The following is a 43523-nucleotide window of genomic DNA, read 5'->3' on the forward strand; positions in this document are numbered from 1 at the left end:
GCAGGATATCTCTCATAACATTCATTCATTTATGCGTCGGCTCCAGCATAATCCCTCTCGGGTTATTCGTTTTTTCCTCCATCCGCTTCTTTCCTATCTTTCGGCGGAGGAGTAATAGTAATGGCCTCCGGCGGGGAGGGGCTTTGGGTCTCACCTGCCGGCTCGGTCGGCGACGGGAAATCGCCACTGGCGATTGTCGCCCCCCTCCACCCCCACCACCTTTGAAAAGGTGGACGAAACTTTTACTCGCTTCGCGCCGGTCTTTTGTTAGTCTATATACTCCGAACCCATGTTGACGTCCTTTCGCCTACCGTAAACCGTCAAATCTGCCAGCCCGTTTTCTAACTCATGGAACTCTGCATCGGTCAAATCCACCTCACTGGCCCGAAGATTTTCTAAAATCCGCTCCTGATTCTTCGAGCCGGGGATGGGCACCACGCAGGAATACTTATGTAGCATCCACGCAAGGGAAATCTGGGCGTTTGTGCAGCCCTTCCGCTTGGCCATGCCGGACACCAAATCGACAAACGGCTGGTTCGCCGCCAGATTTTTCTCGCTCAGCTGGGGCACCCAGCGCCGCACATCATCTCCCACAAACTTGGTGTCAGCCGTCACCTTGCCGGAAAGAAACCCGCTGGCGATGGGCGAAAACGCCACAAATCCAATGTTGTTTTCCTGGCAGTAGGGGATGACCTTCTTCTCATAGTCCCGCTCCATCATGGAGTAGATGTTCTGTACGGCGCTCACCGGCGTGACCTTGTGGGCCCGGTCGATGAAATTTACCGTTACCATAGACAGCCCCCACCCACGAATCAGCCCCTCACCAATGAGCCTGCCCATGCCCTCGGCCACTCGCTCAACCGGCACATCGGGGTTGATGCGGTGCAGATAGTACAGGTCCACATAGTCGGTCTGCAAACGCTTGAGAGACGCTTCCAGGTGCTTTCGGATGGCGTCATAGGCGGAGCGCCTGGCCTCGCCCGTGCCGATAAAGAGCTTGGTGGCCAGCACCGCGTCCTTCCGGCGGCCCTTGACAGCCTTGCCCACGATCTTCTCATTGTGCCCGGTCTCGGACATATAGGGACCGTAGGCCTCGGAGGTATCGAGGAAGTCGCACCCATAGTCCAGGGCCTTTCGGATGGCCTCCATGCTGTATTCCTCGCTGGGGATCTGCCCATAGCCGTGGGAGAACCCCATGCAGCCCAGGCCGATCTCACCGACATGCAAGCCAGTCCGGCCCAGCTTTCTGAAATTCACAAAGAAAACCCCTTTCCGATTATCTCAGCATAGATTGTATTGCCAACGCCCTCACCGCCGCCCGCACATCAAAACGCTTGGGGCAGTGATCCGTGCAGGCCCCGCATTCGATACAGTCAATGGGCAGGCCGCGTTTCTGGAAGTCCTTGATGGGCCGGAGGGCCGCTTTTTCCCGGTCTGGAATTTGCAGTAAATTTCCAGCATAGCCGGGATATCAATGTGCCCAGGACAGCCCTGGGAGCATTTCCGGCACCTCCCACAGCCTGCCAGCCTTTCCGCCGTGATAGGCTCAACCGTTTTGCATCTCATAGCAGTCCACCCTGCCTTTCTGGGTTCAGTATACCGGCTTTGGATGGGAAAGTACACACCATCTCAGCAGGAAATGGTGTGTATGCCACACTTTCTCTGAAAGTGTGGCATAACTCCTTGTGCTGCTTTGGAATTTGACGCTGCAAGCGGCAAATTCGGGCAGACAGCCGGTAAGCTGTCCCTCTCATCACTCTTTCTGCTGTCTGCTCCACACTTCACGCAAAAATGTGGCGTAACTCTGCAAAAGAAAATATGGGTCAGGTGTTGCATATCCATCACGAGTGTAGTAAAATAAAGAAAAGGAGGGCTGACCATGCCGGAAAAGAAGGTGGACTTGCGCGTTCAGCGCACCAAGGAGAACATCCGCCGGGTGTTTGAGGAGATGATCTGCGAGATGGACTATGAGGAAATGTCCATCAAGGAGCTGACCCAGCGGGCCAAAATCAACCGTAAAACTTTTTATCTGCACTACGACTCCCTGGACGACCTGCTTAGAGAGATTCAGAACGACCTGGCCCAGGACTTTATCAGGCGCACCGAGGGCATGGCGCCGCCCCGGGACATGGACAAGATCACCCGGGAGTTTTTCCTGTCCCAGGAGAGCCTGGGCAGGCTGGGGGAACGCATCACCTGCGCGGGCAGCTACCACTATGTGAGCCGCCGCATCACCGGCGACATTATGAGCCAGACCTGGACGAAAGGCCCCGGCGACCCCTTCCGGCAGGACATCATCATGACCTTTATCTCCCAGAGCACCCTGGCAATCTACAAGCAGTGGGTGGCCGACGGCAAGCGGATTCCGCTGGAGGAGATCATAGATTTGGCAATCCGGCTGGTGTGCCATGGGGTGGATGGGATAAAGATATAAAAGAAAAGCGCGGGCTTTCATGCCTCGCTTTTATAGTTAACGCATATAGTTAACGCACTTAAAAATCGGCTTTTCCGCTTGGTTCAAAAGAGGGGTACCTCTTTTGAACTGCGTTAACTATGTGCTTATTTGTCCAGCTCTGCCGAAACCTGCTTGAGGTAGTCCCGAATGGGCAGGTGCTGGGGGCAGTGCTTCTCGCACTGTCCGCACCCAATGCAGTCCCCGGCCTTGCCGTGGCTCTCGGTGAGGTTGGCGTAGTAAGTGGCGGCAACCATACCCTGTGGGCCGCTGAACCGCTTGAGGTTGTTATAGATGGCGAACACGTCCGGGATGGCAATGTTCCTGGGGCATTTGGCCTCGCTGACGCAGTACCGGCAGGCAGTACAGGGCACGGCGATGCTGGCCCGGATGATTTCCGTGGCTTTTTTGAGCGCGTCACTCTCCGCGTCGTTCAGCGGCTGGAAATCCTTCATGTAGCTGAGATTGTCCTCCATCTGCTCCATGTTGCTCATGCCGGAGAGGACGATTTTCACGTTCTCCTGGCTGGCGGCAAACCGGATGGCCCAGCTGGCGGTGGACAGCTCCGGACGCTGTTCCTTCAAAATCTTATCGGCTTCCTCGGGGATGCTGGCAAGGCTCCCGCCCTTGATGGGCTCCATGACCATCACCGGCTTGCCATGCTTTTCGCAGACCTCATAGCACCTGCCGGACTGGACAGTGGGGTCGTCCCAGTCCAGGTAGTTGAGCTGGATCTGCACGTACTCCACCTCCGGGTGGTCGGTGAGGATGCGCTCTAACAGGTCGGCGTCATCGTGGAAGGAGAAGCCGATGTGCTTGATCTTGCCCTCGGACTTCATCCTGGCGATAAAGTCGAAGGCATTGGTCTGCTGAGCTTTTTCGTAGTTGCCGCCGCCCAGGGCGTGGAGCCAGTAGTAGTCGAAATACTCCACCCCACAGCGCTCCAACTGCTCGTTGAAGATTTTGGGCAGGTCGTCGGCGGTGTTGACCGCGTACATGGGCATTTTGTCAGTGATGGTGAAGCTGTCCCGGGGGTAGCGGGAGGCTACCACCTCCTTGAACGCCCGCTCGGAATTGCCGCCGTGATAGGGCCAGGCGGTGTCGAAGTAGGCGCCGCCCGCTTTGATGAAAGCGTCCGCCATCTCCCGGAAAGCGGGGATGTCGATCTGTGTGTACTGGCCGCCCACGGTGGGCAGGCGCATGAGGCCGAAACCAAATTTTTGCATGGGGGTCCCTCCTGTTTTCTTTTCCGGAATTTCTATGGGAAAATTATAGCAGGCAAAGCCGGGAAAGTACACCACATTTCAGCGGGCGGAGGGGTTTATGCCACAGGCGGGGTGGAATTTTTGGGGGCATAGAGCATTCTTTCTTTTGGGCAAGGAAGCGCCGGTTCAATCTTTTTTGCAAACAGCCCATGCCGGTTGCAGTACCAATACAGCACCCCGCGCCCTCGGATAAAGAACCGGGCCTCCGCGTTCCCCTCGGGGTACAGTTTCACCCATTCAAAGCGCCCGCCGGTGCAGTAGGCAACGAAAGAAACGTAGTGTTCCTTTGTCATAGGGTGGGAAAGGGAGATAAAATATTCATCGTCTATCCCCTGGCACTGGATCTGATGCTCCTCATCCTCCGGCTCTGCCTCCAGCGCGGGAAGGGCCACGCCACAGCAGGAAATCACAGCCAGTCCCGTGGCCTGGAGGATGTTTCCGCAGATGGGGCAGACATATAGCTGGGACCGCAATAAGTTGGCTGAACGGTTCCGATTGATGATCTGTTCCCCGGACAGCAGCTCCGGCAGGGACACCTTCAGCGCCTTTGCCAAGGGTTCCAGCAGGGTGATATCCGGCAGGCCCTTGCCTGTCTCCCATTTTGAGACCGTCTTGTCGCTTATGCACAGTATCTCTGCAAGCTGTGCTTGCGTCAGGCCCTGCTTTTCCCGCAGGCTTTTGATGGTGGGGCCGGTGATATAGTGGTTCATGGGGGTTCGCCTCCTTTGCTGTGGCAATAGGATAGCACTTTTAGGAGAAGGGCGCAACCTACGGAACGTAGAGACTGGATGGGCTGCCCTTCACTCCTTGCTTTCTATAGGGCGCAAGGCTCTGTTCCAAACTGAATCTATCATATAATTTTAAACTGCTTCCACTTCCCAGATTTCAGCCGTACCGTATAGGCAATCGCCGAAGCAATCCAGTTCATGCACATGGCCACCGCGATGCCGGTCACGCCCCACGCCAGCCACTGGCCCAAAATGTAGCTGAACACCAGCCGCACCGCCAGGGTGGCAACAATGGACGCGATCATGGTAAACTGGATGTCCCCCGCCGCCCGCAGGCCGTTGCCCAGCTGGGTAAAGGGCGACACGAAAGCGCAGAACACATTGTGGATGACCACAAGCTGGAAGATGAGGGCCTTGGTCTCCTCCCCCAGGTTGTAGTACCGCAGCAGGAGGGGCGTGGCCGCCAGGATAAGCGCATTCCAGGCCACGGCGAACACGATGGAAATTTTCATTAACTTCTTAAAGTACATCTCGGCCTGGGCGCTGTCCCCGGCCCCCATGCACTGGCCAATCACCGTCACGAACACCGGCCCCATGGCAATGCCGGTCAGCGCCGCCAGAGACCAGATGCTCTGGGCCACGCCGTTTGCGGCAATCTGATAGGTGCCGAACAGGGCCACAATGCTGGACAGCGCCACCTTCACGAACTGGAATACCGCGCCCTCCAGGCCGTTGGGCACCGCCACCCGCAGGACGCGCTTTAATAAGCTGCCGTTCCAGCGGAAAATGTATTGATTTTCGTAGTGAATTTCGTTTTTCTTCCGGTAGGCCAGCCAGGTAATCACAATGGCCGAGAACATACGGGCCGCGAAGGTAGGCCATGCCACACCCGCTACCCCGGCTTTCAGCACAAACACGCCAATGTAGTTGCCTGCCACGTTGATAATATTGGAGAGGATGGAAACGACCATGGTGGTTTTGGTGTCGCCCAAACTGCGGTAAAGGGCCGCGCCCGCGTTGTACACAGCCAGAGCCGGGTAGCTGAGGGCCGATATCCATAAATAGGTGACGCAAGCCTGCATCACATCTTCCTCCACCCGGCCAAACAGGGCTGTCAGCATCCCGCGCCCGCCCAAGAGAACCAACCCCATGATGCCAATAGAAACCACTGTGGATATCATCAGAAGCTGCCCGGCGGACTCCCGGGCATTTTCTTTCTGCCCGCTGCCGATATACTGGCTGACCACCACGGCCCCGCCCGAGGCCAGGGCCGTAAATAAGTATAGGAATATGGCGCTGAAATTATTGACCAGGGACACCCCGGACACCGCCGCCTCCCCCGCCGAGCTGATCATGAAGGTATCGATGATGCCCACCAGCAGCACCAGAAGCTGCTCGAAGAACAGGGGGATGATCATCTTTTTCAGGTCTTGGTTTGAGAACATTTTTCTCCCTCCTAGGGCTTGTTTGAAAATAGTGGGAATGACGAATTTGGGGTCAGAAGTGGTCAGATTCCAGGAAAAAACTGCAAGTCAACCGGGGCCGGTTAACGAGGATTTTTGACGCGGAAGATGGCCGCTTATGGGCAAAAAGACGGCGTTCTTGATAGTTCAAACAAGCTCTAAAGAATTTCACTGGTTTTTTCTGCCTTTATGGAAACAGAAAACCGCTGGGGGCAATGTGGATTCCAGGGATACTTGATTAAGAATGACTTATATGAATCTTTTACAGCGCTCCCACTATTTTGTGCGGCACATAGAATTCCTCCAATGCCGCCAGGTCCTCCGGGGCGAGGGTAATGTCCAGCGCGGCTGCGGCATCATCAAAATACTTGGGCTTTGTGGCGCCGATGATGGGCGCGGTCACGCCTTTGGCAAAGTGCCAGGCGATGGCGATTTGGCTCATGGTAGCGTTGTGCTTTTCGGCAACCTCATGTACGCGCTTTACAATTTTATAGTCCTGCTCCTGGGTGCTGTCATATTTCCCAATAGCGACCTTATCTGTCTGGCTGCGGGCGGTGTCAGTTTTCCACTCCAGCCGGGAGAGCCTGCCAGCCGCCAAGGGGCTGTAAGGGATCAGGCTGACATTCATCTGTTGGCAGATGGGAATGAGCTCCCGCTCATCTTCCCGGTACAGAAGGTTATAGTGGTTCTGCATGGTGCTAAAGGGCGTCCAGCCATGTTTCTCCGCAGCAATCTGCATATTGTGGAATTGATACCCATACATAGCCGAGGCGCCAATCGCCCGCACCTTACCTGCCTTTACCAGCCCATGCAGGGCTTCCATGGTTTCTTCGATGGGGGTGTCTTTATCGAAACGATGGATCTGATATAAATCCACATAGTCGGTGCCCAAGCGCTTGAGGGAGCCGTCGATTTCCGCTTCTATGGCCTTTTTGGTAAGATGTTCCGGCGTGGTCAGGTTAAAAAACACCTTTGTCGCGATGCGTACCTCCTCACGCTTTGCCACATTTTTTAGGGCGCGGCCCAGAAATTCCTCGCTGGTGCCCCGGGCGTAGGTGTTAGCCGTGTCAAAAAAGTTGACGCCCACCTCCAAAGCGTGCCGGACCATCTCCTGGGTGGCGTCCTGATCCAGCGTCCACTGGTGGCCGCCCTCAATGTGTTCCCCAAAGCTCATGCAGCCCACACACAGCCTGGACACCGCTATATCTGTATTGCCTAATTTTGCGTATTTCATTGCTGATTCCTCCACTTTTTTATTGGGGGACACTTCCCCGGCTTTATTTTACAAAATAGACCGCACTCCAAGTCAAGCCTTTTATTGGGAAATCTTCGGCAGGTTTTTCTTCTGCCCGCGGCGTTGTCCAGATTCATTTTCTCCAAGGCTTCGTCAATTTTGGCGATACCCTCCGCCGTCAGCGCCACGTTGGCAGACGCAAGATTTTCCTTCATGCGCTCTACATTGCGGATGCCGGGGATAGGCACGACCTAGGGCTTTTTGCGGATCATCCAGCCCAAGCATACCTGGGCCATTGTAGCGAACTTTTCCTCTGCGGCGAAGCGGATCAGATCCAGCGCCTGCTGGTAATACCGGAAGCCTTCCTCCGAAAACTGGAACCGCCCGCTTCGGTTATCCTCCGGGGGGAGGGAAGGTGGGCTGCTCTGTATAGCGCCCGGAGCGGAAGCCCTTGGCAAGGGCGTAAAGGCCACCAAGGTGGGGCCCAGTTCCTTTTCCACCTTCTGCGAAGCGCTGGCTAGGGATGGCGGGACCACATACAAGACCTCCGCCGCTTGATTGCGGGAGCCTGCTTCGGCTATGGTAAATGATGCAGCGTGTCTGCCGCAACGTTATAGAACACCGCCCCCTTTCAAGTGTAATTTGCCAACAGAGTCAAATTACATAATCATTCCACTGCGCGCCCTGCTCCAGAAGATCCGCAATGGTGACGCTGTCCAGGCACTGGTTGACAACCCGGTCCAACTCTTGCCAGAGGGGCAACGTGCGGCAGGAAGCGGCCCTTGCACAGGGGGTGGCACCCGCTTTCAAGCAGGCAACCGGAGCCAGAGACTCCTCCGTCAGGCGGAGGATGGAGCCCACCGTGTACTGGTCGGGGGCCTTAGTAAGCTTGTACCCGCCGCCCTTTCCCCGAACGCCGGTAATAAGCCCAGCTTTCACCAAGACTTTAATAATCGCCTCCAGATATTTTCCCGAGATGTCCTGCCGCCGGGCGATCTCCTTTAGCGGGACGTAGCCATCCGTGGGGTGCTCCGCCAGGTCGGCCATGACCCGCAGGGCGTATCTTCCTTTTGTCGAAATGAGCATGGCGCACCTCCGTTTCAATAATAAACCTATTATACAAAATGGTTAATAGGAAATCAAGAGAATCATTTTCCAAATAGTCCTTGACAAACATATCTGGCGGGTATATAATACGCACAAACCTATTATGGGGGTTGGTAATAAATCGAAATGAGGAGGAAGCATCTCTTATGAGTAAAATCTACACGTCCGCCGACCAGTTGATTGGAAAAACCCCGCTTCTGGAACTGGGGCATATCGGCCGGCGGGAGGGGCTGGAGGCCCGGATCCTTGCAAAGCTGGAGTATTTTAACCCCGCCGGTTCTGTAAAAGACCGCGTTGCAAAGGCCATGATCGATGACGCGGAGGCAAAGGGGATCTTGAAGCCTGAGTCGGTAATCATCGAGCCTACATCCGGCAACACCGGCATTGGCCTGGCCTCTGTGGCGGCGGCCAAGGGCTACCGCATCATCATCACCATGCCAGAGACCATGAGCGTGGAGCGCCGGCAGATCATGCAGGCATATGGCGCGGAACTGGTTCTCACCGAGGGGGCAAAGGGTATGAAGGGGGCCATTGCCAAGGCCGAGGAGCTGGCCAAGGAGATCCCGAACAGCTTTATCCCGGGGCAGTTCGTAAACCCCGCCAACCCCGCCGCCCATAGAGCCGCCACCGGCCCGGAGATCTGGGAGGACACGGACGGGAATGTGGATATCTTCGTGGCGGGCGTGGGCACCGGCGGCACGATCACCGGCGTGGGGGAGTATTTGAAGAACCAAAACCCTAACGTGAAGATCGTGGCGGTGGAGCCTGCCGCCTCTCCAGTTTTGAGCAAGGGTACCGCCGGAGCCCACAAGATACAGGGCATCGGCGCGGGCTTTGTGCCGGAGGTGCTGAGCACCCAGGTCTACGATGAGGTCATCGCGGTAGAGAACGAGGACGCGTTCGCTGCTGGAAAGCTGGTGGGCCGTGCCGAGGGCGTGCTGGTAGGCATCTCCTCCGGCGCGGCGGTGTGGGCGGCAATCCAGCTTGCAAAGCGCCCGGAGAATCAGGGAAAGACCATTGTAGCCCTTCTGCCTGATACAGGCGACCGGTATCTTTCCACACCGCTGTTTGCGGAGTGAGATCTTGATAGTTGATTGTATAGGCACCCCCGCACCATTCGCGGCTGGAGCCTTAAGCACCGTCTTGCTTGCAGATTTTCCGTGATAGCGCACAGCTTTCGCTGGTCAATGGTGAGATGGACGGCGCTCAATCTGTACACTCTGAAGAAAAATCTGACTGCGCAAATACGGTACTTAGAATTGTGCGGTATTGCCTATAGATAGATTATTTGGCATCATCTCCTTAAATTGAGAGAGAGAGGGAATTACCAATGAACAACTATAAATTTGAGACTTTACAGCTTCACGTGGGCCAGGAGCAGCCTGACCCCGCCACCGACGCCCGGGCCGTGCCCATCTACCAGACCACCAGCTACGTCTTTCGGAACTCTGCCCACGCGGCGGCACGTTTCGGCCTTGCCGACCCTGGCAATATCTACGGCCGGCTCACAAACTCCACCCAGGACGTGCTGGAAAAGCGCCTAGCCGCGCTGGAAGGGGGCGTAGCCGCCCTGGCCACGGCCTCGGGCGCAGCGGCTATCTCCTACACCATCCAGGCCCTGGCCCAAAACGGCGACCATATCGTGGCCCAGAAAACCATCTATGGCGGCAGCTACAACCTCTTGGCCCACACCCTGCCCCAGTTCGGCGTGGAGACGACCTTTGTGGACGCACACGATCTCAAGGAACTTGAGGGGGCCATCCGGTCCAATACCAAGGCCGTCTACCTTGAGACCCTGGGCAACCCCAACGCTGACATCCCCGATATTGACGCGATTGCCGGAATCGCCCATGCCCACGGTCTGCCCCTGGTGATAGACAACACCTTCGGCACGCCCTACCTGATTCGGCCCATCGAGCACGGCGCGGACATTGTGGTGCACTCGGCCACTAAGTTTATCGGCGGCCACGGCACCACCCTTGGCGGCGTTATTGTGGACAGCGGCAAGTTCGACTGGAAAAAGAGCGGCAAGTACGCCCCCATTGCCGCGCCCAACCCCAGCTACCATGGGGTCAGCTTTGTGGACGCTGTGGGGCCTGCCGCCTTTGTGACCTACATACGCGCCATCCTTCTGCGAGACACCGGTGCCACGCTCTCTCCCTTTAATGCTTTCCTGCTTTTGCAGGGTGTTGAAACCCTCTCCTTGCGCCTGGAGCGCCACGCCGGGAACACCAAGAAGGTGGTGGAGTTCCTCTCCAAGCACTCCCAGGTGGAGAAGGTCAATCACCCCAGCCTGCCGGACCACCCGGACCACGCCCTGTATGAAAAATACTTCCCCAGCGGCGGCGCGTCCATCTTCACCTTCGAGATAAAGGGCGGGCAGGCAGAGGCGCATAAGTTTATCGATAATCTGGAGATATTCTCCCTGCTGGCGAACGTGGCAGACGTGAAGAGCCTGGTGATACACCCGGCTACCACCACCCACTCCCAGCTCTCCCCAGAGGAGCTCATCGACCAGGGCATAAAGCCCAACACTATCCGGCTGTCCATTGGCACCGAGCATATTGACGATATTCTTGCAGACCTTGAGAAGGGGTTTGCGGCGGTGAAGTGAGGGGCAGACTTTTGCAAATAAAGAAAAGGCATGAGGGTATAGCGCCCCATGCTTTTTCTTTTGCGAACTATAGGCTTTGCATAGGGCTTGTTCAGGATCACAGGAGTCAATATCGATAGGGGAATTGAGCACATTCTATACTATAATATTGGCGGCTAAATCTGCTAGCCCTGTCCCAAAGGCGAAGCCGTTTAATCGCAATTTCATCCATGCCGCAGGCCCGCAGCACTTTTTTCAGCCAGCTTTCAACGCTGCCATTTGCGTTCTTCTGTGCCCTGATTGTATGACCATGGGCGTTTCCTCCCATCTGAATTGTTTGGAAAATCAGATAGAGAGGTGGGGGCGGCAACCTCCAAAGATGTACAAGAGCTGCTGGGGCACGCTGACATTCGTACAACCATGAATGTCTATGCCCACGCTGAAAGAGACTCCAAAAGGGCGGCAGCCAGGCTGCTGGACAAGCTGGCGAGTGGGGAGTAAGAAAGTGTCCCTTATGGGAAGCTGGTAAGGGACAAAATGAGGGGCAAAAGGGAAAAAACATGGCTATGCCCCCGCATAAACCCAGTGTTTCGGCGGGGTGTAGGAATAAACAGCAAAAAACCGCGCCCAACCGCGCGGTTTTTTGCCCAAATATTTTTTTGGTTTTCCTAGGATGGCTGGGCTGGCGAGATTCGAACTCACGGGTGACGGAGTCAAAGTCCGTTGCCTTACCGCTTGGCGACAGCCCAATATGGAGAACACGGAGCCTAATCACAAGAATTAAACTCCGTGCCCATTTGTGTGGGGTGGGTGATGGGACTCGAACCCACGGTCTCCAGAGCCACAATCTGGCGCTTTAACCAACTAAGCTACATCCACCACAATGGCGCGCCAAAAGGGACTTGAACCCCTGGCCTACTGCTTAGAAGGCAGTTGCTCTATCCAGCTGAGCTATTGGCGCACGAACGGGGAAGAACCTTTGGACCCGCTTATAAAATTGCAAAAGGGCCTGGGCAATAAAATTACCCAGAGATAAATTGCCTGGAGCGGGTGATGGGAATCGAACCCACACAACCAGCTTGGAAGGCTGGTGTTCTACCACTGAACTACACCCGCAAAAACCCGCTGCAATACCGGCGGGACAAATATTCCCAACGCTATAACACTATACCACATTTTAATCTATTCGTCAAGCCTTTTTTGACAGGAATAAAAAGTTTGTGCGCCCCTCTGCACACGTTTGTTTTGTTAAAACCTATAGAGTCTTATGATGCGGACATTCTGGCAAACTTGGACTCCGCACAGAAATTTCCGGGCGGGGACAAAAGAATCAAAAAGAGGATATTCTTGGTAGTATAGCTAGAGTCTGTTTTAAAATCGGAGAAATGCTGGCGCCTTTCCAGGTTTTTTGAGGCCGAAGCCACCATTTCTGGGCAAAACTGACCCTGTTTCGGAGTTTTCACACAGACTCTAGGGCTTGTTTGAACAAAGGCGGCGTTTTCGATGTTTCAAATAAGCCCTAAGCGCAGCAAGAAAAATTGCGTGCTTGCCAGAGCAAGCACGCGGGGAATAATTTAGAGGAAACGTGAACAGCGAGAAAAAACCTTATTTTACCACCTGATACACACTTATCGTGTGCAGCACACTGCCCGCCAACACAAACAGATGGAATACCGAGTGCATATACGGCACCCGCTTGCCAAAGCCATACAGCACCGCTCCTACTGTGTACAGCACACCCCCAGCCAGCAGGCACCAAAAGCCTGTGCCGCTTAGGTTGGTCCATAAGGTGCCCATGGCAAAAACCACCACCCAACCCATGGCTAGGTAACAGATCATGGAAAAGACCTTAAAGCGTTCGACACTTATGGCATTAAGAATGATGCCCGCCAGGGCCGCAGCCCACACCACACCAAACATAGCCCACCCCTGGGCGCCTCCCAGGCAAACCAGGGTAATGGGGGTATAGGTGCCGGCAATGAGCAAGAAGATGGTGCAGTGGTCAATGGAGCGAAACACCACTTTGGCCTGATTTAGGCCCAGACCATGGTAGATGGCCGAAGCTGCAAAAAGCACCACCATCATGGCCCCATACACAGCGGTGGAAACAACTTTCACGGGGATCTTTTCACAAAATATCAGCAACAATACTAGAGAGGCTACGGAAATTAGGGCGGAGACCCCATGGGACACAGAGGAAAAGACCTCCTCGCCCAAAGAGTAAAGGGGCAGGCCCAGGGCTTGACATTTGTTCCGGCGAGAGGCAGAGAGCCGGGGGCGGGAGAGGTTCATGGTAGTGTCCATCATTCACCGTTCCTTTCTGTGCAAAATATCGCTTTTTGATTCGTGTTATCTAGTTTTATAAACTAGATTTTATCTTATTATACACCGTGACTTTGCGGTTGTCAAGAAGAAACTTGTTTCCGAAAAAAATTAACAAGTCGAATTGCAACGCCAGATCGTGTCCCTGTCAGTGTGTCCGCGCGCCTTTTGGTGGGAAAATTCTTGAAGTACGCGAGTATAAAAGGGCGCCAAGCGGCCGTAGGGGAGGCTTGAATCTGTATTTTCCCCAATTCACATGCTCATATCCGTATGTGAAAACGGTCTAGAGAAATATTGGGGCCTGTTTGAACAATCGGAAACGACCGTCTTTTTGGACATAAGCGGCCCCTTTCCGCCTGGAAAATTTTCGGAAATCCGCAAGATTGGCGCGGCTAACCACAGCGCTTTTTCTCCTTGCAATCCACCTCTTCTGCCCATAAATTCATCATTTCCTCTCTTAACTATTATTACAATACAAGTTCTAAAAATCCAACGAATCTTTAATCTTCCGCCGCTGTTTTGCCAGGGCCTTGCTAGGCTGCCCCCGCTTTTTCCGCCTGCCTAGGCCGGACTCGGACATCAGCCGCTGGTAGCTCTTCCAGCGTTCCCAGGAGAGTTCTCCCCGCTCCAGGGCCATGCGGATGGCGCAGCCAGGTTCTTTCTCGTGTTTGCAGTCAGAAAAGCGGCACTGCCCCAGAAAGGCCTCTACATCTGGAAAGGCGGTGGATACGCCCTGGGCGGCGTCCCACATGCCTAGCTCTCGCATGCCTGGGGTGTCGATTACAAGAGCGCCCCCGGCCAGGAGCAACAACTGCCGGTGGCTGGTGGTGTGGCGGCCTTTACCGTCCCGCTGGCGGATGCCGCCGGTGGACATCACCTCTTCTCCAGCCAGCCGGTTGATAACACTGGACTTGCCCACTCCAGAAGAGCCTAAAAACGCCGCGGTGCTGCCAGGGGGCAGCATTGCTTCCAGCTCCGCAAACCCATAGCCCGTCTTGGCGCTGACAGCCAGCACCGGCGTCTCACCACCCACGGCCTGGGCCAAAGCCAGCTTTTCCTGGTGGTCCCCGGGTAGGTCTGCTTTTGTCAATAAAATCACGGGCTTTGCCCCGCTGTTTAGGGCCTGGGACAAATAGCGCTCTAGGCGTTTTACGCTAAAGTCCTGGTTGAGAGACTGGACCATAAACACCAGGTCCATGTTGGCGGCCACGGCCTGCTGGACGCCGTGCCAACTGTCCATGCGGGAGAAAAAGCTCTTCCTGGGCAGCGTCTTTACGATCTGCCAGTCTCCACAGGCAGGGGCCGCCAGCACAAAGTCGCCGGTGGTGGGAAACACAGCCCCTTTCTCATAAAAATATTCCTTGGTTTTCAGCTGGCCGAACCGTTCCCCCTGAGGGGTGATTAACTGCCAGCGGTCTTTAAAAACCGCGGTGACCCGGGCCGGGGCCAGGGAGCCGCTTTGTGGCAGAAGGGCGGCAGGAAAGCCGTACTTCCGCAAGTCGATATTTGTCATAGATTCCCTCCTGAATTTCTGTTATGCCGCAATGGTGAATGTGCTTCATATGATTGTCCATAAAACATACCTCCTTTTCTCTTCCGCGGCCCATACAACGCAAAAAGAGCGCTCCCCCACAAAAACAGGGAGCGCTCTTTACAAAGCGGGCCTTAGCGGCGGGCCGAAACAGCCCTGGCAGTGGGCCGGCAGCGGTTCTCACTGTTTATCGTATGCAATTGAAGCATGGGGCCCACCTCCTTTATTGTTTGGGATTTGTTCTCGCAAGCAGTCGAAAAAAAACTGGGATTAGGACTTGTTTGAGCATAGAGGGAACGACAGACTTTTGCCCAGAAGGGGGCCATTGCAAAGAAAAACCGCAGGTCAATCTTCCGATTGGCGAGGATTTTTGATGCGGAAAGGGCCGTTTATGGGCAAAAAGACGACGTTTTTGATGTTTCAAACAATCCCTAACTGTAAGAACCAGTTTTAATATATCATAACCGCACGGCGGTGTCAAGAGAAAACGCTGCAATGCGCGCTGTTCCAGCCAGCGCGTTTTTTTCCGCTGATTCTAAATAGCTTTTTATGCCAGCAGGGCTCATTGACATCCTCTTTCCAAAGGGATATAATAAAAAATACGTCTTAAAGCCTATAGGAGATCATGGAATGCAGACCATTGAAACCCAGCGCCTTTTGCTGCGCAATGTAACCCTTCAGGATGGCCCCGCCCTGTTCACCATGCTGGGGGACGAGCAGACCTGTTTGGACGACGGGGGCTATCACGCCTGTGCCTCTATGGAAGACCCGGGCTTTTTGCAAAACTTAAAGTGGCTGGCTAAGCATGACCAGCACTACCTGGTGGTGGAAAAGGGCGCTGGGCAGGGGGCGGGTCTTATCCACCTGATGGACGCCCACCGGGGGGTGCCGGCGGTGGAGCTGGGGTATATCATCAGCAAAAAATTCCGGCGGCAGGGATATGCCCGGGAAGCCCTCTCCGGCGTGATCGCCCATCTGTTTGCCACAGAAGCCCAGATGGTTACGGCAGAGTGCTATGCCTACAACCTGGCCTCCCGGCGGCTGCTGGAGTCTTTGGGATTTGCCCAAGAGGGCGTGCGCCGTAAAGCCCTTCTGCATCCCCAGCGGGGCGTCATCGATACGCTGCTGTTCTGCCTGGAAGGGCCTTAACCGCAAACAGCGCCTAGGCCCAAAACTTTCCAGCACACCGCGCCCCGCCCCCAGCAGGGCCAAGGATGTGGATGCTTTTCGGCGGCGCATCCCGCTTCCTTTTTTACTTTTAGTTATTATACAAAGCTGCTTGCCGTGGCCGGTGGGCGAAAATATCTGTAAGAAAGCTGTAAAGACGCCTGCCTTGTTACCCGGCCAGGGGTTCTCACTTCTCATGCTCCCGCGTAGAAGTTCTTAGGCCGCCCAAAAGCCATTACCCAAAAGCCATTATTATAAATACTTTGAGGTCCATGCTATGAAATCCATATTTTCCGCTCTTTCCCGCTCACCCGAATATTCTGCTCTAGCCCGGGCCATTGATACTGGCGCCGCCCCTGCCGTGGCCGCAGGGCTTTCTGGCGTGCATAAGTGTGTGGTCATTGCCGCCCTGTGCCACCAGACCGGCCGCCGGGGCCTGGTCATTGCCGCCGACGAGGCGGAAAGCCAGCGCTTTTTTGAGGACCTCTCCGCTTTAGGGCTGGCTCCTACGCAGTACCCTATGCGGGACTTTAACTTTCGGGATACGGCTGTCTCTTCCCGAGAGTATGAGCGCCTGCGGCTGGAGGCACTCTCTAAAATGCAAAACGGCTCTTGCAACTGTGTGGTGGCCTGTATTGACGCCGCGCTGCAATACACCATGGGCCCCCAGCAGCTAAAGAGCCGTTTGTTCACGATTGCCCCCGGGCGGGAGCTGCCCATAGATGGGCTGCTCTCCGCTCTGGTAAACTGTGGCTACACCCGGGAGGACCAGATTGAGGGGCCGGGGCAGTTCAGCCGCCGGGGAGGCATTGTGGACTTCTTTTCCCCCAGCGCACCCCAGCCTGTGCGGGTGGAGTTTTGGGGGGATGAGGTAGACTCGGTGAGCTTTTTCGACCCAGCCACCCAGCGCCGCACCGACCCAGTGGACCAGGTGGACCTGGCTCCCTGCGTGGAGGTGATCCCCGACGGGCCGGACCTAATTAAAAAAATAGAGGCCCTTTCCAAGAGCCTACGGGGCAAGCGGGCCCCAAAGGCCCGTCAGGTGCTGGAAGCCGAGGTGGAAAAGCTGAAAAACGGCCTGCGGCCCGGCTCGACGGACAAATTCCTGCCCCTGATGTACGGCGGGGTTTCAACCCTGTTTGACTACTTCCCTGCCGAGGAGTGCCTGCTGTTTTTCTCTGAGGGGAACAAGCTGAAAGAGCGCATTCGCACGGGGCTGGTCCAGTGGGGCCAGGACCTGGCCGCCTACTTGGACGAGGGCCTGTTGTGCAAGGGCCTGGACGCTTACAGCGAGACCTGGGAGTACGCCCTGGGCCAGGCCCAGCGGGTCCCCACGGTGTTTATGGACGTGTTCGCCCGGGGCAGCTATGAAGTGCCCACCAAGACTTTGGCCAATTTTAACGTGCGGCAGTTTCCCGCCTGGGGGGGCGGGGTACAGCTTTTGCAGGAGGACCTGACTGCCCTTTTGAACCAAGGCAGGGCCTGTGTGGTGCTCTCCGGTACCCAGCGGGCGGGAGAGGCCCTGGCCGCCGACCTGAAACAGTCTGGTCTGCCCACCTCCTATATTGAAAACCCCTCCACCGCCGCCCGGGGTACTGTAACGGTTACCAGCGGGGTACTTTCCGCTGGCTTCGACTGGCCGGACGCGGGCTTTGCCCTAATTGCCCGGGGCCGCATTGCCATGCAAAAGAGCCGTAAGGCCAAGAAAAACAAGCACGCCAAGGAGATTTCCAGCCTTTCAGAGCTGAATCCAGGAGACTTTGTGGTCCATGCCTCCCACGGCATCGGGGTGTTTGAGGGCATCCACAAGCTGGAGATGAACGGCGTGGCCAAGGACTATATCAAGGTGCGCTACCAGAAAAACGACACCCTGTATATTCCCGTCACTCAGCTGGACATGGTTTCCAAATACATCGGCCCCAAAGAGGACGCCGCCGTACGCCTAAGCCGCCTGGGCGGGGCAGACTGGCAGCGGCAGAAAGCCAAAGTGCGGGCCGCTGTGAAAGACATTGCCAAAGAGCTGATTCAGCTATACGCGGCCCGGATGCGGCAGAAGGGCTTTGCCTTTCCTCCTGATGGAGAGTGGCAGCGGGATTTTGAGGCCAGGTTTGAGTTTGACGAGACTGAGGACCAGCTGCGCTGCGTGAGCGAAATTAAAGACGATATGGAGCGGGAGCCCCCTATGGACCGGCTGCTGTGCGGCGACGTGGGCTTTGGCAAAACCGAGGTGGCCCTGCGGGCCGCCTTTAAGTGCGTGACCAGCGGCAAGCAGTGCGCCATTCTGGTGCCCACCACCATTTTGGCCTGGCAGCACTACCAGACCATTCTAAAGCGGATGGAGGGATTTCCCGTGGACGTGGAGCTGCTCTCGCGGTTTCGCAACCCCAAGCAGCAGGACCAGATTATCCGCAAGGTAAAGCGGGGCGGCGTGGATATTGTGGTGGGCACCCACCGGCTGGTCTCCAAGGACGTGGGCTTTAAGGACCTGGGGCTGGTGATTATTGACGAGGAGCAGCGCTTTGGCGTGGCCCAAAAAGAAAAACTAAAGGCCCTGTGTCAGTCCGCCGACGTGCTCACCCTGTCCGCCACCCCCATTCCCCGCACCCTGAACATGGCCCTCTCCGGCATCCGAGATATGTCCGTCATTGAGGAGGCCCCCCAGGACCGGCACCCAGTGCAGACCTATGTGATGGAGCATGACCGGGGGGTGATCTGCGACGCCATCCGCCGGGAGCTGCGGCGGGGCGGGCAGGTTTACTATTTGCGCAACGACGTGGCCGCTATTCCCCGCATTGCCGCCCAGATCCAGCAGGACATCCCCGAGGCCCGAATCGGCATGGGCCACGGCAAGATGGACGAGGAGGAGCTTAGCGAGGTGTGGCGGCAGCTGCTGGACCATGAGATAGATGTTTTGGTGTGCACCACCATTATTGAGACCGGCGTGGATGTACCCACGGCCAATACCTTGATCATTGAAAACGCGGACCGCATGGGCCTTAGCCAGCTGCACCAGCTACGGGGCCGGGTGGGCAGAAGCAACCGCCGGGCCTATGCCTACCTGACCTATACCCCCAATAAGGCGCTGACAGAGATTGCCCAAAAGCGCCTTTCCGCCATCCGGGAGTTTACCGAGTTCGGCTCGGGCTTCAAAATTGCCATGCGAGACCTGGAAATCCGCGGCGCGGGGAATATCTTAGGGGGCGAGCAGCACGGCCACATGGAGGCTGTGGGCTATGATATGTATGTGAAGCTGCTCAACGAGGCGGTCAGTTTAATGAAGGGCGAGACCCCTGCCCAGCCGGTGGACGAGGGCTGTCTGGTGGATATGCAGATACAGGCCCATATCCCCGAGGATTATATCGATAGTATTAACCTGCGGCTGGACGTGTACAGGCGCATTGCCGAGGTGCGCAGCCAGGAGGACGCCCTGGATGTCACCGACGAGCTCATCGACCGGTTTGGAGAGCCGCCCGAGGCTGTGAAGGGGCTTATCGACGTGGCCCTGTTGCGCAACCGGGCGGGACTGCTGGGCATTTCGGAGATCAAGCAGCAGGGTGGGGCCCTGCTGCTGTATAAGAACGGCATGGACATGGAGCAGGTGGGCCGTTTGGTGAAGAAACTGCCGGGCCGGGTGCTGCTTAGCGCGGGAAGCCGCCCCTACCTAAGCGTAAAGCTGCAAAACCAGCCGCCAATGGAGGCGCTCTCTCAAGCGCTGGATGTTATGGAGGAATAAGGGGACAGAGGAGCAGCTCCGCCCTATTTCTCCAGCTCCTTTGGGGACGTTTGTTCCGAATGCGATTATCATAAAACGTTTCTTTGGCGAAGTCAAGAGAAAGCAGGAGATGGCCGTGGTGAAAAAACTGTTGAAGATTTTAGGAACCGTGGTGTTGGCGCTGGTGGTAGTGTTGGCAGCATTTTTTGCTTATGCCCAGTATAAGAATTGGAAAACGCTGAACACCCCCATTCTGCCGGATGACTACTACAAGTCGTTTGCTAAGACGTTTCCTGCGGGTGGTAAGCTGGAGGAATACTATGTAGGTAAAGGCAGCTATGAGGTGGAGCATCTGGAGTACAAATCGGACAACAAATCCATCGGCACCATCCGTGTATACTACCCCGCTGAGCTGAAAACCAGCGGCAAGCAGTACCCTGTGGTGATGGTGGTGAACGGGAGCAACACACCCGCCAAAATTTATCTGCCCTTTTTCCAACGTTTGGCCTCCTGGGGGTTTGTCGTCGTAGGTACGGATGACCCCCAGGCCGGCACCGGCGAGACAGCTTCCATTGCTTTAGACTTTGTGCTAACCGAGAGTGAGATTGCCAGTCAAATCGACCGGGAAAATATCGGAATTACCGGGTATTCCCAGGGTGGCGCGGGGGCGCTGGGCGCAGCCACCAAATATGGAAACAGCCACCTCTACAAAGCAATCTTCACTGGCAGCGCGGCGTATCCATTACTGGCCACCAGCATGGGATGGGAGTATGACAGCTCCCAAATTACCATTCCTTATTTTATGACGGCGGCCACTGGCACTTCTGATGACTTGGGTGTGGCAGACATCCATGCTGAATTTGGCGGTGTGGCACCCTTGGCCTCGTTAATAGAAATTTATGACAGCATGACAGACGATGTATTGAAAATTCGCGCTCGTGTTGCCGGAGCCGAACATGAGCAGATGCAGGTACGGACGGATGGGTACATGACCGCATGGATGCTCTACCTCCTTAAGGACGACCAGGAAGCCGGGAAGGTGTTTTTGGGGGAAAACGCCGAAATCCTGAGTAATGCCAACTGGCAGGATGTAGAGAAGAATAATTAAAACAAGCAATATAACTGCCGTACAACGGCAAAAGAAACAAGCTATCAGCATTCGGAAACGGAATGCGCAGCCAGTCCCGGCAAGGGGCTGTTCAAAGGGGTTGGGACGCTGTCCCAGCCAGCAAGCAAAAACGGATTTCCGGCGGTAACGCTGGAAGTCCGTTTTTGCTTGCCAAGGTTATCCCGGAACGGGATAACCTTCTTTTTCTCGAAAAAGAACAAAGCCGGTGAGAAATTTGTTAAATTCACTCACCAGCTCAATTCGTTTCAAATTTCTCGGATCGTTCGGTTCGTTCTTTCATGGTTTCCTGCGTATGGTGCAAGAGGGTTTCACGCATTTCTGACGGGCAGCTGCAATACAACATCTTCATCTGACTGGCTCCCTCATCTTCCGTGGAAACATCTGGATTGATTAAAGAATCCAGAGAAATCGGCAGTACCTTTGCCAGTGCTTTCAAAATCAAAAAGGACGGATTCATCTGCCCTTTTTAAATCTTGGCAATCTGCTTGACAGATACATGGCTCATATCAGAAAGCTCCTGCTGTGTCAGGTCTTTTCTTTTTCGGGCTTCCCGCATTTTTTGCCCTAAAGCGGTTAAATCATCAATCGGCATAATCATTCACCTCGAATATATTCTATCGTGCCGATTTGCACAAAGGAATAACCTTACAGTGATCATTCCTATACCTTTGATGGCAAGCATCTGCTCGCTTTCGGGTATCTTTTTGCACAAACTTTCTATCTCTTCCATAATGGAATCAAGCTGTGCCATTTTATATTCGTAATCCGCAAGCAAAAGTTTCATTTCATACCTGGCTGCCGAAGAGCCTTTCTTTAAGCCTATGCTTCGTTTGGCTGTTTCACACAGGATCGCTGCCCTTTTTATCCCAACAGCTCTTAACTTTGCATCACGCCAGATTTGATTGATTTTCTCAGCTCCAAGTTCCACTATTGCTCTCGGAGTACAAGCTGCTTTTAAAAGCAGCATACTGCTTTGTGTTTCATAATCCCTAAACACTTCTTTGTATTCAGGGAAATATATGGCGAACCATCTGGCAAATCTGTTTTTGATCTGGGTAAGTTCCCTGACAAGTCTCTTACGATTGGCCACCATAATTCTTAAATCAGCATACACACCATCTGGTGTATATGGTATTGAATATCTTCCTTCAATGACAAGCTTTGCTATCACCTTGGGATCTTTTCTGTCATTCTTACTTTGGCTGTTATCATCCAGTTCCTTGGTCTGCTTTACCGCATAAGGGTTAACCATAACCAGCAGGATGCTTTCATCCTCAAGATAAGCACCAAGGTCAAACCAGTAATGGCCGGTTGGTTCGATTCCTACAATGACATCTGACTTTTTGTACCTGTCTTGTAACCACCGCATCCAGTCTTTGAAGTTTTCAAAGCCTTCTCTGCTGTTGCTGAATTTAAAAACCTTCCCAAGTTCAATGCCCCGCCAGTCAAAAACTCTGGCATAATGTGTAGTACTTCCAATATCGATTCCAACTACCAAAGTTGATTCTTTTACTTGATTGATTTTCTCATTTTGTTTACAATTCATATGTGGGTGTCTCCTTTGAAAAATGATTTTTATTAACCGCCAAGTTAACAATCATTATTCTATGGGCGACACTCATTTTTTGCAAACCCGCTATTTGTTACTTAACAGGAATGCTCCTTTTTCTTTCTTCCGCACTGGTAGCCTGCAAATCCAAAGATTCCCGCACCGGCTGTAAATGCCGCCGCAAGGCTGACCCACAAGCCGAGGTTAAAGTCGTCGCCTGTTTTCGGTGTGTCACGCAGCTCGTTGTGCATGGTTACGGTTGCCGTTTCATCCACTTTGACCGTCACTTTCTGGTTGGCGGGCAGGATATAGCCAGAGGATGTCTTGAAGATTTTTAATGAGCCTTTCTGCGCTTCATTCAAGAAGCCCTTGCCCGCTTCATTCTCCACGTTGTAGGTCTTGCCGTTTTCCTCGATGGATACGGGATAGACGTTCTCATCCAGAACAAATCCTGTCGGGGCTGTTTTCTCACGGACAAGGTACTTACCGTATCTGAGGTCGTTCATCTGGTACACGCCTTTCTCCACCTCGCCCATCTCGCCGAGAAGCTCATCTTTCTTGTCCAGTTTTCCATCTTCGTTTGTATCAGAGTAAATTTCAAATATCGCACCTGTGAGCTTGTTGTCGGGATAGTCCTTGTCTACCTTAGTCAGAGCGATATTGCCTTTGATGAAGTAGTTTACAAGCTCAATCTCCACAACTTCGTCAACCTCGCTGATTGTTACGCTGATTTCTTCCTCGGATAGTACATATCCTTTCGGGCTTTCGATTTCACGGATTACCCATGTGCCATACGGAACTTCCCCAAAAGAAAAACTGCCGTCATCCTCGGATGTGGCAGTTGCAATCGCATTTTCCTTTGTATATTCCGTTGTCCCCGTCTGAAAGATGCCGATTAACGCACCGCCTAAATCTTCGCCGTCCTCGTTGGATTTCCTGCCGCTGACAGAGCCGTAAATCAGTTCGTTTTCAATGGCTTCGCCCTCATTTGCCGTGATATTCACAACGGCTGTTTCCTGCCCTGCGTACTCAAAGTCAACAGGGTATTTCTCATCGCTGACAAGGTAGGCGGCATTTGTTGATATTTCCTGCACATAGTAGCTGCCCATCGGTAAATCGCTGATAGCTTTTCCGTGACCGTTCTCATCAAGGAAGATGACTTCAATCAATCCGTCCGCAGGGATAACAGAGCCGTCGGCTGCGGTAATCTCCTCGGCGGCATACAGACCGAACGTAACGTCCTTGATTTCGCCGTTGTTCCCTACGCCGTATGCTTCATCCACCTCAAGGGTTTTGTTGAGGTCGATTTCCATACGCTGACGCTCATTGTAAAACTCCGTGCCTGTTTCCGTCACTTCGATTTCCTGCCCCGCATACACAAGCTCCACGACATGGATTTCATCGTTTAATACCATGCCAAACAGATAAGTATAATAAGGTTATAGGGAAGCGCGCACCCTCAAAGAAGGGAGGTTACACACCATGAAGAGGCAGACAGAGAAATACAAACTCACCGCCCTATACGAAAGACTCTCCCATGACGATGAGCGAGCCGGGGAATCCGTCAGCATAAAGAACCAAGACGGCATTTGTCAAGGATATTTTCGCCGAAAAAAGCAAGACTTCAATTTTTATAGTCCTGTCTTTCATCTGAGGACTGAACATAAGGTCGCCATGCAAAATTAGCAGGGTGACCTTTCTTGTGTTTGCTCGAATGCAAATTCGCAACAAATTGCGAAAAACTGTTGTAATGAGCATAAAATCGTGGTATAATCTTTATTGGCTATTTATAGTTCATAATGTACCGAGTAATACCCGTTGCAGTTTTAACGTTGGAGGACGGTCATGTCGATTTCATATAACAGATTATGGAAGTTGTTGATAGATAAGAATATGAGCGTTGCCGAAATGCGTAGAGCTGCTGACATCGCGCCGAACACGGTTACCCGGATGAGAAAAGATCAAGAAGTAACTATGATGGTACTTGAAAAAATATGTGAGGTCCTGGATGCGGATTTCGGAGATATTGTAGAATATAAAAAATAGCATTTACGGAGGAACCTCATGTTAAAAGATAAGAGTATGACGTATGTGACGCTGTTTAGTTCGGCTGGTGTTGGCTGTCACGGTTTTCAAATGGAAGGATACCGTTGTATTGCTACTAATGAAATCATTGAACGGCGGATGCAAGTACAACGTTGCAACCATAAATGCGAGTACGATTCTGGCTATATTGTTGGTGATATTACATCAGATGTGATTAAACAACGAATTTACTCTGAAATTCGTAAATGGAAGCATAAAGGAAATGATCGTGTAGATGTCATTATTGCTACGCCGCCCTGCCAGGGTATCAGCGTCATTAACCACAAAAAGAATGACAAGGAAATAAATAGAAATAGCCTCGTAGTTGAGTCTGTTGAGATTATCCGTCAGATTAATCCGAGATTTTTCATTTTTGAGAATGTCATGGCTTTCCAAAAGACACTTTGCATTACTCCAGATGGACGGACTGTTCCAATCGGAGAGTATGTCAGAGAGGTTCTTGGAAAAGACTATGTTATTTCTGGGCGTATTTTGAACTTTATGAATTATGGCTCAAATTCCTCTCGAACGAGGACACTGATGATTGGTGTCGATAAGGCGTATCGGAATAACATCACTCCATATGATCTTTATCCAGAGTTCAGGCCAGAAAAGACGTTACGGGAAGTAATTTATGATTTTCCAAGACTTGAGTGGGGAGAGATTTACGTTGACGATTTTTACCATGCGTTCCGCACATATAAGTCTGAGATGCGGGAGTGGATTCACGACTTAAAAGAGGGTGAATCCGCATTTGACAACGATTCTCCTGAAAAGCGGCCACACAGAGTAGTCAACGGCCAGATTGTCGAAAACATCAGGAAAAACCGAGATAAATACACAAGACAACCTTGGGATCGTTTCATTCAGTGTGTACATACCCGCAACGACCAATTGGCGGCACAGAATACGATTCACCCCGAGCAGGACAGAGTTTATAGTATCCGGGAACTCATGGCAATGATGACAATTCCAGACGATTTTCGATGGGTGGACATGAGCCTCGAAGAATTGAATGCGCTTTCAAATGAGGAAAAACTGGATGTCTATAAAAGCCATGAAATGAACATTCGCCAATGCTTGGGTGAGGCTGTTCCAACTGAAATCATGCGCCAACTCGCTGCGGCTATTCGCAACAAGTTGGCGCAGAAAAGGTGTGAGTCTATCGAAATCAACAGGATCATTGCGGATTATCACTTGGACAACCGGGAAAATCTGCGTGCTTTTTTAAGAGATAATCCTATGGAGTTAGATGTGGCATCACTCATGCGGATTACAGAACTTTGTAACGCCCGCAGGGAGAAGAATGCCGCATTTTACACCAACAAATTCATCGTGAATGAAATCATGGGTAGTTTACCAACATTTAGCAAGGATGAGATACGGATATTGGAACCGTCTGTGGGTGCGGGTAGTTTCATTCCTTTCCTCTTTAGGCGATATGAAAATGTCCCCCATGTCATTTTAGATGTGGTCGATATTGACCCAGATAGCATCGAAACCTTTGACATCATGCTGGAGAAACTTGACATACCGCAGAACTTTACAATTAATCGGATATGTCAGGATTTTCTCACTTACCGTACAATACACCGATATGACCTGGCGGTCGGGAATCCTCCCTTCTCCAAACTGAAAGAAAGAACGCCAGAAATCGAGTTAAGTCTTGCATCAAATGCAAATCATGTTACAAATAATCTCTCAGAGATGTTTCTGGAAAAATGTATCCGCTGCAGTGACTGCGTTGCATTGGTGCTGAATAAGACCCTACTCAGTACAGAAGAATTTGAGGATACGAGGAACCTTTTACGGCAGATGCGAATTGAGACCATCATTGACTTCGGCCGTTACGGTTTCACAGGAGTATCTATTGAAACCATGTGCCTTATCGTATACCCAAAGATGAAGCCAAGAGAAACATCAGTCTACAGCATGAAGTTCAATCGCAAATCTGTTCGGGAGCAGTCTTACTTGACAGATAAGAGATTTCCATACTTTATAATTTATCGAGATGAGGATTTCGATGCAGTAGCGGACAAGTTAATTTTTAATGTGTTCTCCGTGTTCCGGGACAGGCAGATTACGAAGTCAATTACAAGTTCGGAGCGAGTAGGCCCTTCCCTATGGGTAATTAAAGCAAAAAATATTGATGATGACGGACAAGGTATTACCCATATTCCTGGCTATGATGTTTATTTACCAGAAGAAATAGCCGTTACTCTTTCTGCATATCAGTATGTGGATGATAGCAGCGTTTATCTTACACCGAACATGACCTATAATCCACGGGTTATTGAGAATCTTCCTGGAATTATCCCGGATGGATCGGTTGCGGTTCTAATTCCAAAGAAACCGTTGCGGCTCACTAAGAGGCAGAGAGCGTATTTCTCCACAGAGGAATATAGAAGGTTCTACGGCATTGCGAGAAACCTGTCAACACAGTCAATCAATGTAGATAAGACGAGTGTGTTTTTTTACGGGGTGTTAAAAGAGAATGACAAGTAATATTTTACAGAAATTTCTGGATGAGCATGATTATGACATCCGTAAAACTGGAAACGGCCGCTGGATCGACCAAAAGTGCGCCTTGGATGCAGTTTGCTTTGTGGCAGACTGCATCGTGGACTACATTCAGAACGGAGGTAAGCAGCCGTTCCAGTCGCCGGACATCTGGCATTCCAAATACGCAATAGAAAATGTACAGCACCTGTTTGGTAAACCTGATCCGACCATAAGGACAACACTTGATGAGTACAACAAATTCTTCCGTCAGCCGATGAAGATGCTTGCAGCGGCTGGGGTTTTGCGCGAGGATGGTGTGGTACGTAATACTATTCAGTTCAGCGTAGAGAACATGGATGTATTGGAGTACATTGCTCTCCGTGAGCGTAATTCTTTTGAGTTCCTCTGCCTTTATATTGAAAGGACGCTTAAGAATAGCGGCTTGTGGGATGGCTTCGAAACCTTTTTTGAATTGCAAACAAAAGCATCCTTGCAGGAACTTAAGACCATGTTTTCTGATTTTTGCATTAAATACACACCAATCAACACAGCGATAGAGGCAAACCGAATTTTTATCAAGGTGTTGAATCCTCTTGCCTGTAAATTGCACAAGAAGGGCGTGGAAAAAGGACGTCTTTCCCGGTCAATGATTACTTACGACAAAATCATGTATAACCAGACCAATTGGAGAGATGATGCCGTAGGTAAGGACAAGAATGTCGCTCGTGGTGATTTCAACCCGCAACCAAAGACAGAGCAGATGTATCAGTACCGCATTAGTAGAGCAATGAAATATCTCCGAAAGTTTAACGATGCCCATCGTGAAGGTATGTCGGAAGTTTTAGATCGTTTTTCTGTTGGGGAACTGGCCACTCATATGCATCACATTTTTCCCCAGAATGAGTTTGAAGAAATCGCTGATTACATTGAGAATCTTATCGCTTTGACCAGCGGACAACATTTGCAGAAAGCGCATCCGAACGGAAATACTCAAATCATTGATAAGCAGTATCAGTATACCTGTCTTATTGCCAAGACGGAGAGTATACGAAAGAATATTATGGCAAACAAAGGCGAGGCAGTCATCTACGATTTTGCAGCTTTCATGTATGTGCTTGACATTGGACTTCGGACGGATTACTTTGAGGCGCTACCTTTCTGTGACTTTAATTCCGTAGTGACTGGGATTGAATTCAATTATTAGTTGAACTTCGCAAAAAATAAAAACTGGCTGATACCCAAAATGATGATCAAGCCGATGGAGAAAAAATGAACAGTACAAAAGTGAACGAGCTATCTATTCAATTGCAGTCACTGTCTTGCTACAATGCTAACCAACCTATTCCCTTCAAGACTGTCCTTGATGTCCGAGAGGGAATTGCAAGTGTGGCTCAACAGATTTCAGGGATAAATCCTCTCATCAGTAACCATCTCGACGATTTGAAAAATGCTCTTTTTACTGAACTGCCATATCAGCGCTTTTATATCAATCTGATTGTATACGGGCAGACAATTGAAGCTGTGGACTTTGTTAAAGGACAAATACTCGCTACAAACCAAGCAAATAGTATGGGGCTGTGCCGTTTACTACACCCTAATATTCAGCGAGTTTCTGAAAAATTGTATAGAGATGGAAGTTACGCCGAAGCCGCCTGCAATGCATTCATTGAAATAAATTCTCGCCTTAAGGAACTGTATCGCACAGCGTATCCAGATTCCGAAAATGTTCCTGATGGGCAGGCGCTTATGAACAAGGTTTTTGCCGATAATGACCCAGTACTTGAGGCGGGAGATCGGACTACTCAAACAGGAAAAGACATCCACTTGGGTACTCGTTTCCTGTTCGCCGGGGCTATGGCAGCGTTGCGAAATCCCAAATCTCACGAGAATATTGAGCTTGAGAAAGATGATTCTATGCGGCGAATGATTTTCGCCAGTATGTTAATGTTCAAGATTGACGAAATAATTGCGGCGTCTAATGGTAACGGTTGAGAAGAAATAAGGTATATATGTAAAAGCCGATACTGGCATCGACTAAGCTGGTGAAACAAGAGGAGAAGTTGGGGACAAGGGAGATGGATGTGCCAATGCCAAAATCATCAAATGCAACTGCTTCCGCCTTTGGCTGGGAATTTCAGAGTAATGCGGCAATTATGCTGATGCTTAAAAATATTGAAAGTGCTTCCAAAGTCAAAGTTGAAGGCGAAACAGAGGATGTTGAAATTACATTTTCAAATGGAAAGATTCTGATGGCACAAGCGAAATCGGTCGAGAAGCCTGATGATTTTAGTCATGTGAAAAGAAACTTGGAGGCCAGTCTACGGACATTGAATGCGGCATCTAAGATAACCGATGTTGAGCAACTTGTCTTTGTGACGAATTCACCCAATCCCTTTAACAACATACGGACGATGCATAAATTTAGCAGTCCCCTTAATATGGCTCCATTTTCTGAGTTACCAACAAGCTGCCAGAAGTCGATAACTGATATTTGCTCAAAAAATGGATATAGTATTGATACATCTATGTTGACAGTTTGTGTGATGCAATTTCATGGTGAATCCGAGGACGAGCGATATAAGGTGCTGCAATCGTTGACTATGGAATTTCTCAATGACCTTGATGCCAGTAAAGTATCCACAGGTCAAATGTTGTCATTGTGGCAAAACTCTTTTAGGGTAAATGCATCCCAGAGGACTTCCACAATAACAAAGGAAAGTATGATATGGCCTATTATTGCCATTCTGTGTGAAGTCCGTGAAACAGATGCCGAATTAGAGGATTATGATCCTTCTGATGTTAGGGAAATCCTTCAAAAGTATAGGGCAGTAATAAATAACAACAGCGAACGATTTGAATTTGTTTCAAAAGTTCTCAGTGATTTTAATGATTTCCTCCCTGCTCTGAAATCAAAAGAGCGGATGAGCCGTTTTGTATCCGAAAGGTGGGAACAGTACAAAAGCGATTTCGATTTGAAAGGTGCAGACGCTATCACAGAAGAAATGGTAATCCAAATTACGATTTCAAACGTTCTCAAAAATCGCAGGGTAATTGCCGGGATAAAAGGCAAGGTGAAATTATGAGAATAGTTTCATTGCAGGTCAATTCCATGCAGCAGACATTTTTAGGCGATAATCAAAAGATATTTACCTTCACCCCAGGAGTAAATATTGTTTTCAGCAAAGAAAACAGCGTTGGCAAGACTACTCTGCTGAGAATGCTTATGTATGCCCTGGGCTACCCGATACCCAATACCCGCGGCATTCGATTTTCCGACTATGAGACGATTCTTACAGTTATAGGTGTGGCTGAAAGTGAGTTTGTCTTAACCAGAAATCGTGACTACATCGAAATCACTTGTGATGGAACAGAAAAGGGATATTCCCTCCCTACTGAGCAGAATGAAATACACACCTTGATTTTTGGTATTGAAAATTCTGAGGTGGTTGAAAATTTACTGGGCGCTTTTTATGTTGACCAGGAAAAAGGATGGACTCTGTTAAATCGCGGAAAAGCTATTGGCAATATCCGTTTTTCACTTGAGTCGTTGCTTAGGGGATTGTCCGAAAAATCAAATGATGAATTATCTCAAAGACTTGCCACAGTCAAACGAGAACTTCGGAAATATAGACATATGCTCGATGTTGCCAAATATAAAGCTGAGATAAATAAACTGGGAGAGGCGGTCTATTCTGATTCTCCGGCTGATGAAATCGACACGGCCTTAGAAGTGCTTTACTGCGAGAGAAAACCGCTTGAAGAAGAACTCTGCCGCATAAAGAGCGTAGTTAGAAAAAACAATAGTTTTGAAAAATACATTACTTCTTTTAGGCTTCGGGTAAAGACGCCGGATGGCACTGAAATCCCGGTCAATAAAGATACTTTAGTTGGCTATGCTGATACGACCCTCCTTCTTGTTGCAAAGCAGAAGATTATTTGTGAGCAACTTGCGGTTATTGATCGGAAAATACATCAGCTAAGAGCCAAGCAAGACAGGGATTCGATGCTGTTTAATGTAAAAAGTAGCTTAGAGCAATTTGATAGTGAAATCTCAAAGATGGACATTGATGCTTTGGCTACACAGAGGATCATTGCTAAGCTGGAAAAAGAACGGAAAACCTTAGAGGAACAGGTAATTACAAGCGTAAAACAAAATAATCCTCTTGTCGCCGAGTTGCATAGCCTTATTTCACGATATGCTACCCGCCTTGGCTTGGATGAAAAGTATGTAAGTGCGCGAAATGATTATATTTTTACAAACGACCTCAAGTCGTTGTCTGGGGCAATATTTCATAAGGTTGTATTTGCTTTCAAAATATCGTATGTAGCTTTAATTCGAAATCACACGGGGGTATGCCTACCAATTATTCTGGATTCACCAAGTGGGCGTGAGGTAAGTGAGGAAAATGTGAATGAGATGATGGCTATCCTGGCGGAGGATTATACTGAACACCAAATTATAATTGCGTCTATTTACAATAGTTATGACTTCGCTGACAAAAATATAATTGAATTGCAAGGCCGACTTTTGCCATTTTGATATGAGTTGGCACGTTTGATGGGGGGGTGCTACTTGGCAAGCAGTGCCTTTGTTCCCACAAAGGCTCGAAACTGCGGTTCCCGGCGATGCCGGAAATCGCAGTTTCTGCTCGTTGGGGCCGTACCCCAAACCCTTTGATCAGCCCCGTAGCCGGGGCTGGCTGCGCGTTCGTTTCACGAACGCTGTTGTCCCTGCGGTGCAGGAACAGGCGGGGCTTGCGCCCCTTGGAGAGCCGGAGAAGCGGCAGACACGGCCTTGCCGGAAAAGGAAAAAACGAGGCTGGCCTGCACCTCTGCCCGCTATCGGATAGCGGCAAGGCTCGCAAGCAACTGTCTGGACAATTCCCAAATCTCGTCCAGGCGGTTCTGTAAATCTTCAATGTCCGCCGCATAGATGCTCCCGGTTTCGTTCGCCCGTTTAGCGTACTGGTTCAGATTATCGGAGCATCGCCGGAGCATGACAGTAAGCTGGCGCACATCCTTCAGGTCCAGCCTGATACAAATTCCGTCCAGCGCCATCTTGCGGACATAGGCGCTCATAGTCAGAATTCCGGCGTCCTCCATTTTGAGTTTTATCCGCTCCTTGTCCTCCGGCGAGATGCGGATTTTCAATTCCTCGGTCCGTTTACTCATTGCTTTTTGCTTCCTCCTATCGCAAATAAATCAACCGTTTTTGATTTTCGGCATTGTACCACAAATCAGATTTTCAAAAAATGGCCGGACACGGGAGGCGAATACCCATGTCCGGCGCATATTCCGTATTCCCGTTACAGATAGTGGTGGTGTCATATTCTGTCCGCACCGCTAATCCACTGATTTGCGTTACAGTTGAGGTAAAGGGTCAATTTGACCACATACCTTATCCGTAACGCTTTGGCGATACGCCCGCTGGCGGCAGGCATTACAGCAGTAGACCGCATCCGACCGTTTGGGGGTGAAGGTTTTTCCACAGCCCTTGCAGATACGGTTTTGACGCTTTTCCAATCTCCGCTGCTTCAAATCCTTCTGATATCCCCGGTTGCCGCACAGCCCATAATAGCAATATTTCTTGCTTTCGATCAACGTGTAGAAATCCCGTCCGCAACCCTTACAGATGATTTTCCGCACAGACGAGTACGGCCTTATCCCGGCGAGTTTTTCTTCATACCATTGTTTCAGCGTGTCCTGATTTTCATATTCCCAGTCACAGTTCCACATGGGATTTGTCCCTCCTTTCACGGAACGGGGCGGGCCAAAAATATCTACCCGCCCCATACCATATTTATACGATTTCTGCGCTCTGGTCCTCCGCCCGCTTCTGCCGATACCGCATTTTGCTGTGCGCTTTCCTTTGGCAAGCCTCACAGCAGTATTTCACATCGCTTCTGGTTGTGGTGAACACTTTCCCGCAGTTCTCGCAGACACATTCCCGCTTTCTGCTTTCCGCCGCCTCCTGCCGGTAGAATTTCGCTCGGCAGCTCGGGCCGCAGAACAGAGTGTTCGACCGCGTGGATTCAAATTCTTCCCCACAGCATTTGCAGATCAGCTTGAACGGCTGGCCGACCGCGTGTTCTCCGGCCTTGATCTTCTGATAGCGTTCCCGGCTCTTGACCCGATGCCGGTGCAGAGAAGCCTGCCGCTTTTCTTCCTCCGGCGTCAGTTCTGGGGCGGGGAGGTCAAACCGTCCGATGAATTTCAGATAGATGTCCACTTCCTGCGTCCGGTCACCGTCTATCTTTTCCGGGGCGTGGACGATAATCTTCTCAATAAATTCGTTAATCATCGGCGTAGTCAGCTCCGAGAAATCCGTGTACTTCTTTGCCAGGGCAAGGAAGCGTTCCACATTGGCGGTGTCTTGCTCGAAGCTGTCCAGAGCCGCTTCCGCCTCCGTGACAGACTGTCGGAGTGCAGTCTGCTCCTGCTCATACCCGGTAAGAAGGGTGTCGAAGCGTTCCTCGCCGATGCGCCCCACCGCGTAGGATTCGTACAACTTCCTGATGATGGTGTCCAGTTCCTCACAGCGCCGCTTATGCAAGAAAAAACGGCTTTACCAATATCCGGCACTTTACCGATGACGGAATCCGTGGAACTACGTTCAAGCGTCCGGGGCTGGACGCTATGTTAGACGAAATCCGGGCGGGGAACGTGGCAACGGTTATCATCAAAGACCAGAGCCGAATCGGGCGTGACGTGGTTGAAGTGGGGCTATTAAAGCGCACCTTTGACGAGTACCATGTGCGTTTTATCGCCGCCAATGACAACCTTGACACCGCCAACGGCTTTGATATTATGTCTATCTTCCGTGACGTGATAAACGAGTGGTACGTTGCCGACACCAGCCGCAAAATCAAAGCTGTTTTCAAGTCCAGAATGGAAAAGGGCTTGCGCTGCTCTGGCAGTGTCTGCTATGGCTACCACGCTTCCAAAGAGGAAAAAGGCGAATGGGTGATTGACGAGGAAGCCGCCGCCGTTGTGCGCCGTATCTTCCAGAGCGTCCTTGCCGGGGAAACCATAGCCAGCATAGCAAAGGCACTCCGCACCGAGAAAATCCCTATCCCGTCCGAGCATTGGAAACGGACAGGCGAGCCAGTCCGGGCGGCAAAGTACGCCGACCCCTACGCATGGTTAGCCACCACTATCGGCTACATACTGAAACGCCCGGAATACACAGGGCGCAAGGTACTGGGGAAAACCGTATGCGAGAACTACAAGACCAAGAGCAGCCGGAAGACCGCGCCGGAGGAACAGTATATCTTCGAGGGCGCAATCCCCGCCATTGTGGACGTGGAAACATGGCAGACCGTACAGAAGATACGGGAAACCGTGCGCCGCGCCCCCAAGCGGCAGAACGCCCCGAACCGCTTGACCGGGCTTCTCTACTGCGCCGACTGCGGCTCTAAACTCACACACCGCTATACCCTTGTGCAAGGGAAATGGATTGAGGACGCTTTTATCTGTTCCGGCTACCGCCATTTAATTCATGACTGCACCATGCACCATATCCCCACGGCAAAGATTGAAGCCGCTATCCTTGCCGTTATCCAGCGGGTAAGCTGGTATGTACGGCACAATGAAAAAGAGTTTACAGAGCGTGTCCGGGAAGCGTCCGACCAGAACCAAGAAAAGACCGTCAAGGAATGTAAGCAGAAAATCAATAAGGCACAGAAGCGGCACAAAGAGCTTGACGGGCTTGTGAAAAAGCTGTATGAGGATGTATGTTATAAAGGGTAGTTTAGAAAAGCTACCCAAATATAACATAGCGGCTGGTCATTTGTGGTGAATGAATATAGCCAGAAAGGTGGTAATGCCTCGCCCAATACAATAATTCCGCTGAAAATCAGAAATGTAATTCTGATTTTTGCCAACGTTGTGGTCAAAATTTCCGTCACGTTGCCGTTGAGGTGGCAGCGAAATATGCCATCACCTCTCTCTGCTGGTGCCGGACATTTTGACCGCCACCAATCAGAACAACAAATGGCGTTCTGATTTTGTGGTCAGCAGCAAAATGACGCAGGCCAAAACCAAACGGACAATTTGTCCGTAACGTCACCGACAAATTGTCGGCCGCGTTGTACCCAGGACCAAGTGTGCATTTTGCACTCTTGGTTCTGGTCAACAGCATTTTACTACTGACCAGACCATGCTTGGCGCAGTTTGATTCCATCTTGCATTTTTGCAATTTTTCTGAGCGGCATGGACAAATCTTGCATTATCGCCATATTTTTGTGGTCCAGGCGATTTTCACCGTATAATAGAAATAGGCGAACAAACCGGGGCGCTCCAAGGAAATTTCAAAAATCTTTTGAAAATGGTTCCGCTTTACCCACGGTTTTCCTCCTATTAGTGAGAGGATGCTTTGGACGCTGTGAAAACCATCGTCCTTTCACGACAAAACTACATAGGCACATCAAGCCAGCTTTCGGTTGCAAACGACATTACGCAACTGAGGGCTGGCTTTCCGTTTGCCTGGAACGCCCACCAACATCATACCACGGGTTGCGGCCTACCGCAAGAAAGGAAGGCAAATATAGCTACAATTCAACCAGCAGAGGCGAAAACTGCCACTATCTACCGGCGTATCGGTTCCACTACCTACAAACTCCGGGTACATTTCAGCGATACTGCCCAGGAAACCATGAACGACAAAATTCTGCATTTAATTCAGCATGAGGCCGTGACAAATGCGGCGGACTGTGGTACAATGAACATACCACAAATGACCCAGCCGCTTGAAGGGAGTTCGCTATGAACACAAAGCGGTTGGACACAGAGAAGATCACGGCCCTCTATGAGAGGTTATCGCGTGACGATGAAATGTCGGCGGGCGATAGTAACTCGATCGTTCATCAAAAACTGATGCTCGAAACGTATGCTGCCCAGCATGGGTTCAGTAACTGTGCCCATTACACAGACGACGGCTGGTCGGGCGGCAGCTTCGACCGCCCGGACTGGAAACGCCTGATTGCGGACATTGAGGCCGGAAAGGTCGGCTGTGTGATTGCCAAGGATATGAGCCGGATTGGGCGTGATTATCTCCAAACTGGCTTCTATACCGAGGTTATGTTTCGGGAAAAGGGCGTCCGGTTTATCGCCATCTCCAACGGTATAGACAGCAGCGTACAAAGCAGCGGGGAGTTCGCCCCCTTTTTGAATGTCATAAACGAATGGTATATTCGGGATTGCAGCCGGAAAGTGACCGCCGTACTCCGGGCCAAGGGCATGAGCGGCAAGCACACCACGAACAACGTCATTTACGGCTACCGCAAGGACCCGGACGACCCTGGACACTGGCTGATTGACGAGGAAGCGGCGGTTGTGCGCCGGATTTTCCAGCTTACGATTGAGGGAAACGGCCCTCACCAGATCGCCCGCATTTTGACAGCGGAAAAGGTAGAACGGCCCGCCTACTACCTGGGACAGCGAAACCAAGGGACTTGCCAGAGCCGGGACTATTCGGATGAACGCTATACCTGGCGGGGAACCACAATTTCTGATATGCTCACAAAACCGGAGTATATGGGGCACACTGTCAACTTCCGCACTTACAAAGAATCCTATAAAGATAAGCGGGCTAAAAAGGCGGCAAAAGAGGATTGGGTGATTTTCGAGAACACACATGATGCCATCGTAGACGAAAGAACATGGCAGCTGGCGCAGGAGCTGCGGAAGATCGTGCGCCGGACGGATACGCTGGGAGAGGCTAATCCGCTGACGGGCTTGATGTTCTGCGCTGACTGCGGCGCAAAGATGTATAACCACCGGGGGGCTGGCGGCTGGGCGCGGGACTGGCAGGGCAGACCCAACGGAAAACGCAGATCAAACCGAGATGAATACTATTGCTCGACCTATGACCATGCCAGAGACCGCTTTCAGACCGCTTGTTCGCAGCATTACATTCGGACTGCCGCTGTACGCGAGTTGGTCTTGGAGGCAATCCGTTCCGCCAGCACTTACGCCATCAAGAACGAGGCCGAGTTTATTCAGAAGGTTCGCAGCGCGTCAGAGGTCCGGCAGGCTGAAACCGTTAAGGCGCTGAAACAACGTGTGCGGCGGGAGCAGAAGCGGGCGGCAGAGTTGGGTGGTATCGTCAAGAAACTTTACGAATCCTATGCGATTGGCAAAATCAGCGAAAAGCGGTTTGATGTGCTGTCTGCCGAATACGAGCAGGAACAGGAAACGCTGGAAGCGTCCATCCAGAAAGCACAGGCGGACTTGGAGAGTTTTGAAGCGGATACGGCAAAGGTCGATCAGTTTATGGCCCTTGCCAGGAAGTACACCGATTTTTCCGAGTTGACCACGCCGATGATTAACGAGTTTGTGGACAAGATCGTTGTCCATGAAGCGGACAGGTCTACCGGCGAACGGACGCAGGAAGTTGACATTTACCTGAAGTTTATCGGCAAATTTGATGTGCCTATCCCGGAACCGACTGCGGAAGAATTGGAGGAACAGGAGCAGCTTCGGAAGAAGCGGGCAAAGAAAGCCGAGTACAACAGGCGGTACATGGCGAAACGGCGGCAGAAGGCTTTGGAGGCCCAGCAGAATACGGAAAGCACCTGAGATATGGGCGGCTTGCTTCGGTAAGCCGCCCGTTTTGCACACTAAATTTTAATCTATGTGAAATCAGCGAATAGAACGGCATCAGTATGGCGCTTTTTCGCGGAAACATACAATGCTGGGCGGCGAACGCAATACGTTTTTCCCTGCTGGTATTCATCATTTCGCATGACTTCACGCTAAACGCTGAAATTCGATGTGCGCTCCTGTGACCTGGGCATGGTGAACAGTCTGCCCGGTTTGCTGGGAGCGTTTTCAAATTCTACGCCGGAGGGCGAACAAAATTGTGAGAAGGAGTACAATTTTTATGAATATCAGGAACGAAATCAAAGCCTATATTGTCCGAGAGGGATTTACCATGAGCGAACTTGTGGAGAAGCTGGCGGAGCAGTACGGATGGAGTCCCAGCGTCCCCAATCTCTCCGACAAGCTGCGCCGTGAATCCCTGCGATATAAAGAGGCGGTGGAATTGGCTGACGCTCTCGGCTATGACCTCGTATGGCAGAAGCGGAGATAAGGGGGAGTATGGCAAAAGAAAAGAGCCGCGGTATCTATTTCAAAGTTACAGACGAGGAACGGGGCCTAATCGAACAGAGAATGGCGCTGATGGGCGTTCACAACATGAGTGCCTACATTCGGAAGATGTGCATTGACGGCTACATTGTCCAACTGCAAATCAAGGAACTGGACGAGTGCGCAAAACTCCTGCGGTATACCTCCAACAATGTGAATCAGATTGCCCACCGGGTCAATTCTGGCGGCGGGGTCTATCCCGACGAAGTGGACGAAATCTGCGGCAAGCTGACAGAGGCCAGCGGTCTGTTCGGCAGCATTTTGGAGCAGCTATCGAAAATCAAATAACGGTCTGGTGGTGGGCGAAGATTTTTCGCTCACCGCCATTTTCTTTTGAGGGGAGGTTTTGAAAATGGCAGCAACGCGCTTGATGCCCCTGCACAGCGGCAAGGGCCGGACCGTGGCCGAAGCCCTGGGCCGGGTGACGGACTATGTAGAGAATCCAGAGAAAACCAATGGCGGCGATCTGGTCACGGCCTACCAGTGTAACCCGTCTATCGTTGACCAGGAGTTTCTATTTTCCAAGCGGCAGTATGCCGCCACTACCGGCAGGGAACGGAAGGACAATGATGTGATTGCCTACCACCTGCGGCAATCGTTCAAGCCTGGGGAAATCACGCCGGAACTGGCGAATAAGATCGGCTATGATCTGGCTATGTCGCTGACCAAGGGGAAACACGCTTTTATCGTCTGCACCCATGTGGACAAGCATCACATTCACTCGCATATTGTGTTCAACTCGACCGCCATAGACTGCACCAGGAAATTCCGAAACTTCTGGCGGTCCTCGTTCGCAATTCGTAAAATCTCTGATATGCTGTGTCTGGAAAATGGCCTGTCGGTGATTGCGGAGCCGAAGCCCAGCCGGGGCAGCTACGGCACCTGGCTGGGAGAGGATAAACCGCCTACCGTCCGGGGCCAGTTGGAGCAGATCATCGACACCGCCCTCGGTCAAGGCTGTAAAGATTTTGACAGCTTCCTCGCCGCTATGAAAACGGCAGGAGCGGAGGTGAAGCGGGGCAAGCACCTTGCGTTCAAGATTCAAAATGGCAAGAGGTTCGTCCGCTGTAATTCCCTCGGCGCGGATTACTCTGAAACGGCGATTATGGAGCGCATTTCCGGCAAGCGGATTATCGTTCCCAAAGCGAAAGCTGCGGTACAATCCAGGCCCAATTTGCTGATTGATATTCAAGCGAAAATGCTGCAGGCCAACTCTCCCGGATTCGAGCGGTGGGCGAAAATTTTCAATCTCAAAGAGATGGCAAAGACGGTTATCTACTTGCAGGAAAAAGGGCTGACAGACCTTGGCGAATTGGAGAAAGTCTGTGATGCGGCGGTGCAAAAATTCAACGATTTATCCGACCAGTCGAAAGCCGCCAGCGCAAGAATGAAGGACATCTCCGAACTGCAAAAGCACATCGGCGCTTATGGAAAGACGAGGGAAATTTACGCGCAGTATCGGAAATTGACGGGCAGGAAACGGGAGAAATTTTATGAACAGCATAGCAGCGAAATCACGGCCTGTCAAGCGGCGAAGCGGTACTTTGATTCTCTCGGTTTGAAGAAACTGCCATCCATGCAATCGCTGAAACAGGAGTATGCCATGTTGAAGACTGAGAACAGAAAGCGGTATCCAGAGTACAAGCAGGCCAAGGCAAAAATGATAGAGTTGCTCACCGCCAAAAACAACGTGGAGCGGATTTTGGGCGTGACGGAGAAAGAGAAAAATCGTGACCGCCAGCAGGGAGCGCGATGATGATTTTTCCTTTCCCTGCGGGTAACAGCAGACGCCGAAGGCGGCTTAAAAAACCGGGCGCACTTGCGCCCGGTTTTACAGGGGTTTGGGGGCGGTCAGCCACCAACAAGCACGCGCCGGGTATATACCGGGGCATTGCTTGCCGCTACTCCGCACACAGCCATAATCAAAAATATGTTTCGCCTGAGCAAACATGCGCTTTGATGGCTACAATTCAACATCCAGCGCAGGAGTAATCCGCTTTGTGAGCCGAAAACTAATCGCAATCAACTCCAGTCCAAGAAGAACGATATGTATCTGGAATTTCTCCACAGGATAAAACAGTAGCATGACAGAAAACGTGAGACGAACCAGAAATTCAATAACCGCCGTGTAAAATGCTAAACCCCTGCCGCTATTTTGAATCGCTCTGGTCAGGGAACTGGATGCTTTCAGCAGTCCAAAAATCGCCCAGGTAGTACCCATAGCGCCGATAGAATCCACTCCATGGACGATACAGAGCGCACCCACCACAAACAAAACCAGTCCGCTGGATAGTTCGGAAGCGCGCCCAGCCCGATTTTCGCTATTGCGGAAATAGACAATCCCATACGCAATTCCCACCGCCGTCATCGTACCACCTAGGATGTAGGGCAGAACCGTTGTGATCGGTCCGGAAAACAGGACACACAACAGTCCGATGGTGGCGAAGAGGCCGCAAATAAATCGTTTCATGACGCTTACTCCCTCCCTTTTTACATGAACGAATCGTCAATATTTTTCTGTTTCTGAACGCTGAGATGGGAACCGGTGCCAGTCATTGCTGACGCCGGTTCGCAAATCAAATGACATTGTAAGCCTTCAGCAGCTTTTCGATGTCCGTACCTTGTGCCTTGTCGAGGACCTTGCGCAGGGCAAATTTTTCAATGAGGTTCAGGCTCATATCTGTCAGGGGTTTTCCATCCCGGAGCTTGACGGATGCGTCCAGCAAGTCACGGATGTCATAGGTGCTGCCCCACACTTCGGGGACACCTCGGTCCACGTTGAGCAGCGTGTAAACCGCCTCCATGCCAGTACGCATAGAATACTCGGTGGTAAAAATGGTGTCGCGGGCTGTCTCAGCGAACTGGCCCAGGAAGGCGAAATTTACTGCGCCATCAGGCACTACCTTGGGCCGGTCGGTATCGTTGCGGGGCATGAAGAAAGCGTCAATGTAAGGCATCATCACGGGGACTGTGTTGGCACTGTGCTCGGCCAGCTCCTCGATCTGATCCTCGGGCACGCCCAGATGATAGAGCCACTCCATACAGATCTCCTTGCCGGTACAGTCTCGCATGGGCTTCTTTACATAGTCGCCGGGCACGTTGGAGAACAGGGAGTATACCCACACCAAGCAGTGATCCTTGGGCTGCTCCCGGAACTGTGGCTGGCGGTTGATGGTCCAACTGAGCAGCCAGGAGGAGTCCTTTACAGTGACGATGCCGCCGGTGACCACCTTGCCGGTGAAGGGGTCCCGCTTACAGATATTCTTGATATAAGGGATGATCCTCTGATCCAGCGTCTCCACTGTGGCGCTCATCCAATTGGTCTGCTCCGGGTCATAGCAGAACTTGTCCGGGTTACCGAAAGCGGGGTCCTGGGCAGCAATCCTCCGCCACATATCCCAGCCGCCGCCGGGTTTAATCTCGGTGTTGTAGGCCGCAGGCTCGTTCTGGGAACCCATAGTGGAGTTCTCCACACAGCCGCCATTGGTGATGAACACCAGATCGTCCTCGGTAAAGTCTACAAACTCCTGGATGCCCTCTCGCAGCAACTCAATACGTTTGGCCAGCTTTTTATTTGGCTGAATGTCGAATTCTACGTTGACAACCTTGGTGTTGTAATGGAACTGAACGCCGTGGACCTCCAGATACCTTACCATGGGCAGGATCATGGACTCGTACTGGTTATAGCGGGTGAAGCGCAACGCTTTGAAATCAGGCAGACCGCCCACATGGTGGATGAAGCGCTTGATGTACCGCTTCATCTCCAGAGCACTGTGCCAATTCTCGAAGGCAAACATGGTGCGCCAGTAGAGCCAGAAGTTGGAGTTCAGCACTTCGTCATCGAAGTAGTCGGTGATGCGTTTGTCGTACAGTTCCTCATCCGAGGTAAAGAACAGGCGCATAATCTGCATGGCCGCTTTATCAGAAACATCAAACTTGCCGTCCGTGTGGGCATCCTGGCCCCGGTTCACGGTGGCCCGACAGAGGGAGTAGTTGGGGTCTTCCTTGTTCAGCCAGTAATACTCATCCAGAACGCTGACACCCTCGGTTTCAATAGAGGGGATAGAGCGGTACAGGTCCCACATGACCTCGAAATGGTTGTCCATCTCCCGACCGCCCCGCATGACGTAGCCCACGTTCTCGAACTTCCAGCCGTCGCAGGCACCGCCAGGGATGGGGTCCTTCTCGAAGATGTGGATGTGCTCGCCCTTCATCTGACCATCCCGCACCAGATAGCAAGCGGCGGTTAGAGCCGCTAAGCCGGTACCAATGATGTAGGCCGACTTGTGATCGACACCCTCGGGCTTGCGAGGCCGAGCGAAAGCCTCATAGTTACCACTGGAATAATACATATATAACATCCTTTCCCGAGCCGTTTTCTACGGCTCATTTGTTTGATGAGCTTATGATAAGGCACATCGCGCCATTTCACAATGCACAAAAAAACCACCATGATAAAATTTTTATCATGGTGGCTCAATCGATAATATTTTAGACATTTCCCCCAGAATGTAAGGGCTTGTCAACACGGAACGTATTCAGCGCACGAATCACATTTCCGTGAACCAGTTGACTGGTTCGTTCCACGATGGCCGCAGCATCCTCTTTCATGCCGTTGTCAATCCATTCCAGCATAATCCCGATAAAGGCGTACTCATAAAATTTTGCTATAAATTTCTTGTCCGACTCACTGATTGCCATCCCAGATGACTTTTCCTCCACCACGTCCAAAATCAGATTGTGAACCAGCGGATTCAGGTATTGCTCAACCCGCTCCCGGCCCACAGAACGATAGACACTCAGGACGAAGGGCTTGTTGTCCTCTACCGCACGGAAAATATTGAGGAAACCTGCCTGCCAGGTATCGTAGGTCTTTTTTCCATCCAGTGCTCGGGCGACATCCTCCTCACAGGTCCATTCCACCAAGTCATAGACGTCTTTGAAATGGTAGTAGAAGGTCATGCGGCTGACGCCGCATTTCTCGGCAATGTCGTTGATAGTAATCTTATTTAGCGGCTTCTGAAGCAACAGAAGCTTTAGCGACGAGGCCAAGGCTCGTTTTGTGATCTGAGACATAGGCAAACCTCCTCTACACAGTTTCTGATGTGTACAAAATCCATTCATTTCGGAATCGTCCAATTCAGGGACTCCTTAAAGATAAGTATAATCCATCCCGGAAAAACCGTCAAGATTTTTATGGTTGAAGTCGAATTCAAGTTCGAGGGGGGCCTCTCATGCACAACTGAAATTTGAAACAAGAGGACAAGGCCAAAATCTCCATTCCCCCTTGACAACAGCTTTAGAACCATTCGCCCTTTGGTGATAATTCTATTTTTTCTAAAACACCCTTGACAAAGTTTATCTGAGGGCAACGCCACGGGCAAGATACCCGACAGGCATTTTACCCGGCTATTGAATGAATATGACGAGGAACAGACCGGGCTTGAAACGTCCATAGCGGAATGGCAAAGGCAGATTGAAAGCTGGAACGCTGATAAGCTGAAAACAGACCAGTTTATCCAGCTTGTGAAACGCT

General features: G+C 51.5%; 35 protein-coding genes, 4 tRNA genes and 2 pseudogenes. 19 read left to right on the forward strand and 22 right to left on the reverse strand.

The features are described from left to right. Positions 1 to 267: 267 nt before the first annotated feature. Positions 268 to 1257, reverse strand: coding sequence for an aldo/keto reductase (locus tag U8U68_RS16345; protein ID WP_322202695.1), 990 nt, complete (start codon positions 1255 to 1257; stop codon positions 268 to 270). 622 nt (positions 1258 to 1879) lie between these two features. On the opposite strand from U8U68_RS16345, the gene U8U68_RS16350 reads away from it, so the two are divergent. Beyond that, complete coding sequence (locus tag U8U68_RS16350; RefSeq protein WP_322202697.1) at positions 1880 to 2434, forward strand: TetR/AcrR family transcriptional regulator; 555 nt, start codon at positions 1880 to 1882, stop codon at positions 2432 to 2434. A 125-nt stretch (positions 2435 to 2559) separates the two neighbouring features. Here U8U68_RS16350 and U8U68_RS16355 read toward each other — a convergent pair whose 3' ends face one another. From U8U68_RS16355 to U8U68_RS16380, 6 genes are all read right to left on the reverse strand, one after another. Next, positions 2560 to 3678 carry an aldo/keto reductase gene (locus U8U68_RS16355; protein ID WP_322202698.1) on the reverse strand — a complete coding sequence of 373 codons (1119 nt, stop codon included), beginning with the start codon at positions 3676 to 3678 and terminating at the stop codon, positions 2560 to 2562. A 95-nt stretch (positions 3679 to 3773) separates the two neighbouring features. Beyond that, positions 3774 to 4427 (reverse strand): helix-turn-helix domain-containing protein, encoded by a 654-nt coding sequence (locus U8U68_RS16360; protein WP_322202700.1) that lies wholly within the window; start codon positions 4425 to 4427, stop codon positions 3774 to 3776. A gap of 140 nt (positions 4428 to 4567) precedes the next feature. Then, positions 4568 to 5890: an MATE family efflux transporter gene (locus U8U68_RS16365; RefSeq protein ID WP_322202702.1), complete on the reverse strand. Its 1323-nt coding sequence runs from the start codon at positions 5888 to 5890 to the stop codon at positions 4568 to 4570. A gap of 280 nt (positions 5891 to 6170) precedes the next feature. Further along, entirely contained in the window at positions 6171 to 7142 is a 972-nt protein-coding gene (locus tag U8U68_RS16370; protein ID WP_322202704.1) for an aldo/keto reductase, read from the reverse strand. Positions 7143 to 7393: 251 nt separating this feature from the next. Continuing rightward, positions 7394 to 7678, reverse strand: a complete 285-nt coding sequence (locus tag U8U68_RS16375; protein WP_322202706.1) for an aldo-keto reductase family protein — start codon at positions 7676 to 7678, stop codon at positions 7394 to 7396. A 118-nt stretch (positions 7679 to 7796) separates the two neighbouring features. After that, positions 7797 to 8228 (reverse strand): RrF2 family transcriptional regulator, encoded by a 432-nt coding sequence (locus U8U68_RS16380; protein WP_322202708.1) that lies wholly within the window; start codon positions 8226 to 8228, stop codon positions 7797 to 7799. Positions 8229 to 8395: 167 nt separating this feature from the next. Between U8U68_RS16380 and cysK the strand changes: the two genes are divergently transcribed. Next, positions 8396 to 9328: a cysteine synthase A gene (cysK, locus tag U8U68_RS16385; protein WP_322202710.1), complete on the forward strand. Its 933-nt coding sequence runs from the start codon at positions 8396 to 8398 to the stop codon at positions 9326 to 9328. A gap of 251 nt (positions 9329 to 9579) precedes the next feature. Beyond that, on the forward strand, positions 9580 to 10863 hold the full coding sequence (locus U8U68_RS16390) for an O-acetylhomoserine aminocarboxypropyltransferase/cysteine synthase family protein (RefSeq protein WP_322202711.1): 1284 nt from the start codon (positions 9580 to 9582) through the stop codon (positions 10861 to 10863). A gap of 653 nt (positions 10864 to 11516) precedes the next feature. On the opposite strand, the gene U8U68_RS16395 is transcribed toward U8U68_RS16390, so the two are convergent. The 6 genes from U8U68_RS16395 to rsgA form a co-directional block, all read right to left on the reverse strand. Next, positions 11517 to 11591 (reverse strand) — tRNA-Gln (locus U8U68_RS16395). Positions 11592 to 11644: 53 nt separating this feature from the next. Then, positions 11645 to 11721 (reverse strand) — tRNA-His (locus U8U68_RS16400). Positions 11722 to 11726: 5 nt separating this feature from the next. Further along, positions 11727 to 11803: transfer RNA gene (locus tag U8U68_RS16405), tRNA-Arg, on the reverse strand. Between the two features lie 81 nt (positions 11804 to 11884). After that, positions 11885 to 11958: transfer RNA gene (locus U8U68_RS16410), tRNA-Gly, on the reverse strand. A 489-nt stretch (positions 11959 to 12447) separates the two neighbouring features. Continuing rightward, on the reverse strand, positions 12448 to 13149 hold the full coding sequence (gene trhA, locus U8U68_RS16415; protein ID WP_322202714.1) for a PAQR family membrane homeostasis protein TrhA: 702 nt from the start codon (positions 13147 to 13149) through the stop codon (positions 12448 to 12450). A gap of 496 nt (positions 13150 to 13645) precedes the next feature. Beyond that, positions 13646 to 14677: a ribosome small subunit-dependent GTPase A gene (rsgA, locus tag U8U68_RS16420; protein ID WP_322202716.1), complete on the reverse strand. Its 1032-nt coding sequence runs from the start codon at positions 14675 to 14677 to the stop codon at positions 13646 to 13648. A 648-nt stretch (positions 14678 to 15325) separates the two neighbouring features. Between rsgA and U8U68_RS16425 the strand changes: the two genes are divergently transcribed. The 3 genes from U8U68_RS16425 (at position 15326) to U8U68_RS16435 (ending at position 20682) form a co-directional block, all read left to right on the forward strand. After that, positions 15326 to 15844, forward strand: coding sequence for a GNAT family N-acetyltransferase (locus U8U68_RS16425; RefSeq protein WP_322202718.1), 519 nt, complete (start codon positions 15326 to 15328; stop codon positions 15842 to 15844). Positions 15845 to 16139: 295 nt separating this feature from the next. Beyond that, entirely contained in the window at positions 16140 to 19595 is a 3456-nt protein-coding gene (gene mfd, locus U8U68_RS16430; RefSeq protein ID WP_322202721.1) for a transcription-repair coupling factor, read from the forward strand. A 118-nt stretch (positions 19596 to 19713) separates the two neighbouring features. Beyond that, entirely contained in the window at positions 19714 to 20682 is a 969-nt protein-coding gene (locus U8U68_RS16435; protein ID WP_322202723.1) for a poly(ethylene terephthalate) hydrolase family protein, read from the forward strand. 256 nt (positions 20683 to 20938) lie between these two features. Here U8U68_RS16435 and U8U68_RS16440 read toward each other — a convergent pair. From U8U68_RS16440 to U8U68_RS16450, 3 genes and pseudogenes are all read right to left on the reverse strand, one after another. Next, positions 20939 to 21295, reverse strand: a pseudogene (locus U8U68_RS16440) (helix-turn-helix domain-containing protein). Between the two features lie 6 nt (positions 21296 to 21301). Further along, entirely contained in the window at positions 21302 to 22249 is a 948-nt protein-coding gene (locus U8U68_RS16445; RefSeq protein ID WP_322202725.1) for an IS110 family transposase, read from the reverse strand. 101 nt (positions 22250 to 22350) lie between these two features. Beyond that, positions 22351 to 23673, reverse strand: a pseudogene (locus U8U68_RS16450) (SpaA isopeptide-forming pilin-related protein); the annotation flags it as partial. 424 nt (positions 23674 to 24097) lie between these two features. On the opposite strand from U8U68_RS16450, the gene U8U68_RS16455 reads away from it, so the two are divergent. The 6 genes from U8U68_RS16455 (at position 24098) to U8U68_RS16480 (ending at position 31379) form a co-directional block, all read left to right on the forward strand. After that, positions 24098 to 24298 (forward strand): helix-turn-helix domain-containing protein, encoded by a 201-nt coding sequence (locus tag U8U68_RS16455; RefSeq protein WP_016315175.1) that lies wholly within the window; start codon positions 24098 to 24100, stop codon positions 24296 to 24298. Positions 24299 to 24316: 18 nt separating this feature from the next. Then, positions 24317 to 26842 carry a DNA cytosine methyltransferase gene (locus U8U68_RS16460; RefSeq protein ID WP_322202727.1) on the forward strand — a complete coding sequence of 842 codons (2526 nt, stop codon included), beginning with the start codon at positions 24317 to 24319 and terminating at the stop codon, positions 26840 to 26842. After that, the gene (locus tag U8U68_RS16465; RefSeq protein WP_322202729.1) at positions 26832 to 28043 is read left to right on the forward strand and encodes a restriction endonuclease; all 1212 of its coding nucleotides are present in this window, start codon (positions 26832 to 26834) and stop codon (positions 28041 to 28043) included. The genes U8U68_RS16460 and U8U68_RS16465 overlap by 11 nt, the downstream gene beginning before the upstream one ends. A 65-nt stretch (positions 28044 to 28108) precedes the next feature. Then, positions 28109 to 28831: a TIGR02391 family protein gene (locus U8U68_RS16470; protein ID WP_322202732.1), complete on the forward strand. Its 723-nt coding sequence runs from the start codon at positions 28109 to 28111 to the stop codon at positions 28829 to 28831. A gap of 83 nt (positions 28832 to 28914) precedes the next feature. Then, positions 28915 to 29922: a hypothetical protein gene (locus tag U8U68_RS16475; protein WP_016315171.1), complete on the forward strand. Its 1008-nt coding sequence runs from the start codon at positions 28915 to 28917 to the stop codon at positions 29920 to 29922. 26 nt (positions 29923 to 29948) lie between these two features. Beyond that, a complete protein-coding gene (locus U8U68_RS16480) occupies positions 29949 to 31379 on the forward strand; it encodes an ATP-binding protein (RefSeq protein WP_322202735.1) in 1431 nt (476 codons plus the stop codon). 299 nt (positions 31380 to 31678) lie between these two features. On the opposite strand, the gene U8U68_RS16485 is transcribed toward U8U68_RS16480, so the two are convergent. From U8U68_RS16485 to U8U68_RS16495, 3 genes are all read right to left on the reverse strand, one after another. Further along, positions 31679 to 32011, reverse strand: coding sequence for a plasmid mobilization protein (locus U8U68_RS16485; protein WP_322202737.1), 333 nt, complete (start codon positions 32009 to 32011; stop codon positions 31679 to 31681). 189 nt (positions 32012 to 32200) lie between these two features. Further along, on the reverse strand, positions 32201 to 32575 hold the full coding sequence (locus U8U68_RS16490; protein WP_322202739.1) for a hypothetical protein: 375 nt from the start codon (positions 32573 to 32575) through the stop codon (positions 32201 to 32203). A 64-nt stretch (positions 32576 to 32639) separates the two neighbouring features. Then, positions 32640 to 33392, reverse strand: coding sequence for a DUF4368 domain-containing protein (locus tag U8U68_RS16495; RefSeq protein ID WP_322202741.1), 753 nt, complete (start codon positions 33390 to 33392; stop codon positions 32640 to 32642). A 44-nt stretch (positions 33393 to 33436) separates the two neighbouring features. On the opposite strand from U8U68_RS16495, the gene U8U68_RS16500 reads away from it, so the two are divergent. The 7 genes from U8U68_RS16500 to U8U68_RS16530 all read left to right on the forward strand — a co-directional run bounded on the left by U8U68_RS16500 (position 33437) and on the right by U8U68_RS16530 (position 39743). Further along, positions 33437 to 34588: a recombinase family protein gene (locus U8U68_RS16500; RefSeq protein ID WP_322202759.1), complete on the forward strand. Its 1152-nt coding sequence runs from the start codon at positions 33437 to 33439 to the stop codon at positions 34586 to 34588. 42 nt (positions 34589 to 34630) lie between these two features. Further along, the gene (locus tag U8U68_RS16505) at positions 34631 to 34843 is read left to right on the forward strand and encodes a hypothetical protein (RefSeq protein WP_322202743.1); all 213 of its coding nucleotides are present in this window, start codon (positions 34631 to 34633) and stop codon (positions 34841 to 34843) included. 379 nt (positions 34844 to 35222) lie between these two features. After that, the gene (locus U8U68_RS16510; protein ID WP_322202745.1) at positions 35223 to 35606 is read left to right on the forward strand and encodes a transposon-encoded TnpW family protein; all 384 of its coding nucleotides are present in this window, start codon (positions 35223 to 35225) and stop codon (positions 35604 to 35606) included. Continuing rightward, entirely contained in the window at positions 35603 to 37417 is a 1815-nt protein-coding gene (locus U8U68_RS16515; RefSeq protein ID WP_322202747.1) for a DUF4368 domain-containing protein, read from the forward strand. The genes U8U68_RS16510 and U8U68_RS16515 overlap by 4 nt, the downstream gene beginning before the upstream one ends. A gap of 298 nt (positions 37418 to 37715) precedes the next feature. Next, positions 37716 to 37931, forward strand: a complete 216-nt coding sequence (locus U8U68_RS16520; RefSeq protein WP_437124444.1) for an LLM class flavin-dependent oxidoreductase — start codon at positions 37716 to 37718, stop codon at positions 37929 to 37931. 8 nt (positions 37932 to 37939) lie between these two features. After that, the gene (locus tag U8U68_RS16525) at positions 37940 to 38275 is read left to right on the forward strand and encodes a plasmid mobilization protein (protein ID WP_322202751.1); all 336 of its coding nucleotides are present in this window, start codon (positions 37940 to 37942) and stop codon (positions 38273 to 38275) included. Positions 38276 to 38339: 64 nt separating this feature from the next. Next, positions 38340 to 39743, forward strand: coding sequence for a relaxase/mobilization nuclease domain-containing protein (locus tag U8U68_RS16530; RefSeq protein WP_322202754.1), 1404 nt, complete (start codon positions 38340 to 38342; stop codon positions 39741 to 39743). Between the two features lie 207 nt (positions 39744 to 39950). Here U8U68_RS16530 and U8U68_RS16535 read toward each other — a convergent pair whose 3' ends face one another. The 3 genes from U8U68_RS16535 to U8U68_RS16545 all read right to left on the reverse strand — a co-directional run bounded on the left by U8U68_RS16535 (position 39951) and on the right by U8U68_RS16545 (position 43063). Continuing rightward, positions 39951 to 40457, reverse strand: coding sequence for a DUF308 domain-containing protein (locus U8U68_RS16535; RefSeq protein WP_304597985.1), 507 nt, complete (start codon positions 40455 to 40457; stop codon positions 39951 to 39953). 106 nt (positions 40458 to 40563) lie between these two features. Then, a complete protein-coding gene (locus tag U8U68_RS16540; protein WP_160580164.1) occupies positions 40564 to 42339 on the reverse strand; it encodes an oleate hydratase in 1776 nt (591 codons plus the stop codon). A gap of 139 nt (positions 42340 to 42478) precedes the next feature. After that, positions 42479 to 43063: a TetR/AcrR family transcriptional regulator gene (locus tag U8U68_RS16545; RefSeq protein ID WP_160580165.1), complete on the reverse strand. Its 585-nt coding sequence runs from the start codon at positions 43061 to 43063 to the stop codon at positions 42479 to 42481. Between the last annotated feature and the right edge of the window lie 460 nt (positions 43064 to 43523).

Origin of the sequence: Acutalibacter intestini, assembly GCF_034334985.1 — a bacterium.
Taxonomy (GTDB): Bacteria; Bacillota; Clostridia; order Oscillospirales; family Acutalibacteraceae; genus Acutalibacter; species Acutalibacter intestini.

What these genes read in the sequence shown, in the direction of transcription:
- U8U68_RS16350 (WP_322202697.1), top strand. Translation starts at nt 1,880, where the DNA reads ATGCCGGAAAAGAAGGTGGACTTGCGCGTTCAGCGCACCAAGGAGAAC.
- U8U68_RS16355 (WP_322202698.1), bottom strand. Translation starts at nt 3,678, where the DNA reads ATGCAAAAATTTGGTTTCGGCCTCATGCGCCTGCCCACCGTGGGCGGC.
- U8U68_RS16360 (WP_322202700.1), bottom strand. Translation starts at nt 4,427, where the DNA reads ATGAACCACTATATCACCGGCCCCACCATCAAAAGCCTGCGGGAAAAG.
- U8U68_RS16365 (WP_322202702.1), bottom strand. Translation starts at nt 5,890, where the DNA reads ATGTTCTCAAACCAAGACCTGAAAAAGATGATCATCCCCCTGTTCTTC.
- U8U68_RS16370 (WP_322202704.1), bottom strand. Translation starts at nt 7,142, where the DNA reads ATGAAATACGCAAAATTAGGCAATACAGATATAGCGGTGTCCAGGCTG.
- U8U68_RS16380 (WP_322202708.1), bottom strand. Translation starts at nt 8,228, where the DNA reads ATGCTCATTTCGACAAAAGGAAGATACGCCCTGCGGGTCATGGCCGAC.
- cysK (WP_322202710.1), top strand. Translation starts at nt 8,396, where the DNA reads ATGAGTAAAATCTACACGTCCGCCGACCAGTTGATTGGAAAAACCCCG.
- U8U68_RS16390 (WP_322202711.1), top strand. Translation starts at nt 9,580, where the DNA reads ATGAACAACTATAAATTTGAGACTTTACAGCTTCACGTGGGCCAGGAG.
- trhA (WP_322202714.1), bottom strand. Translation starts at nt 13,149, where the DNA reads ATGATGGACACTACCATGAACCTCTCCCGCCCCCGGCTCTCTGCCTCT.
- rsgA (WP_322202716.1), bottom strand. Translation starts at nt 14,677, where the DNA reads ATGACAAATATCGACTTGCGGAAGTACGGCTTTCCTGCCGCCCTTCTG.
- U8U68_RS16425 (WP_322202718.1), top strand. Translation starts at nt 15,326, where the DNA reads ATGCAGACCATTGAAACCCAGCGCCTTTTGCTGCGCAATGTAACCCTT.
- mfd (WP_322202721.1), top strand. Translation starts at nt 16,140, where the DNA reads ATGAAATCCATATTTTCCGCTCTTTCCCGCTCACCCGAATATTCTGCT.
- U8U68_RS16445 (WP_322202725.1), bottom strand. Translation starts at nt 22,249, where the DNA reads ATGAATTGTAAACAAAATGAGAAAATCAATCAAGTAAAAGAATCAACT.
- U8U68_RS16455 (WP_016315175.1), top strand. Translation starts at nt 24,098, where the DNA reads ATGTCGATTTCATATAACAGATTATGGAAGTTGTTGATAGATAAGAAT.
- U8U68_RS16460 (WP_322202727.1), top strand. Translation starts at nt 24,317, where the DNA reads ATGTTAAAAGATAAGAGTATGACGTATGTGACGCTGTTTAGTTCGGCT.
- U8U68_RS16465 (WP_322202729.1), top strand. Translation starts at nt 26,832, where the DNA reads ATGACAAGTAATATTTTACAGAAATTTCTGGATGAGCATGATTATGAC.
- U8U68_RS16470 (WP_322202732.1), top strand. Translation starts at nt 28,109, where the DNA reads ATGAACAGTACAAAAGTGAACGAGCTATCTATTCAATTGCAGTCACTG.
- U8U68_RS16475 (WP_016315171.1), top strand. Translation starts at nt 28,915, where the DNA reads ATGGATGTGCCAATGCCAAAATCATCAAATGCAACTGCTTCCGCCTTT.
- U8U68_RS16480 (WP_322202735.1), top strand. Translation starts at nt 29,949, where the DNA reads ATGCAGCAGACATTTTTAGGCGATAATCAAAAGATATTTACCTTCACC.
- U8U68_RS16485 (WP_322202737.1), bottom strand. Translation starts at nt 32,011, where the DNA reads ATGAGTAAACGGACCGAGGAATTGAAAATCCGCATCTCGCCGGAGGAC.
- U8U68_RS16490 (WP_322202739.1), bottom strand. Translation starts at nt 32,575, where the DNA reads ATGTGGAACTGTGACTGGGAATATGAAAATCAGGACACGCTGAAACAA.
- U8U68_RS16515 (WP_322202747.1), top strand. Translation starts at nt 35,603, where the DNA reads ATGAACACAAAGCGGTTGGACACAGAGAAGATCACGGCCCTCTATGAG.
- U8U68_RS16525 (WP_322202751.1), top strand. Translation starts at nt 37,940, where the DNA reads ATGGCAAAAGAAAAGAGCCGCGGTATCTATTTCAAAGTTACAGACGAG.
- U8U68_RS16530 (WP_322202754.1), top strand. Translation starts at nt 38,340, where the DNA reads ATGGCAGCAACGCGCTTGATGCCCCTGCACAGCGGCAAGGGCCGGACC.
- U8U68_RS16535 (WP_304597985.1), bottom strand. Translation starts at nt 40,457, where the DNA reads ATGAAACGATTTATTTGCGGCCTCTTCGCCACCATCGGACTGTTGTGT.
- U8U68_RS16540 (WP_160580164.1), bottom strand. Translation starts at nt 42,339, where the DNA reads ATGTATTATTCCAGTGGTAACTATGAGGCTTTCGCTCGGCCTCGCAAG.
- U8U68_RS16545 (WP_160580165.1), bottom strand. Translation starts at nt 43,063, where the DNA reads ATGTCTCAGATCACAAAACGAGCCTTGGCCTCGTCGCTAAAGCTTCTG.